We start from the raw sequence: 55930 nt of genomic DNA, 5'->3' as shown, positions 1-55930 counted from the left end.
GCTTGCTTGTCCTCGAGCTCCGACCATTGGGTAATGACGCATACGAGGCCCATCACGATGGCCAGAAACTCCCAGTAACCGACGAGAGGCCGCTGCGAAATGTTGGTATAGGCCACACCTCCGATTGCCAGCGCGAGTATGGCGAGGAATGGCAGCTGGCGGCGAACAAGGCTGATCTTGCTTGCGCTATGATCCTCGGTATTGTGACCTAACGACGCATGAAGTTCAGTCATGAGCAATACAATTGCGGCATCTGCCCGTCTGTGGCTATCCCGCCCTCCAACATGTTCCAACTCCGCCGACTTGCACCGGCGATGCAACTGAGACTAGTCAGTCGCTCAGCTACTGCGCGATGGTCGGCGTTCTTGCCAACGAGAAATGGATCGCAGTCGTAGACCTGCACGCGTGTCCGCACGCCGCACCGACGATGTTTCAGCGAAACTGCACTACTGCCGCACCGCGCGACATCAGATGATCACCTTAGTTGAGACAAAGAATTACCCTGAAAGACAAATGCTTCCGCCCGTATTCTCTGTCGGTGCCAGATGCGGCAGCGATGTGCAGGGGGTCAATGAGGTTCCCAGATCGGCGCGTCGGTGAACAGGCCGCCCTCGGCAAAACCGATGCCGTAGATCAGGACCGCCCCGAAGGAGAAGCTGACCAAGCCCGATGCCACGCGGAGCCGCCAATTGAATTTCGGCAGATTGACAGCCGTGAACGTAAACGGCGCCGACAGGATCAGCGTGATTAGCATCATTCCGACGATAGTCCCGAGCCCGAACAGCAGTAGATACCCGAGCGCGGCCATTGGTTCGCGGATGATAGACAGGATCATCAGTGCGACGGCGGCCGACCCTGCCAGGCCGTGCACGAGGCCGACCACGAAGGGTCGTAGCCAGTCATAGAGCGCGATCCGGCCGAGCCCACTGCGATCGAGCCGCGCCAGCGGCGTCTGCTCTTCGGCGTGCCCGTGCGCGCCGGGGCCGTGACCGTGCGGGTGCCGGTGCAAGTAGTCGCCGTGCGCATGGACGTGATCGTGGACGTCGAGCTCATGTACGCCGGGAGCGCCCGCATGCGCATGGGCCGCGCCGCCCGCGCGGGCCATGCCTGTCAAGGTGAGAACGCCGAGCAGGACGAGCATGATGCCGACGGCAAACTCCATCGACATGCCGAGCCGCGGCGGAATGACGACCCCGAACACGATGATCGCCGCGCCGACCGCCATGACCGTGACGGTGTGCCCGACGCCCCAGGCGGCGCCGATCAATGCCGAGCCCCATACGCTGCGCTCGCGACTGACGATCGTCGCAATGGCGACCACATGGTCGGCGTCGGTCGCATGCCGCATCCCGAGGAAGAAGCCGAGAAACAGGAAGGACACGACGTTCAGGGCGGCTTCGGTCATTGCGCATGTTTCAAGATGGCATCGAAGCCAAGGCACTTTCGCGCCGATAGCCCAAGAAGATGCGTCCGCCCGCAACGGCTAGTCCATCAGGGCGATTCCGGTAGAAGGCTGGGGAGAACCCTGATTGACACGTCTAGTTGTGGTCCACCTAATGTCGGCTAGCTGTCGTTGCACGGAGGTTCTGATGACCGTTCCATGGAACCGACAGCCATAGCTCAATCGTGCCCCTGCTTTTCCCTAGGTAAAGCAAGCCTGGCAGGGCCCGGAGGATTGCATGCAGCTCACTCCGCGAGAGTTCGACAAGCTGCTCGTCTACATGATGGCAGATGTCGCGTTGAAGCGAAGAGCCAAGGGCCTCAAGCTCAATTATCCCGAAGCCGTCGCCGTCATCTCATCGGTAGCCCTTGATGGCGCACGTGCCGGGAAAACAATCGAAGACGTAACCAAGGAGGCGCGTACCGCCCTAACCAAGGCTGATGTGATGGATGGCGTCGCCGATCTTATTCCAATGGTGCAGATCGAGGCGGTGTTCACCGACGGCAGCCGCCTGGTGACGGTGCACACGCCAATCCAGTGAGCGCCTGACAGGAGGCTAACATGGCTGGACCAAAAGTAGGCCCCGCTGTTGCCGCAAATGTCGACCCGGCGACAGAGGACGTGCCGGTCGGCGGCTACGTGTGCAGTTCAGCGGCGGTCACATTCGATGCTGATCGTCCGGTGACAACGCTTAGGGTGCGCAATGCGGGCGACCGCCCGATACAGGTCGGATCGCACTTCCATTTTTTCGAAGTCAATCGTGCGCTGGAATTCGATCGCGCAGCGGCCTTCGGGCTGCGCCTGAACATTCCGTCATCGACGGCAACGCGGTTCGAGCCCGGTGACGAACGCGAGGTTCAACTCGTTCCCTACGGCGGCAAACGCGCCGTCTATGGCTTCAACAATCTCGTCGATGGTCCCACCGCAGGCCAGGACGCCGCCACGGTCAAATCCAAGGCGGTGGCGCAGGCGGCGAAGCGAGGCTTCCGCTCGACATAAGGCGTGAAGTCGCGTCGAAACGCAAATCTTGAACGAGGGCCAGTATGCCTACCATGTCTCGGAAAGAATATGTCGGTCTCTTCGGTCCGACGACAGGTGATCGCATCCGCTTGGGCGATACGGGCTTGTTCGTCGAAATCGAGCGCGATTTACGCGGCGGCTACGGCGACGAGCTCGTCTTCGGCGGTGGCAAGAGCATGCGTGAGGGCATGGGCATGGACAATCAGGTGACGCGGGCGGGTGGCGCTCCTGACCTCGTGATCACCAACGTGACCGTAATCGACGCGGTGCTGGGCGTGGTGAAAGCGGATGTGGGGATCAGGGACGGCCGCATCAGTGCGATCGGCAAGGCCGGCAATGCGCAGACGATGGATCGCGTTACACCTGGTCTGGAGATTGGCCTCGCCACCGATGCCATCTCGGGCTCACATCTGATCCTGACGGCCGCCGGGATCGACACACACATCCATTTCATTTCTCCGCAGCAGGCGCAGGCGGCGCTCTCAAACGGCACAACGACATTGATCGGTGGCGGTACCGGTCCTTCGGACGGGTCCTACGCGACGACGGTCACGTCGGGTCCCGGAAACATCAGTATGATGCTACGCGCGTTCGAGAACTGGCCGCTCAACGTCGGCATTCTCGGCAAGGGGCACGGCCACGGCAAAGCGGCTCTGGTTGAACAGATCGAGGCGGGCGCGGTTGGCGTGAAATGTCACGAGGACTGGGGTACCACCCCTGCGGTGCTTCGGTCCGCGCTGACAGTCGCAGACGAGACCGACACTCAAGTGTGCATCCATACCGACACGCTGAACGAATCCGGCTTCGTCGATGATTCGATCGAGGCGTTTGAGGGTCGGACAGTCCATTCGTTCCATACCGAAGGGTCCGGCGGCGGCCACGCACCTGATATCATCAAGATCGCTGGCCTTCCCAACGTCTTGCCATCTTCGACCAATCCCACCCTCCCCTACGGCATCAATTCGCAGGCGGAGCTCTATGACATGATCATGGTGTGTCACCACCTCAGCCCCGACATCCCGTCGGATGTTGCATTCACTGAGAGCCGCATCCGAGCTGAAACCATCGCCGCGGAAAACGTCCTTCAGGACCTCGGCGTAATTTCGATGTTCTCAAGCGATTCCCAGGCCATGGGACGCATCGGGGAATGCTGGCTGCGTTGCATCCAGACCGCGGATGCGATGAAGACCGGGCGCGGCAAGCTGCCGGAGGACGCACCCGGCAACGACAATTTCCGGGTGCTGCGCTACGTCGCGAAGATCACTATCAACCCGGCGATCTCGCATGGGATTGCCGACGTGCTGGGCTCGGTCGAGGTCGGCAAGATAGCCGACCTCGTCCTGTGGGAGCCGGCGTTCTTCGGCGCCAAGCCCAAGCTCATCATCAAAAACGGCTTTATAAGCTGGGCAGTGATGGGTGATCCAAACGCATCGCTGCCGACGCCGCAGCCCACCTACTATCGGCCAATGTTCGGAGCCTACGGTGATGCGCTGGCGGCCAACTGCATCACGTTCGTCTCCGGCGTCGCTCATGCTGCCGGGATCAAGGAGCGACTGGGGCTTCGCCGGCAGGTGATGCCGGTGCGAAACGTCCGCAAAATCGGCAAGCGCGACATGGTCAGAAATACCGGGACCCCGAAAATTGAAGTCAATCCGGAAACTTTCGCCGTGACCGTCGACGGCACGCACGCGACCGTGCAGCCCCTGACGACGGTCTCGCTAAACCAGAAATATTTCTTCAGTTGAGGCGCCTGCCATGATTCTCATCGAGACCGTTCTGGGCAATATCGGCGATCGCGAATGGACCGAGCGCTTGTCTGCCGCGGACACCGACTTGCTGGAGATCGACCAGTGGGAGGCGCAGAAGAGCCGCTTCCGCAAGACGACTGCAAAGGGTGTGGAGATCGCTGTCTCGATCGACCGCGGCACTCATATCCGCGATGGAGACGTGCTGCTCTGGGATGCCCAGGCGCGCTCTGCACTTGTCGCGCGAATCGAGCTGCGTGACGTGATGATCGTGCATCTGGACGAGCTAATGAGCCTAGCTCCCAAAGTGGCAATGCGCACATGCGTTGAACTGGGACACGCGATGGGCAATCAGCATTGGCCAGCGTTGGTCAAGGACGCAGTCGTCTATGTCCCGCTCACCGTCGATCGCAAGGTGATGGCGTCCGTCGTGAATACGCACCGTTTTGAGGGAATCCGCTACGAGTTCGTACTTGGCCGGGACGTTATTCCCTATCTCGCTCCGCATGAATCACGTCGGCTTTTCGGTGGCGCGGAGGGGCCGGTACATTCGCACGCGCATGAGAGCTATGCCGGTGTCGAGACCGAGACAGGCCGCGTGTACGGACATCCACCGACGCACGTCCACGCCCATCCGGGAGCCGCCGCTCAGGGACAAACATCACCGGAAACGGCCGGCTCTGCCCATGATCATCGAGAATGATGGCGTCGATGCGTCGAGCAGTACCGCATTTCTCTCGCGGATGCTGCAGTTTGGTGACTCGATGTTTCCCATTGGCGCGTTCGCGTTTTCTTCCGGCCTGGAATCCGCTATTCAGGCAGGTGTCGTCACCAACGCGGCAACGCTTCGAGCGTTCGCACGCACCGCGTTAGAGCAGGCGGCGCGCGGCGACTGCATCGCGCTGATCGCCGCGCATCGCGCGGCAACCGCCGGCGACGTCGAGGCCCTCGCCCGGATCGATGCGCAGGCATACGCACGCAAGCTTTCTGACGAAGCGCGGACAATGTCGGTTCGCATAGGCAAGAAATTCACGGAGATGGGTGTGGAGGTGGTGGGCGCGCCGCTGCTTCGCACCTGGCGTGAATGCATTGAAAAGTCTGTTACCCCCGGTTGCTACCCGATAGCCCTGGCTATCAATTTTGCCGTACAGGATCTGCCTGCCAGCCAGGCGTTTGTCGTGCACCAGTACGGCGTTGCGACAACCATTCTCGGTGCGGCCTTACGGTTGATGAAAGTCAGCCACATCGAGACGCAGAAGATTCTCTACGAGCTTACCGGACAAACGGCAGGGATGTACGAAACCGCCGCGGCGGCGCGGCTGTCGGACATGGCAGGTTTTGCGCCGTTGACGGACATTCTGGCCGCTATCCATACCAGAGCGCATGTGCGCCTGTTCATGAGCTGATATTAAAGGGAGCTTCGGATGTCGAAGAATATCACGCGCATCGGCATCGGCGGCCCGGTCGGGTCAGGCAAGACCGCGATCGTAGAAGCCATTACACCGCGCTTCCTCGACCTCGGCATCAAGGTGCTTATCATCACCAATGACGTGGTGACGACCGAAGACGCCAAGCACGTTCAGCGTACCCTCAAGGGTGTTCTGCTCCAGGAACGCATTCTCGGAGTGGAGACAGGTGCCTGTCCTCATACTGCAGTGCGCGAAGACCCCAGCATGAACCTCGCTGCGGTCGAGGACATGGAACGGCGCTTTCCGGATACCGACGTCGTGCTGATCGAAAGCGGAGGCGATAATCTGACGCTAACCTTTTCGCCGGCGCTGGTGGACTACTTCATTTATGTAATCGACGTCGCCGCGGGCGATAAAATCCCTCGCAAGAACGGTCCGGGGATCACGTATTCCGACATCCTGGTGATCAACAAAACAGATCTTGCCCCCCATGTCGGCGCTAGCCTTGAGGTGATGAAGCAGGACTCACAGATGATGCGCGGCAGCAAGCCGTTCCTGTTCACAAACTGCAAGACGGGGGAAGGCATTCCGGAATTGGTCGCGCTGATCGAGCGCGAGTTTCTGTTCGATATCAATCCGCGCGCACGGCGTTCAGCATGATACCGGCGGCCTTCCCTCCCTGGGCACGCGCTGAAGCGCTCGGCGCATCGATGCCGGAATTCGCCTCGTTCCAGGATGAACCACCGCAGATGAGCAGCGGCACTGTGGGCAAGACGGGTTTCCTCCGTCTGGGCTTCGAGCACCGCTCTGGTAAAACGATCCTGGCAAACCTGGAACGCCGCGTTCCCTACATGGTGCAGCGCGCGTTGCATTGCGACGAGCAAATGCCAGGTTTGGCCTACGTGTTCTTGATCACCACCACGGGCTGCCTGCTGCAGGGTGACAGGCTCGCTCTGGACATCACCCTTCGTCCACGCGCGCAAGCTCACATCACCTCCCAATCGGCAACCAAGATCCATGCGATGGACGCCAATTATGCGGCGCAAAGCCAGACTATTGTGCTGGCCGATGACGCATACCTGGAGTTTCTTCCCGATCCCGTGATCCCGCACCGGCACGCACGGTTTATCAGCGACACACAAATCTCCGTCGCGCCGTCGGCCACATTGCTCCTTTCGGAAATTATTCAACCGGGCCGAAAGCACCATCATCCGGACGAGTGCTTCGGAGCAACCGTGTTGTCGATATCAACGGCAGCGGCGCGACCCGATGGCCGTTCATTGTTCGCAGAGAAGCTGGTCATCGAGCCGCGGCGATATTTGATGCGGCAGACCGGCGTGATGGACTCCTTTGATGTGTTTGCCAACGTGATCCTGTGCGCGCCCAAGGACAAGGCAGACCGTATCCACGAGCGTGCGGGGGCCGATATCAACCTTGCTGAGGGTGTTGCGTTCGGCGCTTGTCGTTTGCCCAATGATGCCGGCCTGATCTTCAAGGTGTTGGGCCGCGAAACCGCGCAAGTGAAAGCCAAGGTGCGCGAGTTCTGGAGCGTGGTACGTCAGGAGATCATCGGCGCCGCGCTACCTCCGCCCTATCTATGGCGCTAGCGGATCGGCGGTGCCAACAGGTGATCTCCAACGGCTGACGTCGACACGTTCGAGGAGGCTTTAGTGGAAAAGGTATTGGCAAAGTGGGAAAGCCTCTCCGCGTCGTCAGGTATAGCGCGGTTCCTGGACATCAATTTGCGCAGCATCGGGCAAGTTATGTTTCAGAACAACCCACTAACCGGGCTTCTCTTTCTGGCCGCGATCGCCTGGGGTTCATACGCGGCGGGCGTCCCCCGAGTGGCAATTGCCGGCGTCCTCGCTGTCGTCGTGGCAAACTTGACGGCTCAATGGCTTAACGCTGACCGCGAGTCGCTCCATGCCGGGCTCTATGGCTACAACGGCGTTCTTGTCGGACTTGCGTTAGCGACATTTCTAGCTCCGAATGCCCTCATGTGGGTCTATGTGGTGTTGGGGGCGTCAGTTTCGGTCATCACGATGCTTGGGACTGTAAACGCCCTCAAGCCCTGGGGCGTGTCCAGCCTCACGTTTCCGTTCGTGCTTACGACGTGGCTCCTTCTGCTGGCAACATATGGATTCTCCGGCCTCGTAGGAGCTGCACTACCGGCTGGAGACGTTGTCGTTGCGTTTCAACGCTACGAAGCCAGCCCACTCAAGCTGATCGACCTCCTCCAGGGTGTGCTTCAAAGCATCTCACAGGTGTTCTTGAAGGCGAACGGTGTGGCCGCCCTTCTGTTTCTCGCTGGCCTGGCTGTGAACTCATTGGCTGCCGCCGCATTCGCTCTCGCCGGTGCGATACTGGCGGTTCTGACGGCCCATCTTTTCGGGGCCGAAAGCGAGCTGATCACTGGCGGTCTTCTCGGTTTCAGCCCAGTTCTGACGGCGATCGCGCTAGGCGCCGTGTTCTACCGACCGAGCTGGCGGGTCGCGATCTACGCCATGCTGGGCACGCTTTTTACAGTCATCGTACAAGCGGCGCTAAACGTTGCCTTGACGCCCCTCGCCATCCCTGCGCTTACCGCGCCTTTTGTGCTCGTCACATGGATCTTCCTTCTTCCACGCCAGTGTTTCGAGCCAGCGTCTGCTGCAACTGACGATGCCGCGACAGCGCGTACAAGCTAGGTCTTTGCTTTCTTGGAAGCCCACATGTCTGACCTAAGTCTCTTGGTACTCTCGGACGAACTCGGACGCCGTCACGAGGAGTTCAAGCTGTTGCTGGTGGAGGACTGAACCATGGGACTCGTCGGGATACTGCTCGGACTCGCTCTGTTGATGTGGCTTGCCTATCGAGGGTGGAGTGTACTCATGGTGGCGCCAGTGGCTGCCATGCTGGCCGCTGCGATTTCGGGTGAGCCGCTTCTCGCTCATTGGACGCAGACCTTTATGCCCGGTGCTGGCCGATTCGTTACGCAGTGGTTTCCGATGTTCCTGCTTGGCGGGTTGTTCGGCAAGCTGATGGACGACAGCGGTTCGATCACCTCTATCGCGCGTTTTCTGACTGAACGGTTGGGAACACACCGCACGATACTCTCAGTGGTGCTGGCTTCGGCAGCGGTTACCTACGGCGGCGTGAGCGTCTTTGTTGCCTTTTTCGTGTTGGTTCCCATGGCGAAAGAGATGTTCCAGGCTGCGAACATCCCGCGCCGCTTGATGCCGGCTACCATCGGTCTCGGGGCGTTCACGTTCACGATGTCAGCAATGCCAGGAACGCCGTCTGTCAACAATGCCATTCCGATGCCATACTTCGGCACAACCACCTTCGCGGCGCCGGGTCTGGGTATCATCGCTTCGATCATCATTTTTGTTATCGGCATGTGGTGGCTCCGCCGTGCAGAAGCCGCCGCGCGCAGGGCCGGCGAGGGCTATGATCGCAATTCGGAGGTGTCTCCCGCCATCGACGAGACCGTTCGTATGCAGGCGTCAGCTGCCGGCGATTTTGATCCAGCTGAATTTCAGCATGGCAAGCACAGTACTAGCCTTCCCCCCTTTGTGATTGCCGCATTGCCGCTGGTTGTAGTCATCTGTACTAACTTCCTACTGTCGCTAGTCGTCCTCCCACGGCTGGATTTTTCGTTCTTGGCCAAAGAGGTGTGGGGCGAGACCACGATCGGAGCGGTGGCCGGCGTCTGGTCGGTTGTTATTGCGCTCGCGACTGCGACCCTGACCGTCATTGTCCTCAACTTCAAGCGTTTCCCGGCGTTGCGGGAAAGTTTGGATGCTGGCGCCGCTTCCTCCGTCATGCCAATCCTGATGATTGCCAGTCTCGTCGGCTTTGGTGCTGTCATTGCCGCGCTGCCCGCGTTCGCGGACGTACGTGACGCGCTACTCGCGGTTGGCGGAGGCCCCCTTATCTCTCTCACGATCGCCGTGAACGCGCTCGCTGCGCTTACCGGTACCGCCTCCGGGGGAATGGCAATCGTGCTCAATATACTCGGCGACACCTTCTTGCGGCTCGCCGCCGAGCACGGCATCAATCCCGAGCTGATGCATCGCGTGACCACGATTGGCGCTGGCACGCTCGATGCGCTGCCACACAATGGCACAGTCCTGTTGCTGTTTCAGATCAGCGGGCTGACCCACCGCGAGAGCTACTTCGATATGGTGATGACCGTGATCGTCACCTGCATCATTGCACTTGCCGCTGTCCTTGTCCTGGGCACGGTGTTCGGGTCATTTTGACGGCGGAGGTTATCGCTACTTTGGAAGATTGCCGCAGCATCAATGGAATTGTCGTGACGTTGTGCCGGGGCAGTCGCGATAGCTGGGGCCGGCGTCGACGCGCTCGCGGTAAGAACGATTTCGCGAGGCCAACGAGTCGATGAGTGGACGGATAACATCGGCATTCGGATCTGGAGCAACACGCGGAGGCAAGCATGAGTATACCACTTTTATGTAGCGCCCTGATCATCGGCGCATTGACGGCCGTTGCCGTTGCAGTGCCTCAAAATCTGTCGGTGGCCCAGTCGAATGACCAAAGGGCGTCTACGCCAAAGAGTGCAACACCGAATATGAATACGACCCCGCGCAAGCATCGCTATTGGCGTCATAGCGGCGGAAGGCATCCGCACTACGGCAGTCGGAGAGTTCGGCCTATGTCCCGCTGAGCCGGCGCGCGTACGTGAATACGTTAGTGTAATAGTTCGAATCTCTCCGAGCGCGCCACTTCGGTACAGAACTGAACTGGGTACTCCAAATCCGCCGCTTCTGCGCTTGAGGCGGCGACCAGCGTGCGCAGCAGCACGCTATCCCATGATGCGATGCTCGTTGGCGTCCATTTCGACACGCTGGGGCGCAGATGGTCGCGGCGATAGCCGCTTGGCCCGCCGCCGACCGGACACTCAGACGACTCCAAGCGTCGCTTCAAATCCTGCTGACACCACGCTGTCAGTAGGACTGGCGCATACGAAGCTATCGGCATGGAAGACATCCACGGCCGAGGCGGCCACCAAAGTCGAGCGGTCCGTCTATCTTAGGCCTACCCTCAACCCCATAGGGGAACGGCATCCACAATCGCGCATCCCATGCAGCACAAGGGCGATCGAACCTGATCACCCTCGTTCTTGGTCTCGGCACGTTCCTGACGCTGTTCGACGTGACGGCAGTCGTGGTCGCTACGCCCGGCATCGCCAAGGACCTCGGCTTTGCCGTCGCTGGTACCGTCTGGGTCATCGACGCGTACAGCCTTGCGTTCACGGGCGCTCTCCTTGCATCAGGCGCACTTGCAGATCGCTTCGGTCGCCGCCGCGCTATGTTGGCCGGCAACGCCGTGTTTCTCACGGCTTCAATCGCCTGTGGCGCGGCGACGACCGGCCCTCTGCTCCTGACTGCCCGGGTCGTGCAGGGCGTCGGTGCAGCCTTCATGGTCACGGGTGCAATTGCACTCGTTGCCGGTGCGTTTCCGAAGCATGGTCAGCGGACGCAGGCGTTCGGCGTCATAAGGGTGATTTCCGGTGTTGCCATGGCCCTGGGCCCGACCTTGGGCGGCTTGCTCGCCTCGTGGTTCGGTTGGCGCTGGATCTTTTACGCCAACATCCCGTTCTGCCTGGCGCTGGCTTTAGCAGTGCCACGGGTCGTTGCCGAGACGAATGACCCCGACGGGCGTCCACTCGACCCTCTGGGTGTCGCGCTGCTGACGATATCGCTGGGCCTGGCAATTGATGCACTCTTGAGACGCGACGCTGCATTGGTCGTACGAGCCGGCTGCCTCGTCGCCAGCGCTGCAGCGGCGCTCGTATTTGTCTTGCAGCAATGGCGCAGTCCGCGTCCGGTGCTTGATCCCCGAGCGTTCGCAACGTCGGCGATGGCCGGGGTCGGCGCGTTGTTGACCGCCATCCAGTTTGGTTACTGGGCCGTGCTGGTCTATTTGCCCCTGTTCTTGAGCGCCGCGCTGCTCGTGAGCATCGAAGTAGCCGGGGTAGCGCTGCTGGCGGCGACACTGCCGATGCTGCTGGTGCCGCTGTTAGGCGGCCGCTTTTGTTACGCGATGGGGATGGCGGCGTTTCTTCATCGTTGCGTTCGGCATCGTCGCCATGGGAGACCTGCTTCTGGTGTTTGCCGCCCTCTCCGCCAGCCCTGCGATACGCCTTGCAGCAACGATTGCCGGAATGCTGACAATTGGCGTCGGAGCCGCGCTGGCGAATCCGCAGATGGGGAAACGTCGTTTTGGCGCTCGCGCCGCCCACGCAGGCCGGTATGGCCTCGGCTGTGACAATGATCGTGCGTCAAGCCGGCTTTGCCATCAGCATTGCCGCGTTAGGAGGGACGACCGATGCGGCAGCGGCGTTTGCAACACCATTCACCCTGGCGGCATTCGCCGCGATGGTCGCGATGGTCGCCGCTCTGGTTTTGCTTCCGGCAAAGCCCTCACAAAACGTTGCGTCAAGTTAGGTCCCTCGGGCTCCAAAGCGTCGGCATCAACGGGACACGTCACGGTTCTCCAGCAAACTTTTGACTTGAATCTCGGCTTCGTTCCCGATCACATCGATCCAGATCTCACCATTGCGCTGATGATCGGCGGAATCCGCCAGGCGCTGATCGCAGTCCTAATGAGCGAACAACGACCCGATCCGGAGAAACTCACGGATGAAATTTGGGCCTTCATGGCCGGAGCCCTGCGCCTGACTGCTGGCTCCGGCATCGAAAAAAGCGATCGCGACAAAGTCGCCTGACGCTCAGCAACCGCCCGCCAAACACCGAAGGAGTTTGTCTTGTCCAACCCTCGCGACTTTCACGCGCCGCAATCGTCCTACACAAAGCAAGATCTGCTCAAATCGAGCGACGGCGGCTATTTCGGCCCGGGTAATGCCCAACTGCCGGCGCCGCCCATGCTGATGATAGACCGCATCACCGAGATCAGCCTGGACGGTGGCGAATTCGGCAAAGGTCACGTCATCGCTGAACTGGATATCGCACCAGGCCTCTGGTTTTTCGACTGTCACTTTCTCGGCGATCCCGTGATGCCGGGATGTCTGGGTCTGGACGCCATGTGGCAGATCATCGGCTATTGGCTTGGCTGGTCGGGCTCACCGGGCAAGGGCCGCGCCGTCGGCGTCGGCGAGGTCAAGTTCCGAGGAGACATAAAGCCAGACATCAAGCGCGTGCGCTACGAGGTCAGCATGCGCCAGGTAAGGCGCGGCAAGCTGGCTGTTGGCATTGCTGACGGCAGCGTGTTTGCCGACGACGCATGCGTATATATCGCCAAGGATATGAGGGTCGGAATGATCGCGTCCGCGATCTGAGATGCGGTAGCCTGCCACACGCAGTGCTACGGCAGCATGGGAGCACCGCGAACGAACAGCGCCGATCTTCATCGGCCGCAGCCCGCCACGCCCCTCACAGCCGAGCGCCGTCAAAAAAACAAGCGGGCACACCGATCAGGAACAAATCCAGATAATCGCAACCGCAATCGGAACACCCAAACCAAGTGCGCCGAAAATCGCTGCGATGAATTCGGAAAGCAGACTGGCTTGGTGTTTTACGCCAGGTGACGACATGACGTTGCTCCTTGGAGCCCCGCGAGCACCTGCTCGCCCCCAAGATGAACGATCAATCGCGCCTTCGGACTAAAGCCCTCGGCGACTTTCTATAGAGGGGCAATCTGGGGCGTTATGGTTAACAACTGGTTAATCGACATAAAGAGAAGCTTGCAGACCGCGCCTTGAAGACGCGCCGCTTGATCGGGAATCGCGCGCCGGCGGTGCACACGTCGTTTCGGCCAAAGTTCCGGAAGAGCGCCTCGCCGGCATCGTCGGCCGCTCCCCCGTCGCGCCCCGCTCGCCGGCAAGGAATGGCACCCACTCGGCGCCATTCCTTTTCAGCGGCCTACGCGATCAGAATGAGCAGCCATACGCCGTGAGCGAGGCCTTCGTCGCATCGAGGGTCTGCTTGCAGGTCGATTCCATGGTCGCCTTCGCCGACGGATTCTTGGCCATGTCGACCCATGCCTTGCGCGTCTGGTCGATCTGCGTCTTGTACATCGCGCGCTGTGCCTCGGGGACCTTGGAGACGACGCAGGCGTCGTATTTGGTCAGGAAGTCGTCACAGGCGGCGATACCCGTGCTCTGCGCGTGAGCCGTGGTAACGCCCGCGAGCAAGGCGATGCCCGCCGCGAGTGACAGCACCTGTCGGTGGTTCGCGCTCGAACCTGCCGCGGCCTTCAATGTTGCTTGACGCATAACTTTCATTCCTCTGTAACAACTGAATAATTTAGATCGCCGGCAAGCACTGGACTTCCCCCGCGTCTCCCCGATCTAGCCGCAAAGCATCGCGCGCCGACAACCGGTCGGCGTTTTCGGACGTTAAGCAGTTCAAGCGTTGAGCAGTTCGAGGCGAGGCCGGGCACACCGTGCCGGCAACGAATAAGTGTTCCGTCAATTTGGCGACATTAAGGGTGACGGCGTGGTGACATTGCGACGGCCGCGCGATCGATGACAGGTTGTCGCCATCATGTTGCAGTGCTAGCCCGTTGCACTGAACGGCAACGGTGCTGCGACATCAGGCGTTGATCGACCCTCACCCGGCCGCGGCCATTCGCGGATGATCCGATACGCGATAGTTGGCGATGAAGGTCTCGACCTCGCTCTGTGGCATCGGCTTCGCAAAGAAATATCCCTGCATCGTCGAGCAACCGAGACGGTCGATGATCTCGACCTGCTCTGCAGTTTCCACCCCTTCGACCACGCAGTCGAATTTCAGGTTGCGGCACAGATCGATCACCGTCTTGACGATATTGCGGGCGTTCTCCTGCGTCGCGATATTGCGAATGAAGCCCCGGTCGATCTTGATCTTGTCCAGCGACAATTGATGGACGTAGCTCAGGCTGGACTGCCCCGACCCGAAATCATCAAGCGCCACTTTCAATCCCATCGATCGCAGGATTCTGAGCGACGCCTGAACCTGCTCATAATCCTGCATCAGCGCCGTCTCGGTGACCTCGATGATGATGCGGCGAGGATCGACGCCGCTGCTTTCGATGAGGGCCACGGTCTGCAGGATGGTGACTGGCGAGATCAGGTCGCGCATCGACAGATTGAAGGACAGGAAGATATCCTCCGGCCAGGAACTGGCGGCGGCGAGCGCCTTGCGCAACAGGACCTGCGTGATCGTCCCGATCAGTTCGGTGCGCTCCGCGACCGAGATGAAGACGTCGGGAGCGACATCACCGAGCTCGGGATTATGCCATCGCGCGAGCGCTTCGAAGCCGACCAGCCGCGCCGTCCCGACATTGACGATCGGCTGATAGTGCAACGACAGTTCTGCCTCGAGATCAATCCTCCGCAACGTGTGTTCAATGGTGCTGAGCTTGCGGATTTCGACTTCGTGCTCCCTGGAGAAGATCACCGGCTGGCCACGGTATCTTGCCTTGGCGTGGTAGAGAGCGTAGTCGGCGCGCTCGTAGAGCAGTTCCGCCGTCGTGCCGGCATCCGGAGCAAGTGCAAATCCCACCGAGCCGCCGATCTTGGCGACGATCCCGGCAACGGAAAACGGCGCGTCGAAGACGGAGCAGACTTTTGAGCCGACCGCGAGAACAGCCTCTGGTTCGAGATCCGCATCGACGATGATTCCGAACTCGTCTCCGCCGAGACGCGCGATGAATTGCGTGTCATCGGAAAGCTCCAGGAGGCGCTGACCGGTTTCCTTCAGCACTCGATCACCGACCCCGTGTCCGTAGAGATCGTTGACCGCCTTGAAGCCGTCGAGATCGAGCACGCCGACGACGAATCTGTGGTTCGCCGTGCTCGCCTGTTCTGCGAGGTCCGACAGCCGGTGAAAGAACTGACGCCGGTTGGGCAGCTCGGTGAGGCTGTCGACATTGGCGAGACGGAAGTTCTCGTTGCTGAGACGCTTGGTCTCCACTTGACCATTGACCATGGCGGCGAACTGCCCGGAACAGATGATCAGGATGTAGATCATCGCGACCGTTACCAGGAACAGGTTCAATCCGATGGCGATATGAACCACGTCGCCGCTCGCAAGCAGAAACACCACGAACGGTGCGATCACCGTGCCGGTCAGGACCAGCGCCGCCGGGCGCACATGCATCAGGCAGAAGATGCAGCTGACGACGGTGATGCCGACGAAGAACAGGATATGGCCGTGGCGGGAGGTGTCGCCATACGGAAACAGACTGAGCGCCCACGCCAGGAACGCAAAGCCCAGTGCGCCGCCCAACAACACCGTCGCCCGCAGGGTGCGGGCAGCAGCCTTCGGCTCGACCACGCCGTCGCGGCGTCGCAGCCAGATTATGCAACGGATCGCGCTAGCCCCGACCAGAAAGCCGGGAAACGCAACGGTCAGGCTTGGAGGCGCGATGCCCAGATGGGTAAACGCCAACGCGATCGAATTCACGCTCAGGATAAAATAGAGCAGCGGGACCTGCCGCGAAAACGCCGCGAGCTGCGCTCCCATCAATTCGTGATTCTCGGCATCGATCCGAAATAACTTCGCGATACTTTTCATGAGGCAACCACAAGGATCCAATCTCCTTGATCGTGCCGCAAAACCCTTAAAATCGATGCTCGGCCGGTTCCATGGCGCCGCGCTTCTGGTTAACGGCTCGCTAATGCGCCGAAAACAGCTTCTCAAGGCCCGCTTTACGCGGCTGAGGTATCGATCGAGCGGCGTATCACCCGCCGCACTTCCGCATTGGACAGGAACAAATCGTGGTTGATGACGCCCCAGCCGGAGTCGGACGCATCGATGACGCGCACCCCGAGCTGCTCGATGGCGGCCTTCTCGGCGGCGCCCACCCGTGTCATTCCGCCGGCTAACCGTCCCGACAGCGCCAGCGCGCGGTCGTTCGTCGCGGCAACGACGGTGATCTTGCGGCCGAGCGGACCGATGCGGGTGACCGCCGACGAGAATACGTCCATGTCGATATCAGGTGAGGCGAACACCACGGCCCCGATCCTGTCCGTAACGCTGTCGCCGTTTCGCGCATAAAGCTGGCGCAGGCTTTCGAGAGTCAGCATGGTGCCCATGCTGTGTGCGACGATGTGAACACGGCCGACGCCGGGAGCCGTGACGGCGGCCTGGAGCACGCGCTCGAAGCCGTCGCGCGACCACATCGCGCTATCGCGGTCATAGGCGTAATCGAACAGTCCAGCCTTGGACGGCCAGGAGAACACCATCGTCTGGCCGCGGAATTTGATGCCGTCGGCGAGGTGTGCTGCATCGAGCGCGGCCGTCTCGAATGTCTGTTTGAAACCGTGCACGTAGATCAGGACGTCGCCCCCGCCGCCCTGCGCGAGAAGATCGCTGACGTCTGCCGACACCGGCTCGACCCCATCAAGGCGCCAATCGCCAAGACCGGCGGCGGCGAGCGAGAAACGGCTCTCGTCAGGCGGCACCAGCTTCGCCCGGGCGACGGTCATCCTGGTCGCGCGCTCCGGCCCGAACCAGGGTTTGGTCCGCCCGCTGTTGACCGGCTTGCGCGTGGTTGTGACGAGCAATGTCGGTTCGGCGGTAAGCGACGAAGCGTCATAGCGCGCGCCGGTCGCGCCAAGGCTGGCGCATCCACCGAGCGCGAGCACACTGGCGGAAGACGCGATCCCGCGCAGGAACGCGCGGCGGGAAGTTTCGTTTTGCAGCAAATCTCGGACGATCACACAGGACCTTTGGGAATACGGCCTTCGCAGACCCGCGGCCGCAGGTCTCCCGAACTAGCATGGCGAGAAAAGGGCGGCGATGGCGATCAAATGTCCGGTTCCGTCGCGATTCCGTGATCCGCGGGCTGCGGGACGAAACCATTTCGCCTCCGCCGCGAAGTCCTCTGGAAACAAAGGCCCCCTACGGTGTTGTTCTATCAAACACGGGGTTAGATCATGTTTGTATCGGTCCTGAACCTCATTTATCGCGAATTCCTCAAGCGTACCCTTTCCGGCATCGCAATTCAGGGAGGAAGGCTATGACCGAGGTCGTGACAGCGTTCCTCATCTTCGTCAGCATCGGCATCTTCCTCGCCCACGCATTTGATGCCTATCGGCTGCGCTAGATCGGCAGCACACAGACCCGATTGCGCCGCGCGACCGGTCGATGTGTTGATTCACGCCTGGAGGCCCGTTCCTGTCGGGCCCCAACCTTGCCGGCGATGAACACGTCGCGATCCGGGAATTTTCCGAACACTTCCGCCGCCTGACCGAATTCGTGGCGACACATCCTTGGGATTTGCCGCGATCCATTGCGACAGGTCGATGGTGTCGTAGATGCCCGCGTTGAATCCGATCACGATACGCGCGGATCCTTGCCCGCGAGCGTTGGGTCCGGAACGTTGCTCGGATCGCCGCCGGCGGCCGGCTGGGCCCCACCCAGCTGCAGCGGGGCAATGCCTGCGGCGGCCAAAAACTCCCGGCGTTGCGGATCGGACGTAATGCTCTCCCGGTAGTACGGCGAAATGCTCCGACGCCCCACGCGACCACCGAACAAGCGCTCTCCAGACCACAAGGTTGGCACTGGGCGTGCCGATCACAATCCGCCACGCCGCAGGGTAACCAAGCGTCAAAAAGCAAGGACCGGCCGGCCGGCTCCCTCCGGGCCGTCGCAGGCTCAATTGAATGGCCATTGAATCAACAGGTTAGACAGACGCTTGGGGATGGTGCTAGAGAACGCAGGCGGGCAGCGGGATTTCGATTCCGAAGGTCGGGAGTTCTGGTCTCTCCAGGCGCGCTCGTTCGGCTTACGGCTATTCGGACATTTTGACATGAGAAAGATCATCCTGACGCTGGCGATCCTGTATCCGGCGGCGGCGTTGGCTCAGGGGACCGCCCCCGCCGATCCCCCGTCTGTCGGTGGCAAACCACTGGTTGTGGTCGGGTCGAAGAAATCAGAGGCGGGCAAGAAGGAAAAGCCTCTGTCTCCCGCCCAGAAGCTGCAGGCCTGCCAAGACATCGACGATGCCACCAAGGAACGCCTGAATTGCTACGACGCCATCTATGCGCCGCAGCCCAAGCCGAAGGCACCGGCGGCAAAGGGCGTCGCTGACTGCCGCTTCCTCAAGGAGGAAGACGAACGGCTGACCTGTTTCAATGGTTTTGCGGATAAGATTCCGAAGCTGCCGCGCTAAATCAGGCGCCGCGCCTTACCAGGTCCAGCTACGACCGCCGAAGAAGCCGAATTGCGACTGCTGCGCGACCCGCATTTGCGGCTGCGCGAACTGCATCTGCGGCGCCGGCCGGCTCTTGGCGATCTTGCGCTTGCGCTGAACCTGCGGCTCGGGCTTCTTCGCCTCCGCCGGGACGAACTGGGCAAACGTCTCCCGAACACGAGCCTGGGCGGTGGCATCGGCCGAGGCCACGGCAGGCGCCGGCGGCGCAACGGCCTGGGCCGTCACGGTCGGCGGAACAATGGTCGGAAGGCTGGTGTCGTAGACCACCCGCTCCGGAAGCTTCTGGTCGGAGCGGATGCGCACCACGGTCTTGTTGACCGAAGGATCGGCTTGGCTGGCCACGACAGCCTGCTGTGGGACAATCGCATCGATCGCCAACAACAGCGCGAGCAGCACTCCGCCGACAAACAGGAAATAACGCGCTACGGGCATTGGTCTCGCTCCCCCCCGCGCGAGTACTGCGCGGTTCAATCGCCTAACGGGCGATACACCAGTTAGTTCCTAGCCCACCGGCAAGGTTCAAAGGCGGCGATCACATTTTCGGGTGCGGGGAACGCGCGCTTGATCGTGCAGGGTTAAATACGGCTGGCCGTAACCACTGAACATTTCGCCTTATTTGCGTTGACGTTAACAAACCCGACCAGCATGCCGGCGTATCGCTTTCGGCTCTTCATGTTCACGGTATCGGGAATGATACGCCTGCGGTCGGTCAGATGGCTGCCGTCCCGGCGGACGAACTTGCAAGCGATCTCAATATCCTTCACCGCGTAGTCATTGGCGTTGCGGAGTGTGAAGGTCACCAGCGCCTTCGAGCCGAGCCCGCCCCTTCGCCAGGACTGCGAGATGATTGTCAGGCCGTCGAGCGGCGACTTGGCGGGCTCCGCCGTTTCCGGCGGCGCGATGTCAGTGGGCGCGGCCGCCGGGTTGGCATCGGTCGGCGCCGGGCTCGACAGGGTCGCCTGGACCCCGGCCGTGTCGTCGTTGCGGGATGTGTCTTGCGCGACGCGGGTAACTTCAGGCGACGTCGCGGTGGAATGCCCCTCGGCATCGCTAGCCTGTGGGAGCATCAAACATATGGCGCAGCCAGCGATGGCGATGGCCGGCAGCACGGCGAGCCGTGCTTCGGACTTTCCGAACGACCACCCGGCGATTCTCATAACCGCGCCCTCACCCGGCAGCACCTGCGATTGCCGTGCCGCGCATGAAAAAAGCCCTACGGGCGTTTCCCGTACGGCTTCTGTCACGACCGCCGCTGTACGGATCCCGCCGCCCGTCAACAATCACCCAGAGCAGAAATGGTTTCATGCCACCTCGACAATATTGCGGCGGCGGCCCAACCGGGATGGAATTGCGGATGCGCGGCGGCTACATTGGCCGCGCCGCAACCGGCCTTGAGCGCCGCAACAACAATAATGGGGAGACCGAAATGCCGACCGTCGATTGGGCAGTTACTTGGGATCATGTTCATCTGCGCAGCCCCGATCCAGAAGCGACCGCGGCCTGGCTGGAAGACATCCTGGGCGGCGAGATCGTCCGTGCCCCGGGGCGGATCGACGTCAAGCTCGGCGGCGCCAATGTGTTCATTGCGCCAGTCGCCGCCGGCGACGGCGTCAACACTCCGCCGGTGACGCCCTATCAGGGGCTCGATCATTTCGGCCTGACCGTGAAAGACATCGACGCGGTCGCCGCCGAGATCAAGGCCAAGGGCGTCGAGTTCACGAAGGAGCCGACCACCATCCGGCCCGGCGTGCGCATCTGCTTCATCCGCGGGCCGCAGGGCATTTCGATCGAGCTGCTGGAGCGCGACAAGAAATATGCCTGAAAGGTCTGGCTGCGCGCGCAACGCAGATTGCCCGCGACAAAGCATGAATGAAATCGAGACCATATACGCCAATATCCCCGGCGGCCCCGAACTACTCGCGTGGTTCGGATGCAGCCCTGCTTCGGCCTGACGGAAAAATCCGGTGCCGCCGAGTTTTGGTCAGCTTCGTTCCCGGCAAGCCGGACGATTTCCGCGAATAGACCTAGTGGCCCCGCTACGTCATGCTGCCCGGCATGAAGCAGCGGATGGTCAATCCTTGATACCCGCGCATCGGCCAGACCATGGTTCGGCCTACCCGATTCGGTTCGGTGATCACGGCGTCATCGGGCACATCGTGCCACTCGCCGTCGATGCGAACACGGTAGTGCCCGTTGCCGGACTCCCAATCGACATCGCTCAGCGCATATCCATCGGCGTCGGAACAGCAAGGTCCCTTCCCGCTCTTCAGACTGTCGAACCACTGCTTCAGCGGTGAGTTGGCATAGCGCCCGTCGGGATCGCGGGCCTCGCCGCGATCGGCGGCATGCGGCAACATCAACAACACGCTGCCGACCATCATCCACTTTTTCCAGCAGCCCGCGCGATGACAGCCCGTAGTTTCACGGTTGCTGTTCTCTGCGTATGGGCGCGGCACGTGGCCGCCGGAGTTCATCCAGTTGGTCACCTGTTCCTCTTGCTCCAGCACCCGCCGGCCGGTGCCAAACCGAGCCATGCATTTCGCGGGCCAACTTGAGTCGGCCTACCCCGTAAGTCATCCTCGCGTCACGTCGGAGTGGCATGGCTTGCGTTTGCCTCCTGTACGGGATTTGGCAGGCAACCTGACGCGTTGACGGTGCATGCTACGCTTTGGCATAACTCCTTGACCGGCTTCCGTGGGCGCGGCGGCCGGCATCTGGGACGTCATGAAGAACGGACTCTATTCGATCCACGTCACCCTGCTGGATGGGCGCACCGGCAAGGGCAGCGGCGTCATTCTGTTCCGGGACGGCCAGATTCTCGGGGGCGACGCCTATCTGTTTTATACCGGCAGCTACACCGTGAAGGGCGATACCTTCAAAGGCGAAGTCCTGGTGCAGCGTCACACCACCCCGCGCGACAATGACAATCCGCTGTTCGGCGGACCCAATCCCGTCGGCATCGGCGTATCCGGCACTTTCACCGACACCCGTGGCAGCATGAACGGAACCGCGCTCGTCGGCAAAGCGAGCCAGATCTTCGGTGCCACGCTGCACAAGCTGGCGGATATCAACTAGCGCTCCGTACGCGCGCCTACTCCGCCGCCAGCTCCAGCGGCGCTGTACGCGGCAGGATCATCTGGATGCGCGTGCCGCCGCCCGGCTGGGAATCGAGGTCGAGCCGGCCGCCGAGACGCGTCGTCACGATGCTGTAGACGATGTGCAAGCCAAGCCCGGTGCCGCCCTGGTCGCGCCGCGTGGTGAAAAACGGATCGAAGGCGCGGCGGCGGACGTCGAGACTCATGCCGCATCCATTGTCGGAAAAAATGATCTCGACGTTGTCCTTGCCGGACTCCCGCACCTGAATATCGACCGTGCCGGGCTTGCCGTCCGGGAAGGCATGCGCCACCGAATTGAGGAACAGGTTGGTGAGCACCTGTCCGTAGGGTCCGGGATAACTGTTCATCATCAGATTGGGCTGGCACTCGACATTAAGCGTCAGATTGTGTTTGCGCAGGCCCGGTCGCAGGCTCATCACCACCTGCTCGGTGAGGTCGCCGAGGTCGAAACTGCGCTGGTCGGAATAGTTGCGGTCGGCGGCGACCTGCTTGAACGACTGGATCAGCTCGGCGGCGCGGTTGAGATTGGCGACGAGCTGCGACGACGCATCGCGGCTGGTTTCGAGAAAATCATTCAGGCTGGAGCGCCGCAGTTCACCGCGGGCGACTTCGGCCGTAAAGTTCGACGTCTTGCGCTCCAGCGCGGACGCAACCGTCAGGCTGATGCCGACGGGGTTGTTGACCTCGTGGGCCACGCCGGCCACCAGCCGTCCCAGCGCAGCGAGTTTTTCCGCCTCGATCAGCGAATTCTGCGTCTCGCGCAAGTTCCGCAGCGCCCCCTCCGCCGCGTCCTTGGCCTTGCGCATTTCGGATTCGACGCGCTTGCGCTCGCCGATGTCGAGCGCAACGGTCACGATGTTCTCGATCTCGCCGGACGGATCCAGGATCGGCAACTTGTTGACCAGCCATTGCCGCATATGGCCGGACGCATCCCTGTATTCCTCCTCGTAGAAGCCGAGTTCCTTGCCGGCCGCCAGCACCCGCTTGTCGGGCTCGTCGGTCTTTTCGGCGCCGTAGCGCGACATCAGATCTGCAGTGGTGCGGCCGATCGCGTCGCCCGGCTCGACCCCGAAAATGCCGGCCATATAGCGGTTCATCAGGACGTAGCGGAGCTCCTTGTCCTTGACGTTGATGACCGCAGGCACAGTGTCGATCACCATTTGCAGCAAGCGGCGGCCTTCGGCGATCGCATCTTCGGCGCGCTTCTGGTCGGTGATGTCACGCACCGTTCCCTCGTAGCGGACGATAACGCCGGCCTCATTGTGCACGGAACTCGCGCTGTCGGAGAGCCACAGCACCGAGCCGTTGCGCGTTCGAACCTGGTACTCATATTCACGGACCATGCCGTCGCGCTGCATCAGCCGCTCGTATTCCGCCCGCGCTTCGGGATGGACGTAGACTGTACCTGCGATGTCGCCGATGCCGTTGATCAGATCCTGCGGCGTGGCATAGCCCATCATCCGAGCCAGCGCCGGGTTGGCGTTCAGCAGCGCGCCGCCGGGCGTCGTCACGTAAATTCCGTCGACCGAGGACTCAAACAGCTTGCGGTAACTTTCCTCGGCAAGCCGCTGTTCGGCGAGCGCACGCACTGCCGCCTCGCGCGCGGAGTCGGCATCGACCAGCGTCTGCCGGAACACTTCGGCGGCGCGGGCAATGTCGCCGATCTCGTTGTCCACGTCGGTCGCCGGGATCGAGGCGCTCTTTTCGCCGCGGGCCACCGCGCGGATCGAGTTTGCGATCGCGGCAAGCGGGCGCACGGTGCGGCGAACCACCAGCAGCGAGGCAAACAGCCCGATCAGGACACCGGCCGTACCGAGAACGATGCTCTGCCATTTCGCTTCCGTCAGCGTACGGGCGAATTCGCGGGACAGAACGCGGCCCCGCCGTTCACTGACCTCGCGCAACAGTTCCGTGACGCGCTGGATCAGGCGGCCCTCCGCGCCCAGTACTTCCTTGTCGATGTCAGATATCTGCCGCTCGCGGACCGAGATGTTGACGATCGCCAACGCATAATCGTCGACTACCGCGCGCAGACTTGGATCCGCGATCGTCATCGAGCGCATGCTTTCCGCGGCCTGTTCGGCAGCCGAGGGGTTATGCGCCAGCAACGCCGACGCGATGCGGCTCTGGGTCTGAGACAGCCTCATCGCAAGCTGAGGATCGGATGCCTCGGCGATTGCTGTATCGAATTTTTCGCGCAAGGGCGGCAAGGCGACGATCATTTCGGCACGGCGATTGATCAGCGCGGAAATCCGCTCGATGCCGCTGCGGTAGGTCGCCAGGCGCTCGGTGACGCCGTCGATCATGTCCTGCTGCTCGGGCGCGAGTTCCAGCCGCGTCTTCTTCAGGATCTCGCCGAGCGAGGCTGCGGCTTCACCGACCTGGACCGACTGTGTCCCAGGCTCCGTGACGAAATCCCGCGCGGCGAGCCGCAACTCATTCATGCGGCGGTCGATGTCCTCGGCCAGATCGCCGACGCTCTGCAGCCGCTGCAGCTCGGCAAAGGTCGAATCGATGTGACGGATGGCGATGACGCTGGCGGTCGAGGTGATGATGATCACCGCCAGCACCAGCATGAAGCTGCCGAATGTCAGTTGGCCGATCGATAGCGAGAACGATCGCGGCGGCAGCGAATTCGGCGTTTCAGCGGTCATGTTGGTCGGGGCCGGGCTCCTATCGGGCGCAATATACGATGTATTTCGGGCCGTGGGGAACATGCCGGCCGGTGGTTAATGGCGATATACAAGCCGGATTCCCCGGGCCCAACGCATCGCGGCCAGGTCACACAACCTGGTCACACAGCTTGATCACACTTGGGTCACCCCCGGCCTCAGCGCCCTCGCCAAGTCCGACGGCATCATGCCGAACATGTCGCGAAATGCGCTGGAGAAATGCGCCGAACTGGCAAAGCCGGCGGCGTGGGCCGCTTCCGTCAGGGAGGCGCCCTCGCCGTTGGCGCGAAGCGCCGCGCCCATCCGGTTCCAGATGCGGTAGCGCCGCAGCGGCACCCCCGTCTCCGCCTTGAACAGATGGAGAAACCGCGATGGCGACAGGCCAGCCCGCGCCGCCAAGGTCGTCAGCCGGTGGGCCCGCTGTGGTTCATCCCGCATATGCTGTAGTGCTGCGGCGATGCGCGCGTTGGTTTTCCCGCGCGTCCCGACACCCAGCAGTTCGCCGAGCGATGCGCGTCCATCCTGCGCCGCGATCCGGCTTTCGGCCAGACCGGTCATGATTTCGATCACGCCGGACTCTTCCCTGAGATCGAAGGCGGCCCGCGGCGTTGCGTTCGTCATCCGCGCGATCAACGCCTTGAGGTCGCGCCCCAACGGATCGACATAGAGGAACGCCATCCGGCCCCGTTCGATGCGCAAATGGTGCAGGCTGTTGGGCGGGATCAGCACGCTGCGGGCTGCGCGATAATGCGTCGTGCGATCCGCCGGATCGTCAGCGACTTCCAGCGGCGCATCGAGGCCGACGGCAAGGACGGCGGTCGCATTCCGGTGCGGCGTCAGCCCGAAGGCCGGGCCGAGATACAGCACCCGGCCGCCCCACCCGATCAGTTTCGCTGCCGTCATTGCGTGCATAGCCAGTTCTTGAAAGCCCGGATTGTCAGGCGGATCTAATGTCAGGGATCGCAATGATCCCCCGAGATGGACAACGATGGCAAATAACCGGCCTGAGATCGAGCACCAAGCCGCGATCGAGCGCACACGACAAGCCGTCAGCCGCTACGCGACCGCATGGCGCGCAGGCGATCGCGCCGCGCTTGCCGCCTGTTATCATGACGACTTCACGCTGCATTATTTCGGCCGCAACCCGCTGGCTGGCGACCACGCCGGCAAGGCCGCCGCGCTCGGCATCCTGGCCGAGGTCACAAGGCGCACCAATCGCCGGCTGCTCGCCATCGTCGACGTCATGGCCGGGCCCGAGCGCGGCGCGCTGCTGGTGCGCGAGCGTTTTGAGCGCGACGGCAGGACGACCGAAGTCGAGCGCTTGCTGGTCTATGCCGTGCGCGACGAATTGCTGTCCGAATGCTGGGTCTATGACCAGGACCAGACGCTGGTTGACACGTTCCTCGCCTGAGCGCCGGCTCGGCCGTGATTCAACCGACCGAGCCGACCTCGAACACGTCGCCGTCATAGCCTGCCTCAAGCGGGATGCGGAGCTGGCGGCCGTTACTGGTCTTGGTCATGACCGGCGTCACGGTGACGACCGGTTTGCCACGGCTGTCATCCATTGCTGCCTTCACGCTCGCCTGCTTGCCGAGCTTGATCAGGTTGCGCGTGGTCGGGAACGGCAGCTTGAAGCGCCCGCTCTCGCCGCCCTCCAGCGCCTCGCGCGGCGACACCCAGATCGAGTCGGTGGATTCCTTGCCGTCATGGGCGCCGACCTGTTCCGGTGGCGCGGCGGCGAGGAAGAACCAGGTGTCGAACCGCTTCGGCATGCCCTCCGGTGTGATCCAGTGCGCGTAGGGCACGAGTTCGTCGAGTGCCAGCACCATGGCGTTGTCGGTCAGCACCTTGAGGAAGCTGATCTTGCTATCGCAGAGATCGGCGCGATGCGCAGCCTCGATTTCGCTGGCGCGTTTGGCATCGACCAGCGTCTTCGATCCCTTCGGCCGTGCCAGCAGGATTCCGCTCTCCTCGAAGGTTTCGCGGATCGCGGCGATGCGGAAGCTGAGCGTGGCCTCATCGAGGCCCTCGCCGCCCGAATAGAGCTCTGATGTCGCGATGATTTCCTTGTCGCCCTTGTCGACACTGCCGCCGGGAAACACCAGCGCGCCGGAATTGAAGTCAATCTCATAATGGCGAACCATCATGAAGACCTCGATTTCCTTAAGCTCAGGGCTATCGCGCAGCAGCAGGATGGTGGATGCGGGACGCGGGGCGACGGCTTCGGCCATTGGACTAACCCGCCGCGCTGGATTGCGGTTGCAGATTGGCGCGGCGGTCGACGCGCGCTACCCGCGACAACAGATAATCGACTTCGGCCTTCGCGGTGGCCGTGATGGTGGCGCCGGGCTTGCGCTGCGCGCTGGACGAAATGATGCCGCGCTTCTGTAGCACGTATTTGCGCACCGACAGGCCCGCACCGGGCTGCTGCTCGTAGCGGATCAGCGGCAGATGCGCGTCGAACAGGTCGTGCGCCGCGTCGCGCTTGCCGGCCTTCGACAGCTTGACGACGTCGATCAGCAGTTCCGGGAAAGCATAGCCCGTCATGGCGCCGTCAGCGCCGCGCTCCATTTCGAAATCGAGGAACAATCCGCCGTTGCCGACCAGAATCGACAGCGGCCGCAGCGATCCGTCCTTCTGGAAGCCGCGCAGCGTCGAAATCTTTTCCAGGCCCGGCCAGTCCTCATGCTTGAGCATCACGCAGGACGGCGAGTCCATCACGATCTTGCGGATCACGGCCGGGGTGAAAACCACCGTCAGCGTCAGCGGATAATCCTGCAGCACCCAGGGAATGTCGTCGCCGATCGCTTCCTGCGCCTGCTTGAAATAGCCCGTGATCTGGTCGTCGGTGCGCAAGTTAGGCGGCGGCGCGATCATCACGCCGGCAGCGCCGGCATCCATCGAGGCTTTAGCCAGCGATCGCATTGTGGCAAATCCGGGCGCCGAGACGCCGACGATGATCTGCATGTTCTTGGCGCGCTTGACGAAGCGAACCGCCACCTGCTCCGCCTCGGCGGCGTCGAGCTTCGGCGCCTCGCCGAGAATGCCGAGCACCGTTACGCCATCGCAGCCGACTTCGGCGTAGAAATCGGTCAGCCGGTCGATGGACTTTTCGTCGATGCGGCCATCGTCGTGAAAAGGCGTCGGCGCAATCGCAAAGGTGCCTGCGGCCTGGGCGGTGAGCTTCATGATTACCTTCTTTGGCAGGGGATAAGGGAGTGGAATATCTGGGTCATGGATAGCATCAACTAAGCTGTGCCTCAAAGCGGCAGATTGAGCCTCGGAATGAACCTGCCCGGGATCGAGCCCGATGGAACAAGGCCGGCGTCGACGGCTCCCATGCGGCGGTAAAATTCGGCCGCGTCGGGATCGGCCTCGATGACCAGGGCAGTGGCGCCGGCCGCGCGGGCGGTGGCTTTGGCCCAATCGAGCAGCTTTCGGCCTGTGCCCGTGCGCAGCATGGCCGGCTCGACAAACAGTTTCTCGAGCTGGGCCGTGTCGCCGCTGGACTTCACCTCGGCCATGCCTGCGAGACGGCCGTCGAATTCGGCGACCTGCACCTGGGATGCCATGATGGCTGCCGGCGTCAGCGTGAGCTCCCTGCGACAGGCTTGCATGAACGCGTCGTCATATCCCCACACGGCCTTGGAGCGCAGGCACAGCTCGGTTAGAGCGGGACCTTCCTCCGGACGCGCCGGCCGTAATGCGAGCATGGTGCACCTCCACAACGCCGGCAAAGCATCAGAACCGGCGTGCCCCCATCTTGATCTGCTCTTCGGAGAAGAAGATGTCCTTGGCGTGGGTCACGATATCCTCGGCTTTCCATCCCGCGAACGGCGGTTTCCAGCCTTCCATTTCCATCATCCGCATCTCGCGCACGCCGCGCGGGCCGGAGACGCCAAGCACCTTGCCGGTCTGGTCGCCCGAGAGATCGCTGACCATGTATAGCACCGCCGGCGCGATGCCGTCCGGAGCCAGCGCCGCGCCGGGGTTCTCCTTATAGCGCGGCAGGTCGGCGGTCATCCGGGTCAGCGCGCCCGGAGCCAGCGTCCAGATCCGGATGTTGTACTTGCGGCCCTCGATTGCCAGCACGTTCGACAGTCCCCAGATACCGCCCTTGGCAGCGCCGTAATTGGTCTGGCCGAAATTGCCGATCAGGCCCGAGGTCGAGGACGTGTTGACGATGACGCCGCCGCCGTTTTCGCGCATCCATTTGAACACCGGCTGGGTGCAGCAGAAGGTGCCTTTGAGATGCACCTTGATCACCCTGTCCCAATTGGCTTCCTTGGCTTTTGCAAAAGTCTCGTCGAGCAGGATGCCGGCGTTGTTCACCAGGATGTCGGCCCGGCCGAAATTCTTGATGGCGTCGTCGAACACCGACTGCCCGCCAGCGATAGTCGAGATGTCGGAACCGTTGGCGACGGCGCGGCCACCCTCGGCCTTGATCGCATCGACCACCTGCTGCGCCATCGACTTGTCCGAACCGGAACCGTCGCGGGGGCCGCCGAGATCGTTGACCACGACTGCCGCGCCTTCGCGGGCGAATAGTTTGGCGTAGGCCTCGCCGAGCCCGCCGCCCGCGCCGGTGATGATCGCGACCTTGCCGTCGAGTAATCCCATGGTCTTGCTCCCATTCGTCGTTTGTTATTCGCCGTCATGGCCGGGCTTGTCCCGGCCATCCACGCCTTCCTTCGCCGAGAAAAGACGTGGATGCCCGGGACAAGCCCGGGCATGACGACAACAATTCACAGCGGCACAGACGTCATCACCCCAGCACCGTCTTTCCGCTCTTGATCACGGTGACTCCCCTCGCCTTCACCTTGGCTTCGAACGAGACGACATTGCCGTCCTTCCACAATTCCATCGTCACGGTCTCGCCGGGGAAGACCGGCGAGGAAAACCGCGCGATGTGCTGTCTGAAGGCGGACGGATCGTAATCGGCATAGGTCTGCAGCACGCCGCGGCAGGTGATGCCGTAGGTGCACATGCCGTGCAGGATCGGCTTCGGGAAGCCGGCCTTCTTGGCGAACTCGGGATCGGAGTGCAGCGGGTTGCGGTCGCCGCAGAGGCGATAGACCAGCGCCTGATCCGGCCGCGTCGTGATGTCGACGATCTTGTCGGGCGCGCGGCTCGGCACCTTGTGCGGTTCGGGCTGGCCCTCGGAAGGGCCGCCAAAGCCGCCATCGCCGCGGGCGAAACGCGAGGCGACCAGGGTGGCGAGCTTCTCGCCGTTCTCGTCCTTCAGCACGGTCTGGTGCCTGATCACGGCGCCCTTGTCCTTGCCCTTGTCGAAGACATCGAGCACGGTCGAGTCGGCCGTGATCTTGGCCGCGCCCGGCAGCGGCTTGTGAAAGGTGATGTCGCGCTCGCCGTCGACCACCATCACGCGGTTGAGATTCATCTCGCCGGGGTTCGAACCCCACGCCGCCACCGAGGCGAAGGTCGGAACGACCTTGAGCGGACGCGGGGTAAAGGTGCCTTCGTTGACGTAGGCGAGTTCGTTCTCGTCCATGGGGTCGGCGCCCATGCCGATGCCGTAGGCGTAGAGCATCACCTCGCGGTCGGTATAGGCATATTTCTGGCCGAGATTTTTCAGGGCCATGAGCTGTTCGTAATTGATCGGCATGTTTGAACTCTCTCCCGAACTTTCTTCTTCGCCGGTGCCCGTTGCAGCGCCCTCTCCCCTTGTGGGAGAGGGCATCACCGGCACCCGCAACAAACTCGTTTGGGTGAGGGGTTGGCTCCGCAAGCACATCGCTCGCGGAGAGAACCCCTCATCCGGCGCTTCGCGCCACCTTCTCCCACAAGGGGAGAAGGGAAGCTGGCCCGGTGCCCGTTGCTGCGCCCTCTCCCCTTGTGGGAGAGGGCTACACCGGCGCCGGCAACAAACTCGCTTGGGTGAGGGGTTGGCTCCGCAAGCACATCGCTCGCGGAGAGAACCCCTCATCCGGCGCTTCGCGCCACCTTCTCCCACATCCGCCTTCGCCGAAGGCTACGGCGGACATGAGGGGAGAAGGGGAAGACTCTAGGCCGGCGTGAAGAACGGCAGCGGGGCGCCGTCGGTGGGCTTGAACACCACCTTCACCTTCTGGCCGATCTTCAGGCTCGTTAGATCGCAATCGACGATGTTGGTCTGCAGCGATGGGCCTTCCTTCAGCGTGACAAAGGCGATCGCGTACGGTCCGGTCGGCGATTTGCGCATCAGGCTGTAGGTGTAGATCGTGGCTTCACCCGAGCTTTCTTCCCATACCGTCTTGTCAGAGAAACAGAACGGGCAGATCGAGCGCGGGAAATAATGCGGCTCGCCGCAGGCGGTGCAGCGCTTGATCATGAACTTGCCGGCCTTTGCCGCTTCCCAGAACTGCGCGGTCTCGGGATTGGTCACCGGCGCCGGATATTTTTTCGCTTCAGCCATCACACGCGCTCCAGAATGCAGGTTGAGGCGGCGTGACGCACGCCGAGAAGACCGCCGGTGCCGTGGGCGATCGCGAGATCGCAATTCGGCACCTGCACCTTCGGATGAGCTTCGCCGCGCAATTGCCTGACAGCCTCGAGGATTTTGGTCATGCCGCCGCGGTTGACGGGATGGTTGCTGCAGAGGCCGCCGCCGTCGGTATTGAACGGCAGCTTGCCGACGCCGGAAATCAGATTGCCGTCGGAGACGAACTTGCCGCCCTCGCCTTTCTTGCAGAAGCCGAGGTCTTCGAGCTGCATCAGCACGGTGATGGTGAAGCTGTCATAGATCGAGGCGTACTTGATATCCTTCGGCGTCACGCCGGCCTCTTCGAACGCGCGCGGACCGGACCAGACGCCGGCGGAATAAGTGAGGTCCAGGTCCTTGCCACCGCGCGGGCCCTTCATCGCCTCGCCATGGCCGATCAGCCGCACCAGCGGCTTCTTCAGGCTTTTGGCGATTTCCGGCGTGGTCACGATCATCGCGCCGCCGCCGTCGGTGACGACGCAGCAATCCATGCGGTGCAAGGGATCGGAGATCATCGGCGAGTTGATGACGTCCTCGACGGTGACGACATCCTTCAGCATCGCGTGCGGGTTGTACTGGGCGTGATGGGAAGCCGCGACCTTGATCCAGGCGAGCTGTTCGCTGGTGGTGCCGTAGTCGTGCATATGGCGCATGGCACACATGCCGTAGGCATTGTGGGTGGTCGCGCCATAGGCGGCCTCGAAATCGGCTTCCGCGCCGGCGGCGCGTGGCGGCATCACCCCGGTGCGCGGCTTGCCGGCGAGCGTGACCAGTGCGATCGAGCATTTGCCCGCCGCGATCGCCTCTGCCGCGTGGCCGAGATGGATCAAATAGGAACAGCCGCCGGTCTCGGTGGAATCGATGTGACGCACCTTTAATCCGAGGTAATCGACCATCGGCCAGAGGCCGCCGGGGGCGTCGCCGGCGCAGAAATAGCCATCGATGTCGGCTTTGGTGAGCCCGGCATCCTCGATCGCACCCTTGGCGACCTCGGCGTGCAACTGCGCAGTTGATTTGTCGGGTGCGTGCCGGGTGGGATGCTCGTAGATCCCGGCAATGTAGGCTTTGCCCTTGATGGTCAAATCGTTCTCCGTTGGCGTTTCTTCTTCCAGGTTTTTTCTGGCCTGTCGCCGCCCCCTTGGCAAGCGCGGAAATATTCCGCAGAGCGAGACAGTAGCGACCAGACTCAACTCGGGATGATTATCAGCGGAAATCGTATCAGGCCTGAGAGGCGGATATGCCAGCGCGTTCTCGCGGCGCGACGCGCCCGAGTTGTGTCTGGTCGCTTGCCCCCTCCGAATGAGAGGGCGCAGGGAAGACCGGGTGCGCGCTGCACCCGCGGTCTCGTGTGCAATGTGCACAAAGAAGTGCGCACACGAGCATACAGGTCCAGCGGAGAGCATCCGGCCTTCCCTGCGCAATGGCTTTACGGCTTATGCCGAGCTCTCCCCGGAGACGAATTCCTCTTGCCTCCGTCGCGGTCGGATTAACGGCCCATCGAACCCGGTTGGATTCGATCAACCTCCGACAGCTTGACACCAGCAACGGGTGCCAGGACCACACGGTTTTGCCGTACGCAACAACGCCGCTCGTCCTGCGCGGATCAATCGCTCACAGCCCCAAGACAAAGCTTGAGGCCGCCCTGCAATGCCTCGCGCGCGCAACGCCATCGCGTCCACCGCAACCCGCACTCCACGTATCGTGACGACGCGTACGCCCCTCTTCATGAGGCGGGTTGCGCGTAAAGGAAGCTGATTTGCGGAAAATGAGAAGCGGAATATTTTTGGCTCGCAATCTGGACGCCCCAAATCGCTTTGAAATGGCTGGTGAAATTCGTGTTTTGGCGCAGTGGGTTTTTGCGGTGCTAACGTGAAGTCGTAGGGTAGGCAAAGCCACCGGGTCGCGCGAATGCGCGCCCGATGACGGACTCCGCGTGCTCACCATCACGAGCGGAATATTAGGTGGTGGGCACGGCGCAAGTGCGCCTTTGTCTATCCTACGCTTCTCGAGATGTCAGTCGTCGCGGTCGCGGAAACGGTACGGAGGTCGGACACGGACCGAGCGGCCCCGCCGCTCCTCCCAGGCCTCGATACGCTGCCAGCCGCGGCTACGGCCGCGGCCGTCCTCAACCACCAGCGTGTCGACGCGGCTGCAGCGGCCGTTCGAGCAGTTGGATGAGGAGTTCGATGACTGACTTCCGGCCATCACTGGAGAGATGGCGAGGCTCGCAGCGGAGGCGAGGCCGAAAAGAACGAGACGGAATTGGCGGCTGTTTCGGTCGGGCAAAAGAGGTTCCTCCGCAAGTTTGATTGACAACTTCCGCTTCCTCCACGCGTTCCATCAGGCGCCCCAACAACGATGCACCTGCGCGGTTCCACACGGCTTGTCCGAGATCGGCACATTTATGAGTCGAGGGTAACGCAGGATGTAGGTAGGTTAGCCCTCAGGCGTAACCCCATGTCTTAGCGCAAGGGAAAGTGTTCGGTTACGCTTCGCGGACGCGCCCTACTCAGCCGCGACTGACCGATTCCCTAGTCGGGCGTTTGGAAAATGCTCTTGATCCTCGTTGAATGCCCAACCCGCGCGGACGCCGCGGGTGGCATTTCCGGTTAAACGATCAGGTGTCAATGATGCGGCGTTCTGAATAGACCGAGTGTTTGATCGCGAAAGATTGCCCGCGTCGCGCCGATTGCATCGTCACACCTTGACGCCTAGATCGTCATCAATCTGTAGCATCTCTTAAATAAAATTTATTAGTTTATATAAAAATGGCAATGAGGGAATTGAACGAATGCGTATGCTAAAGTTGGGTGCACTGAGTTGCGCGGTTTTATTGTCTGTAATTGCTGGGGGAGCCTCTAACGCCGCCACGATCCAGAACTTCGATAGCGGTTGGTATACGAACAGTGGTTTCACCGCTGGTGTTACCAACATCAACGTCGGCTCAAGCAATCTCAGCGGCGCAGTATATAATAATTGGCTTGCCTTCAACCTCGCGGGTTTGGCCAACCAGAACGTAACATCAGCGACGCTCACGTTCTATGGTGGGAATGGAATTAATACCTCTACAACCAGCGAGACCTTGGGGCTTTTCGATTATACCGGCAGCATCAATGCCCTTATCAGCAATTCACAAAACAATGTCGGCATTTATAATGATCTGGGCAACGGTAGTAGCTACGGCACAGCAGTCGTCCCTGGGAACGGCCCCATACAGCAGTTCTCGGTAACGCTTTCGCAGTCGGCAATTGCTGGCTTGAATGCCGCTGCGCATAATCAAAGCGACACCAGGTTTGTGATCGGCGGTTCGCTGCTTTCCATTAGTGGTCCATTTGCCAATGAGCAGTTGTTCGCGATTTTCGGACCGCAATCCGCACTGGCTCCAGCCGCGGTCCTGAACCTCGAAACGTCTGTGGCGGCTGTTCCTGAACCATCGACCTGGGCCATGATGATCCTCGGCTTCGCTGGCGTGGGCTTCATGGCATATCGCCGCAAGCAGAATGGGCCCAAGCTTCGCTTCGCCTGATCCTTTGCGTAGTTCGAATTTGGAGAGCCGCCTTCGGGCGGCTTTTCTTTTTGGATCACACGCAACTCGATGTCTTATGTTGGCACTTTTCGGATTTGAAGATGCGAAAGCTCGATGTCCGCTTTCAGGGGTGGGCACGCTTCGCTTTGCCCTACAGCGCCTTGGTCCGCCTGAGCAGCCACCAGGTCAGTGCTCCTGCGGCGATCACCAGCAACAGCGCGTACCAGGTGCCGCCGTCGCCACTCTGGAACGGCATGTCCTTGGTGTTCATGCCGAAGAAGCCGGTGACCAGCGTCGAGGGCAGCATGCACGCGGTCAGGACCGACAGCGTGAACAGGCGGCGGTTGGTGATCGCCGTCATGCGGCCGGCGATCTCGTCCTGCAGCAGCCGCGCGCGTTCATAGATCGCGCTGAACTCGTAGTCGAGCGCGTCGAACTTCTGCGCAAGCTTGCGCATCGCCGACAGCAGGGTTTCGGATTCGACGTCCTCGCGCGTCTCCATGCGATGAAACAGGGCACGGATCTGCGAGAGCTGCCGCCGGGTGCGGATCGCCTGCAGGCGGACGCGGCCCAGCCGCAATCGCTCATCGTCGATCTCATCGTGCAGCACATGATTCTCGACGATGTCGAGCTCGTCGCCGAGGCCCGCCGAATAGCGTCCGATCACATCGGCGAACTGGTCGACGATCGCATCGAACAGCGACACCGGGGTTGGAAACTTGGGGCCGCTATCGAGCGCACGTCGTGTCAGCTCGATCGCGCGCAGCGGCTTGCGCCGCGCGGTGATCATCAGCTTCGACGATATCGCAAAGTGCACCCGCAGGAGATCGTCGCCCTCCTGCATGAACTCCTGATGCAGGTCAGGCAAAACGCCGGCGATCTCCTCGTCAAAGATATCGAGCCGGATATGCTCATCGGCATCGAGCAGGGTCTCGCGCGCGACATCGGAAAGCGACGTGCTCCTGGCGAGCCAGTCGTGGCAACGACGGTTGGACAGATTGAAATGCAGCCACAGCCAGCCGTGCGGATCGGCGAGTTCCGCATCGAGGTTGGCGACGTCGAGCTTCGTCGCGGAACCGTCGCGCGCGAAGCGATAGGCGGAGATGATGCCGATATCGGCGAGGGCCTGATCCATCCACTAACCCGTTGCTGGTGTGAAGCAGGCAATGCGTCAACGCAGTGACAAGCTGATGACGACTACACCCCATCGAAGCCCTGGAGACAAGGTTCAATTCGGCCGTTCGCCGGCCCCCGCGGTCGCCGATTATTCTGAAATCACGAGCGAAGTGTTAGATGGTGGGCACGGCGCAAGCGCGCCTTTGCCCACCCTACGCGATCACTCCGCCGCGATCTGCCGCGGCGCGGGCGGCGGGTTGACGAGATCGGCTGCGAGTTGCGCGTAGCGCGCTTTCGCGTCTTGGATCGCCTTCTCCTTGACCGGGCCGTAGCCGCGGATGCGGTCGGGCAGCGAGAGGATCTCGACCGCAGTGTCGTGGGTGACCGGCGACAGCAGGCCGAGCACGTGGGCGACGTCTTTCTCGTAGCCTGCGATCAGGTCGCGTTCGATCTTGCGGTCGGCACTGTAGCCGAAGATGTCGAACGGCGTGCCGCGCAGGACGCGCAGTTTTGCCAGCGTCCGGAATATCGGCATCATCCAGGCACCGAACGCGCGCTTCTTCGGCCGGCCGAGCGCATCCTTGCCGCCGCCAAGGATGGGCGGCGCCAGATTGAAGTTGAACTTGAAGTCGCCTTCGAACTGGTCGCGGAGCTGCTTTTCGAAACGGCCATCGGTGAACAGCCGCGCGACCTCGTATTCGTCCTTGTAGGCGAGGAGCTTTGCGTAATTGATCGCGACCGCGCGCGGCAATGCATCACCGTAACCGCCATCGGTGGCGGCATCGCGCACGCGCTTGACGAGACCCCGATAGCGCTCGGCGAGCGCGGCATTCTGATAATCGGTCAGGAATGCGCTGCGATGGGCGATAACCTCGTCGAGCGACATCGCATCCAGCGTCTTCGGTGCAACGACCTCATCCTGGCCCTTCATCATCGCTTCAAGCCGCGCCGGATCGGCGGCGGCGAGACGGCCGAGCTGGAAGGCCTGCGTATTCATCTTGATCGAGACGCCGTTGACCTCGATTGCCTGCAGAATGGCCTTCGCCGAGAGCGGCAGCAGGCCCTTCTGATAGGCGTAGCCCAGCATCATGATGTTGGTGGCGATGGAATCGCCGAGCAGCGTTTCGGCCGGCTTGGTGAAGTCGTAGAAAGAAGAGTCCTTGCGCAGCTCGGTCTCCAGCACGTGGTTGACCTTGCGGCTCTGGAAATTGAAATCGCGGTTGAGGATGAAGTCGGCAGTCGGAATGACGTGGGTGTTGATGACGCCGACGGTGCGGCTGGCTTCGCAGAGCGTGATGGTGTCCTTGGCGGCGGCGACAACCTCGTCGGCCGCCATCACCAGATCGGCAGTGCCGGTAACGATGCGCGAACAGGTGACGTCGGCAGTGTGTTCCGAAAGCCGGACATGGCTCAGCACCGCGCCACCCTTCTGCGCCAGGCCGGACATGTCGAGGATCATGCTGGCCTTGCCCTCGATATGGGCTGCCATGCCGAGCAGCGCGCCGATGGTCAGCACGCCGGTGCCGCCGACGCCGCCGACGGCGATGTTGTAGGGCCGCTCTAGCGAGGGGAATGAAGCCGGCTCGGGTAGATCGCCGAGATCACCAAGGCCTGAGTCGCCAAGGTTTGCCGGCGCGCGGCGGCGCGGCTTGCCGCCGTCGATGGTGACGAAGGACGGGCAAAAGCCCTTCAGGCAGGAATAGTCCTTGTTGCAGGTCGACTGGTTGATGGTGCGCTTGCGGCCCATCTCGGTTTCCAAAGGCTCCACCGAGATGCAGTTCGACTGCACCGAGCAATCGCCGCAGCCTTCGCACACGGCCGGATTGATCATGACGCGGCGCGCCGGATCTTCCATCAGGCCGCGCTTGCGGCGGCGGCGCTTTTCGGCCGCGCAGGTCTGCACGAAGACGATCGCCGAAGTGCCTTTCAGCGTGCGGCAGGTTCTCTGGACGGTGTCGAGTTCGTCACGATGCGCGACCTTGACGCCGGGCGCGATGTCGGACGCCGGATAGGCAGCCGGATTTTCAGAGACGAGATAGATGTTGCGGATGCCTTCGGAATGAAGCTGGAAGGTGATCTGCTGCGGCGACAATTCGCCGTCGACATGCTGGCCGCCGGTCATCGCGGTCGCATCGTTGTAGAGCAGCTTGTAGGTGATATTGGCGCCGGAGGCGATCGCCTGACGGATCGCGAGGCTGCCGGAGTGGAAGTAAGTGCCGTCGCCGAGATTGGCGAACACGTGCTCTTCCTTGGTGAAGGGTGCGACGCCTACCCATGGCACGCCCTCGCCTCCCATGTGGGTGTAGGTCTCGGTATTGCGGTCCATCCACAGCGCCATGAAATGACAGCCGATGCCGGCAAAGGCGCGGCTGCCCTCGGGCACCTTGGTCGACGAATTGTGCGGACAGCCGGAGCAGAAATACGGGGTGCGGGTGACGGGGGCGACCGCCTGCATCTGGCTCGCCTGACGGCCGTTGAACCAGTCGGCCTTGGCGCGCAGCATCGCGGCGATTTCGGGGTTGAGATTGAGTCGAAGCAGGCGTTCGGTCAGCGAGCTCGCCAGCGAAGCGACGCTAAGTTCGGCGGCGAAAGTGAGAAAACGCTTGTCGTGGTCGTCCATCTTGCCGACGATGCGCGGGCGGACGTCGTCGCGCCAGTTGAACAGCTCCTGCTTGACTTGATTTTCGACGATCTCGCGGCGCTCTTCGATGATAAAGATCTCTTCGAGGCCGACAGCGAAATTGCGCACGCCTTCCGGCTCCAGCGGCCAGGGCATGCCGATCTTGTAAAGCCGCAAGCCAATCTTGGCAGCGACCTCCTCGGTAATCCCGAGCTCGCGCAGCGCCTGACGGATGTCCTCGTAGCTCTTGCCTGATGCCATGATGCCGTAGCGGGCATTCGGCGAATCCATGGTGATGCGGTTGATCTTGTTGGCGCGCGCGAAGGCGATGGCCGCAAAGCCCTTGTAGTCCTGCAGGCGAAGGTCCTGCTGGTAGCGATCATCGGGCCAGCGCAGGTTGAGACCGCCGGGCGGCATCTCGAAATCGGTCGGGATCGCGAACGGGGTCATCTCGTCGGTAAGGTCGATCTCGGCGGTCGTCTCCACCGTCTCGGTGATCACCTTCATGCCGACCCAGCAGCCAGAGTAGCGCGACATCGCGATACCCAACAGGCCCATCTCGATCATTTCGTGGATGCTGGAGGGATAAAGATAAGGCATCAGTGCGGAGATGAAGGCGTGGTCCGATTGGTGCGGGACGGTCGAGGACTTTGCGCCGTGGTCGTCGCCGGCGAGGCAAAGCACGCCGCCGTTTTTGGCCGAGCCCGCGGTATTGCCGTGCCGGAACACGTCGCCGCAGCGATCGACGCCGGGGCCCTTGCCGTACCAGATGCCGACCGCGCCATCATATTTGGCGCCGGGCGAGAGATTGAGCTGCTGCGAGCCCCAGATCGCGGTCGCCGCGAGGTCTTCGTTCACGCCGGGCTGGAACTTGATGTTGTATTGTTCGAGGTGTTTTCGCGCAGCGAAAAGCTGCTGGTCATAGCCGCCGAGCGGCGAGCCGCGGTAGCCGGAGATGAAGCCTGCGGTGTTCAGCCCCGCGGCGCGGTCGCGGCGGATCTGTGCCATCGGCAGCCGGACCAGCGCCTGGATACCGGTCAGGAAGATGTGGCCGGTGCCTTGGGTGTATTTCTGATCGAGACTGATCGGACCCTGGTTGATTCCCATTGCACCCTCTTGAGCCTGGATCGGGATGACTGTTTTTTAGCTAGTCATCTGAGCTTGTTAGAACCAGTCTATGTCGGATTTTCTTGGCCACGCACTACAAATCTCGCCCCCGAAGCCGTGCTTTCAAAGATCGCAATTTCGTACCGGGAATGGCGGCACCGCATTTCGGTTTGTGTCGTCCGGGAGCCTCGGCGCGCAACGGCATGACATCCCTCCTCCGTCTGCTTTCGCGCTATAACGCTCCAGGAGGCCAGATGGTGCAGGGACCACGCCGGGCTATGCGGACGATTCTCGCCGGGATGCTTTTGTGCACTGCGTTCGCCGTTGCCGAAGGCCATGCCCAGTCCAGGAGCGAACCGCCGACCGACGAGGATATCGCGCGCGGCAAGGCGCTGACCGACGCTGGCGACTGCGCAAGCTGCCATACCGCGGATCCCGCAAAACCGTTCGCCGGAGGCAAGCGGATCGATACCCCGTTCGGCGGCATCTACACGCCCAATCTGACGCCGGACCGCGCGACGGGCTTGGGCGCCTGGAGCAATGACGATTTCTACCGCGCCCTGCGTTTCGGGGTGGCGCGCGACGGCTCGCGCTATTACCCGGCCTTCCCCTATCCGAATTTCACCAAGCTGACGCGCCAGGACATTCTCGCCATCCGCGCTTATCTGGCGACGCTGACGCCGGTGAGCAATACGCCGCACGCGCCCGAGCTGCGCTGGCCGTTCAACTACCGCGTCGTCATGCGCGGCTGGAACTGGCTGTTCTTCAAGCCCGGCATTCTGATGCCGGACCAACAAAAGAGCGCTGAGTGGAATCGCGGCCGCTATCTCGTCGAGGGCGTCAGCCATTGCGGCGCCTGCCATACGCCGAAGAACATGTTCGGCGCCGACAAACGCGGCCAGGCCTACGGCGGCGGACGCGTCGACGGCATGTTCGCGCCGCGGCTGGACGGCGCTGATCGCAGCGGCCTGAAATCCTGGAGCGTGGAAGACATCGCCGAGTATCTGCAGAGCGGTCGTAACGGCAGGAGCCATGCGGGCGAACTGATGTCGGAGGTCGTGGTCAATTCGACCTCCAAGATGAGCGACGCCGATGTCCGCGCCATCGCGGTCTACCTGAAAGACCTGCCGGCGGGCGCGCCGGAGCCGAAGGTCACCCCGCCCTCCCCGGCGCAAATGGCCCTGGGCGAAAAGCTCTACAACGGTGCCTGCATCGCCTGCCATGAAGAGGATGGATCGGGTGCGCCGCGGATCTACCCGCCGCTGCCCGGCAACGCCAACCTGCAATCTGCCGACGCCTTGAGCACGCTGCGCATCATTCTCGATGGCGCCGAGACCGTGACGACGCCGCGCGCGCCCAACAAGGGATCGATGCCGGGCTATGCCGCGAAGATGACCGACCAGCAGATTGCCGACGTGACCAACTATATCCGCAATGCCTGGGGCAACGCAGCACCGCTGGTGACGGCGGAACAGGTCGCAAAAGCGCGAAGGGCAAGATAGCTGCTCAGCGCGGTTCGCCATTGAACACGAATTTCGGCATCTCCCATTTGTAGCGGATCGCGAACAGGCGCAGCGTGAGACCCAGCGCAAAGGTGAGCGCGGTCCAGAGCTGATCATTGAGGTTGAGCCCGAACGCGGTGGCGTAGAACAGTCCGGTCACGACGGAGACGCTGGCGTAGAGCTCGGCGCGAAACAACAGCGGCACGTCGTTGCAGAGGATGTCGCGCAGCACGCCGCCGGCGCAGCCGGTGATCATGCCCGCCACGATCACGATCGGCAGCGAGGCGTTCATCTGCCAGGCGACATCGCAGCCGGCCATGGTGAACACGACGAGTCCGATCGCATCGAGCACCAGAAACGCGACATTGAGCCGGTGCACATGCCGCGCGATCAGGATCGTCACGAACGCGGCTACCGCGGTCAGCGCGAGATAGGACGGGTTCTGCACCCAGACCAGCGGATAATGCCCGAGCAGCACGTCGCGGATGGTGCCGCCGCCGAGCGCCGTAATGCAGCCGAGCATGCATACGCCGGCCCAGTCCATGCTGCGGCGGCCCGCCGCGAGTGCGGCGGTCATCGCCTGCGCGGTCAGCGCCACATAGGACAGCAAATGCAGAACGGTATCGCCGGGCGGCAGGCTCCACATAACAACCTCGAATCTCGCAACCTCACATTGGGAACTCTAGGGAATCACCGGTTCCAACATTACGGGGTTGCAACATTGGCGCGGAACATCCGGTCACGCCAACCATTGTCTTCCCGCTTACTCTTGGGCGCTAACGGAGGAACCCATTCATGGCATACCAACCCAATCCGAACGATCCCTACCGCGCCGGCCTGAGCGATGAGGAAATCCGTCATCAGGCCCGCCTCAACAGTCTGGACAATGAGTTGCAAGCCGATCCCAGCCTCGCCGAAGGCTCTCCCAGTGGCGGCAAGGTCGCCATGTTCGCCGTCGCCATCGCCGTGGTGCTGGGCGCCCTGTTCTATGGCCTCAACAATACGACCGTAAACCAGGCAGGCACTACGCCGCCCAATCAGACCGCGCAGCAGACGCAGCCGGCCAACCCTACGACGCCTCCGGGCATGCGTGACGTAACGCCCCGCAGCAACGCCGACCCGGGAACGACCACGGGTGCTGCGACGAATCGCCCGACGCCGCCGTCTCCGAATCCGACAGGTACGGAAGTCGATCGCGCCAAGCAGTAACGGTTAATCATCCCCCAACTGCGCAGCGGGCCAATGGGCCCGCTGCTTTTTTCATGTCGCCGGACAGCGGGCCGGTGCGGGTTGGCGCGCGTTGTGAAACCCTAGGACCTGTGATGGACGGCTTGCGGACCATAGACCGGTGTCGGGATGCCCTCGTAGCGCGCTTTCAACTGCAGCGAGAGGAACTGCGAGTAATGGCGCGACTGGTGTAGATTGCCGCCGTGGAACCATAGGCCCTCCTGCTGCGTCGGCTTCCACATGTTGCGCTGTTCGCCTTCCCATGGGCCGGGGTCCTTGGTCGTATTGGAGCCGAGCCCCCAGACCTTGCCTACCTTGTCGGCCATTTCCCGGCTGATGAGATCGGCGACAAAGCCGTTCATCGAACTGTAGCCGGTGGCGTAGACGATCACATCGGCGGGCAGTTCCTTGCCGTTGTCGAGCTTGACGCCGTTAGGCGTGATTTCCTCGACCTGGCCGGTCATCAGCTTGACCTTACCGTCGATGATGAGTTGCGAGGCGCCGACGTCGATGTAATATCCGGAGCCGCGACGCAGGTACTTCATGAACAGCCCGGAATCGTCGTCGCCGAAGTCGAGCCGGAAACCGGCTTTCGTCAGCCCTGCATAAAAATCGGCGTCGTCCTTGCGGATCTTGTCGTAGACCGGCTTCTGCAACTGATTCAGGATCTTGTAGGGCAGCGAGGCGAAGATCAAATCAGCTTTCGCCGTCGTCATGCCGCCGCGGACCGCGCGCTCTGAATAGAGATCGGCTATGGATTCCATCAGCGAATCCGAACGCACGATATGGGTGGTCGAGCGCTGCACCATAGTCACCACGACGCCGGCCTCGTATAGCGCGGCGCAGATGTCATGCGCGGAATTGTTAGAGCCGATCACCACGACCTTCTTGCCTTTGTAGCGGTCGGGACCCGGATGGCGCGAGGAATGGTGCTGCTCACCCTTGAAGGTGTCCATGCCCTTGAATTGCGGCATGTTCGGCTTGGCCGACATGCCGGTCGCAAACACCAACTGTTTCGGCTTGAGCATGATCTCTTTGCCACCGCGCTCGACGACGACGTTCCATTCCTTTTTGGCGTCGTCCCAGCTCGCGCGGTTGGCCGTGGTCCCGGTCCAGTAGTTCAGCTCCATGACCTTGGTGTACATCTCCAGCCAGTCACCGATCTTGTCCTTGGGCGAGAACACCGGCCAGTTCTTCGGGAAGTCGATGTAGGGCAAATGGTCGTACCAGACCGGGTCATGCAGGCAGAGCGATTTATAGCGGTTGCGCCAGGAGTCGCCGGCGCGTTCGTTTTTCTCTACGATGATGGTGGGCACGCCGAACTGGCGCAACCGCGCGCCCAGCGCGATGCCGCCCTGGCCGCCGCCGATGATGAGCACATAGGGCTGGGTCTTAGTGCCGAGCTGCTCCGTTTCCTCGTCTCGCAATTCTTTCCAGGTTTTCGCGCCGGGATTGACGCCGTGCCGGGCTCCGAGCGGCCGGGTGTAGCCCGCCTTTTCTTCGTGATCTTTCAGTTCGACCATCGTTGTCAAAAGCGTCCAGATCTGACCGTTCTGCAGCCGGATCAGGCCGTAGCCGCGTGCGGCGCCGGTCTCGAACGAGATCCAGCATTCGGTAACGCCATCGGTTTCGGTCGCGCTTTCCCCCTCGGCGATTTTCCAGTTGCTTGGCTTCACGCGCGCAAGGCAAGAGCTGAGCATCTCTCGCACTTGATCAGGGCCTTCCATGGTCTTGATGTTCCAGGTGAAGGCAACGAGGTCGCGCCAGTAGCATTCCGGCGCGAACATCCCTACCGCGGCGTCGATATCGCCTGCCGCAAGCGCCGCATCAAAGTTGTCAAGAAAGACTTGAATGCGTGCGTTGAGCGTGGTGTCGAGCATCACTTCCTCCCTGCGTCGTTTTTCAGTTTTCTGCGGACGCAGCAACCTTATCCCAACTATCGGATGAATCCAGACTTGCGCCGTCCGATTTTCCCGCAGGATTTTTGCGCTCCTCAGCGTTTACCCACCAAGATACGGATTGGCGCACCGACAAGTTGAGTCCGGAAGCGGCACTTTTCGAACCTCACGCAATGTCCGACTTGAGTCCGAATACGCACCCAAGCGGGCCTCCGCCGGCCGCTCTGAATTTATGGGTTCACACCCTAGCCAAACATCTTGTTGAGTTCGCCGCCGGGATAACCGTTCGCGAATTCGGTGAACGTCCCCTGCTCCGCCATCTCCTTTGATGCATTCATGAAGCCGGTCCATGCCAGCCGCGCCAGCGCGCCGCCGACGCAGATGCGGCGCACGCCGCAATGCCGGGCGCATCGAGGCTCCGGCTTCGGCGCTTGAATCACGGCAAAACCGATGCCTTCAACGCGCAAGCAGGACAATCGGCATTTCCGAGATTGCCCGGCCGGCCAAAGCGACCTGCGAGAGCTCGGCGGCTGGCGGACAAGTGCGTACCGCCTTTCGAGAAATATCTTGCTCTAGCGTGGGGCCTCCGGCTTCTTGCCGTGTCCGAGCGCGAATTGACCGACCGGGCCCTCCACATGGAATTCGAGCCCCGTCATTTTTGCAAACAGATCGATATTGCCGGTGCCGATGGCGCAGCCACCAAGGCCCATGTCGGTCGCCGCCAGGTAGAATGTCTGGATCATGGTGCCGACATCCTTCAGGATCAGCGAGTATGCGATCGAGCTGTATTTCCAGGAGATCCGCCCAAAACGCGCTGATATCGTGATCAGGACCTGCGGCGGACCGGATGCGTCCATGGCAAACTCGGCTGCCGCCGAAAGCGTCTGGAGTTGCTGCGCGGAGGCCCCGATCGCTACCAGCGCGTGGCCGCCCGCGTCGTAGTGGTAAAATCCGCGTGCAAGCCCTTCGCAATTCGAGACCGCCAGATACAATTCCAGTTCGTACGCGCTGCCGGCCGACGGATAGGGTCTTGCGCTGTAGGTGATCTCAGGACTGCCTCCGGAATTCGCGTCGCTCTTCCATTCCGACAGGACGCGGGCTGTGGTGTCGAGGAAGCGCGCGAGTTCGGCGAGCGTGACCGGATTCTCGTCATCGAAATCCCGGACTGAATGGCGTTCGCGCAACAGTTTTCCGAAGGGCGAGACCGGATCCGAGGCAGGCAATTTCCGCAGGTCGATCTTCTTGCCGGGCCAGGGCGGACGCACCGCGGGCAGCGGTGGAACGGCGTCCGCATACGCGAAGGTGCTGCCAACCGGATTGGATTGCCGGCCCTCGGTGCTTCGCGTGTGAAACACGAGATCGTGGAAATCCCAGAGAACGAGATTGCCGTCGCCTTCATTCACCCGAAGACCGTCGCCGCTGTTCGCATTGAGCTTGAGCAGGAACTGGCTATCCAGCAGCAGTTCGAGCAGATCGAGGTTGAAGGAGGCCGCGTGGCGGCGAAGGCTGCTGATCTTGTGAGGCCGCGACAGCGCAGTGAGGGTGGCGGCAATCGCGGGATCGCCAATTCGAAACAGCGCGCTGGCGCGCGGCGATTCCAGCACCATCTCGTTGCCGCGCCGGCGCAAATAAGCAAAGCGCGACAGCGCGACGGTGTCACTCTCGCCGAGCTTTGCGCGTTGCGGCCAATACTCAGGAACCTGGGGCTCGATGACCACGAGATCCTGCCCGGCATGCGGAACGGACAGGCGATATTCGAGCAGCCCGTGCCGCGCCAGTCGACGCGCCAGGACATCGACTTCCCTCGCGATGGCGCTCTTGCCGGCAAAGGACGCGAACGGCAGGCCGTCGGTCAGATTTCGCGCGCGGTCCATCGCGGCTGGGCTAAGATGTCCCAGATTGACAAAATAGCCTTCCACGGAGGCGGCGATGCTTCCGTCCGCCTGCATCTGCAGGGAGAAACGGCCGTTCAATCGAGCGGCGATGACTGGCGCGATCTTCCTGGTCGGTCTTTTCCGGGAAGCACGCACGAAAGACAGCCCCTCAGGTGTGCGGCAGGAACGGCGTGAGTTCGCTTTCCAGCCGCGGGCGATCCAACAATCCAAGCCTCACGGGAACATCGTATAGCCGGCCCGGTGCGAAGCGACGATAGAAATGCCGCAAGCCTGGAACGAGCACGCGAACGACCGGGACCTCAACGTCGGGCCGCGTTTGGTCGAGCACGAGGAAATCGTAACCTGCCTGGGTGGCGATCTCGACACAGGCATTCACCTGATCACGCGTGTTGTCGTGAACCTTCAGGTCGGGAGCCGGCGGAACGATCGGCTTGTCGCTCGGGATCAGGAACGGATGATCTTCCAGGCGCAGCGGATTGATGCCGTCAAGCGATGGCTTCTCGCCGCTGCCGCCGCCCATCATGCCAATCGACATGAACTGGGTCAGCTCGGTAAGGGAGCGCAGCAGGGCTATGCGGCGATCGAAATGCGCACCGGAACCGAACTCGATATTCTCGTGGCCGTTCTGCATCCAGTGCATGATCGCCACGTAAGTGGGAATGCCGAGATCGCTGGTGACATCGAGCACCCACAGCCGGCGCCCGGCATCGGCAAACTGGGTTTGCAGATCCCGGACATAGGAATCGTCGAATTGCTTGAGGTCGAGCTCGGCACGCTGCACCCGGTTGTACCACCAGATGGCGTAGGCATCGCGCTCGACCAGTTCGAGGAAGCCCTGAACGATGGCTTCCTCGCGGGTATTACCGGCCGCGCAACCGTTGGAATCCGTATGGAAGCCGCCATAGAAGAAGTAGAGCAGACCGGTCGGAAGATACTTGAAACGCTTGTCACGCAACGACCAGACCGGCGACCACTCGGTCTTCATCGAGGGATCGAGCGGCTCAGGAACCGGATGTGAATCGTCCTCCTGCTGGTCATGCCTGTTTTGAAACTGCGTTTCGCTGAAAAGCTGGACGTCATTCGGGTGAAGGGCGTCGCCGGGAGCGAAATCGGTAAAGCGGCGCGCCATCCTGATCTCGTCACCCTGGAAAATGCCCGAATATCGCTCGATCGCCTCCATCAGCGCACTTGCCTCGCCCTGCTCGGCCGTGGAGCCCTTGCCGAAGCTGCCGCCGCTCAGTCCGGACCGGAGCTGATCGACGCTTTGGGCCGGCCCAGAGAAATTGTGATAAGCGAAAAAATTGGTGTTCATCGGCAGATCGACCTCGATCCGCTCGAGCCGCGTAACCACGCCGGTCAGCGGGCTTACATGCTTGCGGAAACGGGCCACGGTCGCCCGAGAAGTCACGGTGCGATATCCACCGCTGGTCATGATGAGCTTGCTGCCTTCGGCGACCTCGATTGACGTCGCCGCTCGGCGTGGACTCTGCAGCTTCTTGCTGCCGCAGGTATGACATTGCGGGCGCCGCGCGACAAAGTGCTTGGCGATGACAGCACCGGTCAGATCGAAGCTCGCAATATGATCGCGCAGATCGGTGCGAAAGCCGGAGGCAATCGCTTTTGTGATTTCGACGGCGGCGAAGTGAAATGCGGTATCTCCAACGCTGTCGTTGACCAGTGGCGATACGGCGACCGCCTGCGCCGGTCCGCGGTCGAGAAACCCCTTGATCTCCCGATTGCGGATCATGCGATCGAACAGACAATTCCAGCAGGCGCTCTCGCCCGGCTTGAACACCGGCCCCACCAGCGGAAACACGCCGGACGGCTGCACCAGCAGCCACGCTGTCTTCTCGGCGACACGCTCCTGATTCATCTCCGCCAGCCGCCGGTCAAGGTAGTCGTTCACCAGCGTGATCGTGAGCTTGGGCGAACGCTTGGCGATCTGAACGCCGAGTTTGCTCAAGGCCGCGGCAAGTTCTTTGGCGCCTTTGACATCGATCGACTCCACCTGCACGGGGCAATTGCGGAGATTCTGCTCCGCGACCTCGGGAGGCAGGCCGAGGCTCGCCCAATATCCGGCGACCGCGCCATCGAATGCGTGCGATGTTCCTGTAACGACGTATCGGCGCTCGAGCAGCCGCTTGATCGCTTCCTCAATATTGTCGGTCGGAAAGCTCTTCGAAAGCTGGCGAACGATCTCCGGCGCAGACTTTCCATTTTTTCCGATCGCCGTGGCCACCGCACAATACAGATCGCCGTGCAGGAAGAACTTGCGATCCTCAGAATAGAGGCAGACCACATCGGGAGGAAGTACATAGGCGGTGAAGTTCGGCGCAAATCGCAAGATGTCTTTGCGGGTCTTGCTCGCAACGCGGCTCTTGCGATTGGCTGTCATCACACTCGCTTGTCACCGGCAGGCTGCCCGCGCTGGCAGGCGAACGTCACAACGAAAACAAGATACTGGCCGGGTCAATCGAACCCGGCCAATGAAATCGTGGCGTGTCGGCACAAGATCAGGAAGCGCCGTCGCCTAGCACCATCGGCAGCGGCCCCAGGATGCGCAGCAACCTGCGCATCCTATGCCGATGCCGATGCCTGGCACGCCCACCCCTATCCAACCAACGCCGCAACCACCACAGCCGCCACAGCCGACGCCGCATCGGCAGGATCTGCATCCACAGCCACGGCAGCCGCGACAACCACCGCATCCGTGGAAGCCACCGCATCCCCGGAAGCCACCACATCCGCGGCAGCCACCGCATCTGCCGCATCCGCGCTGGGCCAGCTGCACGGCGCTGCCGAGATCTTCGTCGTCGAAGAGATGGAAGGTCGCGAGGCTGACGTCGGCAAGTTCCTCTTCGCCGAGCGTGATCATCATGCCAGGTGCGTAATTCGCCCCCTGAACGTCACTCCCCGGCACGACCGATGCCGATGCGCCTCCTGCTAGCGAAAAAGTTAATCCGGCGGCACCCAACGCCGGTACTGCGGTTCTGGCTACTCGCTTCTTTTTCGAAGCTTGCTTCACCCGCGCCATGGTCGCATCCTCCAAAGTTGCAAGAAGGATCTCCGTGGGAGTGATCCTACGCTGACCAAATAAGGCAGGCAAGATTCATGCACACACGAAAATGTAATGGCGCTCGTTCAGGTAGCATTCATGTTCATGAACGACGTCGCCTCATTTTCGCACGTTGCAACGACGGTCCGCGCCCATTGCGCAGATTGCAGCGCGTGGGACTTGGTGCAGTGCGCAATCTCCAAGAACGGAGAAATTGGCTTGGTCAATCAACTCGGACGCTTCGCCTGGTATGAGCTCCTGACCACGGACGTCGCGGCAGCGGGCGACTTTTATGGCAAGGTCGTCGGCTGGGATGCGAAGGATGCGTCGACTCCGGAACTGGCCTACACGGTGCTTACCGCCAGCGAAGTTCCGGTAGGCGGGCTTATGGATATCCCGGAAGAGGGACGGCGATCGGGGGCAACTCCGAGATGGGTCGGCTACGTCGCAGTCGATGACATGGATGCGACGGCCACACAGATCAGGCGTCGTGGAGGCGCTGTCCTGCTGCCGCCAACGGACAGCAATATCGGCCGGGTTTCAGTGGTCGCCGATCCGCAAAAGGCAACTTTTGCGCTGGTTAGCGGACTGACGTATGGCCAACGACAACCCGGTGGGCTGGACGAGCTGGGGCGCGTGGGATGGCACGAGTTGCTGGCTGAAGACCGGAACAAGATCTTTGATTTTTACGGCGAGCTTTTTGGCTGGCAGAAGGCCGACGATGAAACCGATCCGGCAGACTTCTATCAATTGTTTTCGGCAGCCGGGCAGACGATCGGTGGCATGCTCACCAAGCTTCCGAGCGTGTCGCAATCATGTTGGCTCTATTACTTCAATGTCGACGACATCGGCGCGGCAGCCCAGCGCGTCAATGATGGCGGAGGCCGGATCCTCCAGGGTCCGACCGAATTGCCGGATGGCTGCTGGATCGCGCGATGTGCCGATCCCCAGGGCGCCCTGTTTGCGCTGCAGGGTGCTCGAGGTCAGAGAGACACCGAGCAACCCTCCGCCTCGGAAGTCGCCTGGTCCGCCAAGTGGGGTGGCATTGCCTCACAGGGCCGGATGGTGCTGCCAAAGCCGAAGCGCTAGGCCAGAGCGCTCGCAGGCGCCAACCGTGATCAGTTCGCCACGCGCAAGCCGACCGCGAGCCTGGAGCGCGGGAGGTAATGGCCCGATCGCGCGCACTCCCGCTTGCGGCTGAGCAATCTCCGCACTCCAAGCGTTGCAACCACAACTAGGCCTACTAACCTTGTCCCCGCAATACATGAGGGCGCTTGTGGCACTTTTCGGACCTGCCGATCCTCCCGGCGAACGTCGGCTATGAGGGGTAAAGCGGAAGTGACTCGGACATCTTCAAACCGATGCGATTGACCCACAGCGGAAATCGTTAGCGCTTAGTAACGACTGCACGCCAAATGATCTGCCTTCGATTTGGGTTCTGTTGATTGGCGTGGTGCAAAGTGCGCGCGTTGGCCAACATGCAGTCAAGTTGGCAAAAGCCTGTAAGAGTCACAGATGAAGGTTAAGCTCGCCATTGCAGCAGTCCTGGTCTTTGGTGTTGTTGTTCTTGGCTATGCTTACATTCGTGGCTACCCGCCGTTCACCTCTCAATCTGTGCAGACCTGCGAGAAAGCCATCAAGGAGCGGCTGGTGGTTCCGTCCACCTATCAACGGATTGGCGTAGACGAGTCTAGAAGAACAATCACATTCACCGAGTTCTTCGCCGACCCGTTTCGGGCCGTACCAGAATCAACCAGAAACGCCATGGTCCAAGCCGCGCGGGTACTGCCGGTTCAATATGTCGCGCTCATCGACTACCAAGCTCAGGACTCTATCGGCGCCACATTCGAGAAAGGGCGACATGCACTTTCAACTCACTTGATGGGAGCGATGCGCCTACCCGTACGTATTGGGTAAAGATCGACAGCGAATATAACATGGAGTGGGCCAAAAGGCAGCCCAACGCCGCAAATCTCCAGCGGCGTATGCTGGAAAATATGTAACGCGGCGACGGTCGCCTATTGACACTTTTCGGACCTCACACGATGTCCGACTTGAGTCCGGAATACGCACCAAAGCGGCCGTCCGCCGGCCGCTCTGAATTTATGCGTTCATGCTTTAGCTGAACATCTTGTTGAGTTCGCCGCCGGGATAACCGTTGGCGAATTCGCTGAACGTCCCCTGCTCCGCCATCTCCTTTGATGCCTTCATGAAGCCGGCCCATGCCATCCGCGCCAGCGAAGCGCCGACGCTGATGCGGCGGACGCCGAGATCGCCCGCGACCTTCAGCGACGGGCCGGCCGCGCCGACCAGCAGATTGACGGGCTTTGGCGCGACCGCCTTCACCACAGCCGAAATCTCTTCCGGCGTCGAGATGCCGGGCGCATAGAGGCAATCGGCGCCGGCTTCGGCATAGGCGGTGAGCCGGTCGATCACGAGCTTCAGATCCTTCTGCCCGCGCAGGAACGCCTCGCACCGGCCGGTGAGCAACACGCCGCTATTGTCGGCATCGATCGCCTTGCGTGCCGCCCGCATGCGATCGATCGCAAGCTCGCGATCGAACAGCGGCTTTGCGTTGTCTCCGGTAAAATCCTCGATCGAAAGGCCTGAAACTCCGGTCTTCACGGCGCGGGCGACATTGACGCCGACCTTTTCAGGCTCGTGGGCAAAGCCGTCCTCGAAGTCGGCATTAACAGGAATATCGACCGCCGCGGAGATCTCGGCGAGATGGGTGCAGACATCATCGACAGTGACGCGGTTGTCGGCCTTGGCCATGGCCCAGGCAAAGCCTGCGCTGGTGGAAGCCAGTGCCTTGAAGCCGAGATGCTGCAAGGCTACCGCGCTGCCGACATCGAAGGGATTGGGGATGATGAAGCATCCGCTCTCGTGCAATTTCCTGAATGCGGCGCGTTTGTCAGCAGGTGTCAGCATAGGTCGCTCCCCTCATGTTTGTTTGCGCCGCGTAGATAGGTGCGCAAGGCTCGTTCCGCCAGACGCCTCACGCCACGACCTTGCGCAGGAACGTCCGCTCCTCCGCGAGGATGAACTTGTTCTCCTCGGCGAAATTGAAATTGGCCATGCCTTCGCTGTCGGCGCGCAACCGCGCCCGGTAGCTTTCATAGGCCGCGAGACTCTCGAACGAGATCAGCGCAAAGGCGATGTTGTTGGTGCCCTCGTGCGGCATCCAGTAGCCGAGCAGGTCGCCGCCGCATTTCGGGATGATGCTGAGCCAGTTTTTCGAGTATTGCTCGAACTGAGCGCGCTTGAACGGATCGAGCTGGTAGCGGATGAAAACGGTGATGGTCATGGCGTATCTCCGGTGGTTGTAACCGTCATTGCGAGCGCAGCGACGCAATCCATATCTCCGCTTGCCGCGCGATGGATTGCTTCGTCGCTTGCGCTCCTCGCAATGACGGCCGTGAGAATACCCGCTTGATCGACGTCAATGCTTCGGCTAACATCGAACTATGAAAGCAGGCCCCGACATCGCTATGGTCGCCTCTCTCGTCGGCGATCCCGCGCGCTCCAATATGCTGACCGCGCTGATGACCGGCCGCGCGCTGACCGCGAGCGAGCTGGCGCACCAGGCCGGCATCACGCCGCAGACCGCGAGTTCGCATCTGGCGAAACTCGAAGCCGGCGGCCTGATCGAGCCGGAAAAACAGGGGCGTCACCGCTACTACCGCCTCACCGGCCCCGATGTCGCCCATGTGCTCGAAGGCCTTGCGGGCCTGGCCGAGCGTGCCGGCCACACCCGCGTGCGCACGGGACCGAAAGAGCCGGCGCTGCGCCGGGCGCGGATCTGCTATGACCACCTGGCCGGCGATCTCGGCGTGCAGATGCTCGACAGCCTGCGCAAGCAGCGTCTGGTCCGGCAGACAAAGCAGGACATTGAACTCACCGGCGAGGGCAAGCGCTTCATGGCCGAGGCGCTGCAGATCGACACGGAGGCGCTGGCGCACCCGCGCCGTCCGGTGTGCAAGGCCTGTCTCGACTGGAGCGAACGCCGCCATCACCTCGCCGGCACGCTGGGCGCCGCCGTGATGAACCGGTTCACCGAACTCAACTGGGCGGCGCGCGACCCGACGCCGGGCAGCCGCGTCGTCAATTTTACCCGGACCGGCGAAAAGCGGTTCGCCATGCTGTTCGGGAATGCGCAGGGCTGACGCCTCTGCATTTACATCAATGCTGTACGAACACCAAAAGCCATGGAAGCCATTAAATCCGACTGAGGTTGCCACCGTTTTCCAGGAGGCAACTTTTCCTTGGTGGATCGCCGGGGGGCACGCCATCGAACACTTTGTGGGACGACAGGTTCGTGCGCATGCCGACATAGACATCCTTGCGCTTCGCGGCCTGATCTCCGCAAAATGTGAAGCCGCGCCGGCTTTACGGATCTGTTCGATCGCATCAATAAGACGGCAACCTGTCAGCCGGAGAATGCGATGCGGCGCGCGATCATTATCACCCTTGCAATTTTTCTGAGCAGCCTTGCCTGCGCGCAGGCAGCCGAGCCTGCCGCGCGCGAGCCCTACGGCATTGCGCTCGAAGGCTTTGCCTATCCCTACCCCGTCCATCTGCTGCCGCTCGTGAACGACGGCGAACAGGTGCGGATGGCCTATATGGATATAGCTCCCGCGCAGCCGAACGGGCGCACCGTGGTGCTGCTGCATGGCCGCAATTTTCCATCGAGCTACTGGGCGCCTGTCATCAAGACGCTGAGCGATGCCGGCTACCGCGTGATCGTGCCGGATCAGATCGGCTTCGGCAAATCCTCCAAGCCGCAGGGCGATCTGCATTTCGATACGCTGGCGCGCAATACGATCGCGTTGCTCGATCATCTGGGAATTGCAAAAGCCGATATCGTGGCGCATTCGCTCGGCGGCATGCTCGGCGTCCGGATCGCGCGCGCCTATCCCGACCGGATCGTGCATCTGGCGCTGACCGCCCCGATCGGCCTGGAGGATTACCGGCTCTACGTGCCGCCGACGCCGACCGAGAAGATTTTGGAGAACGAGGACAAGCTCACCGCAGACGGCTATCGCAAGCAGCTCGAGACCAATTACGCGCTAAAGCTGCCGCCCGAACAGGTCACGCCCTTCATCGATGCGCGTTTCAACATCAAGGGCAGCGCCGAATATCCGCGCTGGCTGCGCGCCTTCGTCAGCTCCGCGCAAATGATCTACCGCGAGCCTGTCGCGCACGAGATCCCGCTGATCACGCAGCCGACGCTGTTCGTGATGGGCGCCGACGATCACAACGCGCCGGGAAGAGCCAATGCGCCGGAGGCGCTGCGCGCGAAAATGGGACAGAACGCCGAGCTCGCCAAAGCCCTCGCCGCCAGGATGGCGAAGGGCCGGGCCGAGGTGGTCCCGAACACGGGGCATCTGGTGTTTCTGGAGGCATCGGGCAAATATAACGAACTGTTGCTCGGATTTCTGGCCGCCCCGTAGCACCAGGGAACATTCATGTTCCATTCAGGTCTCGGGACTAAGTTCCGTTCCGTGCCGCCTTGCGGCCAAGAACGGGAGAAAACATTGAAGTACCTTTTCGCAGCAGTTTTGGCCCTGGGCACCGTTGCCAGCTTCAGCGCGGCGGAAGCCGCGGGCGGATGCGGCCCCGGCTGGCATCGCGGTCCCTATGGCGGTTGCCAGCCCAATCGCCGGGCAGTTGTGGTTCGTCCGGCCCCGGTCGTCGTGGTGCGGCCCGCAGCTCCGGTCGTCGTGGTGCGGCCCGGTCGCGGGTGCCCTTACGGCACCGTGTGGCGCCATGGACGCTGCCGCGCTTACTGACATTTCCAATGCACGACAAAAGCCCCGCTCGCGCGGGGCTTTTTTTATTCCTTGTAAGCAATCCCGGGCGGCGACTTACCAGTAGTGACGACGACGACGCCAATAGCGGCGGCGCCAACGACGGCGGCGATGCCAGCCCCAATGCCTGCGACGCCACCGGCGGCGGCGCCAACCCCAGCGCCGGCGACCCCAGCCGCGATGACGACCGCGGCCACGGCCCCAGCGCACTTCTTCGGGTGTGAGGCGGTCGGCCTCATCGCCTGATGTGACGGCGGATTGGGCATCAGGATTGGCAGGCAGTTTGGCGTCGTCGGCGAGCGGCGCCGGCATCAGCGGCGCGGCCTGCGCGCTCGCTGCAAGCGCGATGCCGCCCGCGGCAAATCCAAAGGCGAGTTTCAGAAAGTGGCGGCGTTCCATCACATCTCCTCCTCCGTCTGCTGTGTGCGAGAAAGAGAGTTTCGATGTGCCGAGATGAATGCGCGGTGAACTGCGCGTTCAGCTTTGCTGCGAACAAAGCTGATCCAAGCTTATTTTTGCGCGCTGATGCTCACACCGGAACATGTGTCATTGCTGAGGCATTTCTGCGTCGCGCTCGCGTGTGACGCTATTTCATTTCAGCCGGTACGAACTCTTCCGCCAGCAGCAGCACCTCCCGTGTTCGCGTCACGTCCGGCCAGTCGCGGTTGAAATCGGCCACCAGGCGCTTGAGCTCCGGCCCTTCAATCGCGCGCTCCAACGCGGCCTTGTCCGTGAATTGGTACATCGCATGGTGCAGCGACGGATCGGTGTCGCTCCAGTAGCGCCATGCCTTCAGCGCGCCGAACGATTTCATGGCATCCGGCAGATGTTCACGCGAATACCAGGTGTCGAAGGCCTGGCGTTTGGCCGGGTCGCTCACGGTGGCGCGGACGACGAAAAAGGCTGCGGGCATGTTTCTTCTCCCTAACTTTCTTGTAGGGTGGGCAAAGCGCAGCGTGCCCACCATCCATCAACAACGGTGTGTGAAGTGGTGGGCACGGCGCAAGCGCGCCTTTGCCCACCCTACGCACCTACGCACCATTCAAACTGTCACATGCTCCGTGATATCAAGGCCGCGCGCAACGCGTTATCCGAGGTGCCTCCCATGCCTGCCCGCCATCGC

The 55930-nt window shown here is 61.9% G+C and carries 55 protein-coding genes and 1 pseudogene (2 of these 56 running past the window's edge); 27 read left to right on the top strand and 29 right to left on the bottom strand.

Annotated features, from left to right (window positions below; all coding sequences use genetic code 11):
* Positions 1–233, bottom strand: partial view of a hypothetical protein gene (locus tag IVB22_RS08720; RefSeq protein ID WP_247516877.1) — the beginning only. It extends 397 nt beyond the left edge of the window; 233 of the gene's 630 nt are visible here — the first part of the coding sequence; it begins with the start codon at positions 231–233; the stop codon falls past the left edge of the window.
* A gap of 335 nt (positions 234–568) precedes the next feature.
* Positions 569–1405: a hypothetical protein gene (locus tag IVB22_RS08715; RefSeq protein WP_247516876.1), complete on the bottom strand. Its 837-nt coding sequence runs from the start codon at positions 1403–1405 to the stop codon at positions 569–571.
* A 274-nt stretch (positions 1406–1679) separates the two neighbouring features.
* On the opposite strand from IVB22_RS08715, the gene IVB22_RS08710 reads away from it, so the two are divergent.
* From IVB22_RS08710 to fabA, 13 genes are all read left to right on the top strand, one after another.
* Positions 1680–1982: an urease subunit gamma gene (locus IVB22_RS08710; protein ID WP_247516875.1), complete on the top strand. Its 303-nt coding sequence runs from the start codon at positions 1680–1682 to the stop codon at positions 1980–1982.
* A 20-nt stretch (positions 1983–2002) separates the two neighbouring features.
* On the top strand, positions 2003–2440 hold the full coding sequence (locus IVB22_RS08705) for an urease subunit beta (RefSeq protein ID WP_247516874.1): 438 nt from the start codon (positions 2003–2005) through the stop codon (positions 2438–2440).
* A gap of 44 nt (positions 2441–2484) precedes the next feature.
* On the top strand, positions 2485–4206 hold the full coding sequence (locus tag IVB22_RS08700; protein WP_247516873.1) for an urease subunit alpha: 1722 nt from the start codon (positions 2485–2487) through the stop codon (positions 4204–4206).
* Positions 4207–4216: 10 nt separating this feature from the next.
* Positions 4217–4909, top strand: coding sequence for an urease accessory protein UreE (gene ureE, locus IVB22_RS08695; RefSeq protein WP_247516872.1), 693 nt, complete (start codon positions 4217–4219; stop codon positions 4907–4909).
* The gene (locus IVB22_RS08690) at positions 4893–5612 is read left to right on the top strand and encodes an urease accessory protein UreF (RefSeq protein ID WP_247516871.1); all 720 of its coding nucleotides are present in this window, start codon (positions 4893–4895) and stop codon (positions 5610–5612) included. The genes ureE and IVB22_RS08690 overlap by 17 nt, the downstream gene beginning before the upstream one ends.
* Before the next feature lie 18 nt (positions 5613–5630).
* Positions 5631–6275, top strand: coding sequence for an urease accessory protein UreG (gene ureG, locus IVB22_RS08685; RefSeq protein WP_247516870.1), 645 nt, complete (start codon positions 5631–5633; stop codon positions 6273–6275).
* On the top strand, positions 6272–7222 hold the full coding sequence (locus IVB22_RS08680) for an urease accessory protein UreD (RefSeq protein WP_247516869.1): 951 nt from the start codon (positions 6272–6274) through the stop codon (positions 7220–7222). Before ureG ends, IVB22_RS08680 begins: the two co-directional genes overlap by 4 nt.
* A gap of 63 nt (positions 7223–7285) precedes the next feature.
* Complete coding sequence (yut, locus tag IVB22_RS08675; RefSeq protein ID WP_247516868.1) at positions 7286–8302, top strand: urea transporter; 1017 nt, start codon at positions 7286–7288, stop codon at positions 8300–8302.
* Positions 8303–8413: 111 nt separating this feature from the next.
* Positions 8414–9859: a GntP family permease gene (locus tag IVB22_RS08670; RefSeq protein ID WP_247516867.1), complete on the top strand. Its 1446-nt coding sequence runs from the start codon at positions 8414–8416 to the stop codon at positions 9857–9859.
* A gap of 913 nt (positions 9860–10772) precedes the next feature.
* Positions 10773–11888 carry an MFS transporter gene (locus IVB22_RS08665; protein ID WP_247516866.1) on the top strand — a complete coding sequence of 372 codons (1116 nt, stop codon included), beginning with the start codon at positions 10773–10775 and terminating at the stop codon, positions 11886–11888.
* A 2-nt stretch (positions 11889–11890) separates the two neighbouring features.
* Positions 11891–12067 (top strand): hypothetical protein, encoded by a 177-nt coding sequence (locus IVB22_RS08660; protein WP_247516865.1) that lies wholly within the window; start codon positions 11891–11893, stop codon positions 12065–12067.
* Positions 12068–12132: 65 nt separating this feature from the next.
* The gene (locus IVB22_RS08655; protein ID WP_247516864.1) at positions 12133–12348 is read left to right on the top strand and encodes a hypothetical protein; all 216 of its coding nucleotides are present in this window, start codon (positions 12133–12135) and stop codon (positions 12346–12348) included.
* 39 nt (positions 12349–12387) lie between these two features.
* Entirely contained in the window at positions 12388–12918 is a 531-nt protein-coding gene (gene fabA, locus IVB22_RS08650; RefSeq protein ID WP_247516863.1) for a bifunctional 3-hydroxydecanoyl-ACP dehydratase/trans-2-decenoyl-ACP isomerase, read from the top strand.
* 591 nt (positions 12919–13509) lie between these two features.
* Here fabA and IVB22_RS08645 read toward each other — a convergent pair.
* The 3 genes from IVB22_RS08645 to IVB22_RS08635 all read right to left on the bottom strand — a co-directional run bounded on the left by IVB22_RS08645 (position 13510) and on the right by IVB22_RS08635 (position 17286).
* Positions 13510–13854, bottom strand: a complete 345-nt coding sequence (locus IVB22_RS08645; protein WP_247516862.1) for a hypothetical protein — start codon at positions 13852–13854, stop codon at positions 13510–13512.
* A gap of 337 nt (positions 13855–14191) precedes the next feature.
* Positions 14192–16138: a bifunctional diguanylate cyclase/phosphodiesterase gene (locus IVB22_RS08640; RefSeq protein WP_247516861.1), complete on the bottom strand. Its 1947-nt coding sequence runs from the start codon at positions 16136–16138 to the stop codon at positions 14192–14194.
* A 134-nt stretch (positions 16139–16272) separates the two neighbouring features.
* Positions 16273–17286 carry an alpha/beta hydrolase gene (locus IVB22_RS08635; protein ID WP_247516860.1) on the bottom strand — a complete coding sequence of 338 codons (1014 nt, stop codon included), beginning with the start codon at positions 17284–17286 and terminating at the stop codon, positions 16273–16275.
* A 1091-nt stretch (positions 17287–18377) separates the two neighbouring features.
* Here IVB22_RS08635 and IVB22_RS08630 point away from each other — a divergent pair.
* Complete coding sequence (locus IVB22_RS08630) at positions 18378–18740, top strand: hypothetical protein (protein WP_247516859.1); 363 nt, start codon at positions 18378–18380, stop codon at positions 18738–18740.
* A 15-nt stretch (positions 18741–18755) separates the two neighbouring features.
* On the opposite strand, the gene IVB22_RS08625 is transcribed toward IVB22_RS08630, so the two are convergent.
* Positions 18756–19214 carry a hypothetical protein gene (locus IVB22_RS08625; protein ID WP_247516858.1) on the bottom strand — a complete coding sequence of 153 codons (459 nt, stop codon included), beginning with the start codon at positions 19212–19214 and terminating at the stop codon, positions 18756–18758.
* 143 nt (positions 19215–19357) lie between these two features.
* On the bottom strand, positions 19358–19963 hold the full coding sequence (locus tag IVB22_RS08620) for a hypothetical protein (RefSeq protein WP_247516857.1): 606 nt from the start codon (positions 19961–19963) through the stop codon (positions 19358–19360).
* Positions 19964–20208: 245 nt separating this feature from the next.
* On the opposite strand from IVB22_RS08620, the gene IVB22_RS08615 reads away from it, so the two are divergent.
* Positions 20209–20604, top strand: coding sequence for a VOC family protein (locus IVB22_RS08615; RefSeq protein WP_247516986.1), 396 nt, complete (start codon positions 20209–20211; stop codon positions 20602–20604).
* A gap of 214 nt (positions 20605–20818) precedes the next feature.
* Here the strand turns inward: IVB22_RS08615 and IVB22_RS08610 are convergent, their stop codons facing one another.
* Positions 20819–21268, bottom strand: a complete 450-nt coding sequence (locus tag IVB22_RS08610; RefSeq protein WP_247516856.1) for a hypothetical protein — start codon at positions 21266–21268, stop codon at positions 20819–20821.
* Positions 21269–21506: 238 nt separating this feature from the next.
* Here IVB22_RS08610 and IVB22_RS08605 point away from each other — a divergent pair, with 238 nt between their 5' ends.
* Positions 21507–21857 (top strand): GrlR family regulatory protein, encoded by a 351-nt coding sequence (locus tag IVB22_RS08605; protein ID WP_057838711.1) that lies wholly within the window; start codon positions 21507–21509, stop codon positions 21855–21857.
* A 16-nt stretch (positions 21858–21873) separates the two neighbouring features.
* Here IVB22_RS08605 and IVB22_RS08600 read toward each other — a convergent pair whose 3' ends face one another.
* Together IVB22_RS08600 and IVB22_RS08595 are read right to left on the bottom strand one after the other, a co-directional pair.
* Positions 21874–24552 carry a PAS domain S-box protein gene (locus IVB22_RS08600; RefSeq protein ID WP_247516855.1) on the bottom strand — a complete coding sequence of 893 codons (2679 nt, stop codon included), beginning with the start codon at positions 24550–24552 and terminating at the stop codon, positions 21874–21876.
* A 153-nt stretch (positions 24553–24705) separates the two neighbouring features.
* A complete protein-coding gene (locus IVB22_RS08595; RefSeq protein ID WP_247516854.1) occupies positions 24706–25473 on the bottom strand; it encodes an AraC family transcriptional regulator in 768 nt (255 codons plus the stop codon).
* Positions 25474–25558: 85 nt separating this feature from the next.
* On the opposite strand from IVB22_RS08595, the gene IVB22_RS08590 reads away from it, so the two are divergent.
* Entirely contained in the window at positions 25559–25981 is a 423-nt protein-coding gene (locus tag IVB22_RS08590; RefSeq protein WP_247516853.1) for a nuclear transport factor 2 family protein, read from the top strand.
* Positions 25982–26000: 19 nt separating this feature from the next.
* Here the strand turns inward: IVB22_RS08590 and IVB22_RS08585 are convergent, their stop codons facing one another.
* From IVB22_RS08585 to IVB22_RS08550, 8 genes are all read right to left on the bottom strand, one after another.
* Positions 26001–26801, bottom strand: a complete 801-nt coding sequence (locus IVB22_RS08585; protein ID WP_247516852.1) for an NUDIX hydrolase — start codon at positions 26799–26801, stop codon at positions 26001–26003.
* 4 nt (positions 26802–26805) lie between these two features.
* Positions 26806–27759: a dihydrodipicolinate synthase family protein gene (locus IVB22_RS08580; RefSeq protein WP_247516851.1), complete on the bottom strand. Its 954-nt coding sequence runs from the start codon at positions 27757–27759 to the stop codon at positions 26806–26808.
* Positions 27760–27830: 71 nt separating this feature from the next.
* Positions 27831–28283 carry a GNAT family N-acetyltransferase gene (locus tag IVB22_RS08575; protein ID WP_247516850.1) on the bottom strand — a complete coding sequence of 151 codons (453 nt, stop codon included), beginning with the start codon at positions 28281–28283 and terminating at the stop codon, positions 27831–27833.
* A gap of 28 nt (positions 28284–28311) precedes the next feature.
* Positions 28312–29190, bottom strand: coding sequence for an SDR family oxidoreductase (locus IVB22_RS08570; protein WP_247516849.1), 879 nt, complete (start codon positions 29188–29190; stop codon positions 28312–28314).
* A 145-nt stretch (positions 29191–29335) separates the two neighbouring features.
* A complete protein-coding gene (locus tag IVB22_RS08565) occupies positions 29336–30196 on the bottom strand; it encodes a MaoC/PaaZ C-terminal domain-containing protein (protein WP_247516848.1) in 861 nt (286 codons plus the stop codon).
* Between the two features lie 399 nt (positions 30197–30595).
* Positions 30596–30985, bottom strand: coding sequence for a Zn-ribbon domain-containing OB-fold protein (locus IVB22_RS08560; RefSeq protein WP_247516847.1), 390 nt, complete (start codon positions 30983–30985; stop codon positions 30596–30598).
* Entirely contained in the window at positions 30985–32133 is a 1149-nt protein-coding gene (locus tag IVB22_RS08555) for a thiolase domain-containing protein (RefSeq protein WP_247516846.1), read from the bottom strand. The genes IVB22_RS08560 and IVB22_RS08555 overlap by 1 nt, the downstream gene beginning before the upstream one ends.
* A 931-nt stretch (positions 32134–33064) precedes the next feature.
* Entirely contained in the window at positions 33065–33337 is a 273-nt protein-coding gene (locus tag IVB22_RS08550) for a hypothetical protein (protein ID WP_247516845.1), read from the bottom strand.
* Positions 33338–33842: 505 nt separating this feature from the next.
* Between IVB22_RS08550 and IVB22_RS08545 the strand changes: the two genes are divergently transcribed.
* Positions 33843–34577 (top strand): PEPxxWA-CTERM sorting domain-containing protein, encoded by a 735-nt coding sequence (locus IVB22_RS08545; protein WP_247516844.1) that lies wholly within the window; start codon positions 33843–33845, stop codon positions 34575–34577.
* Between the two features lie 151 nt (positions 34578–34728).
* On the opposite strand, the gene IVB22_RS08540 is transcribed toward IVB22_RS08545, so the two are convergent.
* Both IVB22_RS08540 and IVB22_RS08535 read right to left on the bottom strand, forming a co-directional pair.
* Positions 34729–35712, bottom strand: a complete 984-nt coding sequence (locus IVB22_RS08540) for a transporter (RefSeq protein ID WP_247516843.1) — start codon at positions 35710–35712, stop codon at positions 34729–34731.
* Positions 35713–35913: 201 nt separating this feature from the next.
* On the bottom strand, positions 35914–39420 hold the full coding sequence (locus IVB22_RS08535; protein WP_247516842.1) for an indolepyruvate ferredoxin oxidoreductase family protein: 3507 nt from the start codon (positions 39418–39420) through the stop codon (positions 35914–35916).
* A 278-nt stretch (positions 39421–39698) separates the two neighbouring features.
* Here IVB22_RS08535 and IVB22_RS08530 point away from each other — a divergent pair, with 278 nt between their 5' ends.
* The gene (locus IVB22_RS08530) at positions 39699–40922 is read left to right on the top strand and encodes a cytochrome c (RefSeq protein WP_247516985.1); all 1224 of its coding nucleotides are present in this window, start codon (positions 39699–39701) and stop codon (positions 40920–40922) included.
* 4 nt (positions 40923–40926) lie between these two features.
* Here the strand turns inward: IVB22_RS08530 and IVB22_RS08525 are convergent, their stop codons facing one another.
* Positions 40927–41568, bottom strand: coding sequence for a trimeric intracellular cation channel family protein (locus tag IVB22_RS08525; RefSeq protein ID WP_247516841.1), 642 nt, complete (start codon positions 41566–41568; stop codon positions 40927–40929).
* Between the two features lie 149 nt (positions 41569–41717).
* Here IVB22_RS08525 and IVB22_RS08520 point away from each other — a divergent pair, with 149 nt between their 5' ends.
* On the top strand, positions 41718–42131 hold the full coding sequence (locus IVB22_RS08520) for a hypothetical protein (RefSeq protein ID WP_247516840.1): 414 nt from the start codon (positions 41718–41720) through the stop codon (positions 42129–42131).
* Between the two features lie 101 nt (positions 42132–42232).
* Here the strand turns inward: IVB22_RS08520 and IVB22_RS08515 are convergent, their stop codons facing one another.
* The 4 genes and pseudogenes from IVB22_RS08515 to IVB22_RS08500 form a co-directional block, all read right to left on the bottom strand.
* Positions 42233–44029, bottom strand: coding sequence for an NAD(P)/FAD-dependent oxidoreductase (locus IVB22_RS08515; RefSeq protein ID WP_247516839.1), 1797 nt, complete (start codon positions 44027–44029; stop codon positions 42233–42235).
* Positions 44030–44292: 263 nt separating this feature from the next.
* Positions 44293–44490: pseudogene (locus IVB22_RS08510) on the bottom strand (isocitrate lyase/phosphoenolpyruvate mutase family protein); the annotation flags it as partial.
* 129 nt (positions 44491–44619) lie between these two features.
* Positions 44620–45996, bottom strand: coding sequence for a SagB family peptide dehydrogenase (locus tag IVB22_RS08505; protein ID WP_247516984.1), 1377 nt, complete (start codon positions 45994–45996; stop codon positions 44620–44622).
* A gap of 94 nt (positions 45997–46090) precedes the next feature.
* Entirely contained in the window at positions 46091–48337 is a 2247-nt protein-coding gene (locus IVB22_RS08500) for a TOMM precursor leader peptide-binding protein (protein WP_247516838.1), read from the bottom strand.
* Between the two features lie 735 nt (positions 48338–49072).
* On the opposite strand from IVB22_RS08500, the gene IVB22_RS08495 reads away from it, so the two are divergent.
* Both IVB22_RS08495 and IVB22_RS08490 read left to right on the top strand, forming a co-directional pair.
* Positions 49073–50086: a VOC family protein gene (locus IVB22_RS08495; protein ID WP_247516837.1), complete on the top strand. Its 1014-nt coding sequence runs from the start codon at positions 49073–49075 to the stop codon at positions 50084–50086.
* Between the two features lie 426 nt (positions 50087–50512).
* Positions 50513–50914: a hypothetical protein gene (locus tag IVB22_RS08490; protein WP_247516836.1), complete on the top strand. Its 402-nt coding sequence runs from the start codon at positions 50513–50515 to the stop codon at positions 50912–50914.
* Positions 50915–51115: 201 nt separating this feature from the next.
* On the opposite strand, the gene IVB22_RS08485 is transcribed toward IVB22_RS08490, so the two are convergent.
* Together IVB22_RS08485 and IVB22_RS08480 are read right to left on the bottom strand one after the other, a co-directional pair.
* Positions 51116–51928, bottom strand: coding sequence for an oxaloacetate decarboxylase (locus IVB22_RS08485; protein WP_247516835.1), 813 nt, complete (start codon positions 51926–51928; stop codon positions 51116–51118).
* Positions 51929–51995: 67 nt separating this feature from the next.
* Positions 51996–52304 (bottom strand): NIPSNAP family protein, encoded by a 309-nt coding sequence (locus IVB22_RS08480; RefSeq protein ID WP_247516834.1) that lies wholly within the window; start codon positions 52302–52304, stop codon positions 51996–51998.
* Between the two features lie 160 nt (positions 52305–52464).
* Between IVB22_RS08480 and IVB22_RS08475 the strand changes: the two genes are divergently transcribed.
* From IVB22_RS08475 to IVB22_RS08465, 4 genes are all read left to right on the top strand, one after another.
* Positions 52465–53163 (top strand): helix-turn-helix transcriptional regulator, encoded by a 699-nt coding sequence (locus IVB22_RS08475; protein ID WP_247516833.1) that lies wholly within the window; start codon positions 52465–52467, stop codon positions 53161–53163.
* A complete protein-coding gene (locus IVB22_RS41870) occupies positions 53150–53482 on the top strand; it encodes a nucleotidyltransferase domain-containing protein (protein ID WP_374207484.1) in 333 nt (110 codons plus the stop codon). Before IVB22_RS08475 ends, IVB22_RS41870 begins: the two co-directional genes overlap by 14 nt.
* Positions 53443–54450: an alpha/beta fold hydrolase gene (locus IVB22_RS08470; RefSeq protein WP_247516832.1), complete on the top strand. Its 1008-nt coding sequence runs from the start codon at positions 53443–53445 to the stop codon at positions 54448–54450. Before IVB22_RS41870 ends, IVB22_RS08470 begins: the two co-directional genes overlap by 40 nt.
* An 84-nt stretch (positions 54451–54534) precedes the next feature.
* Complete coding sequence (locus IVB22_RS08465; protein ID WP_247516831.1) at positions 54535–54789, top strand: GCG_CRPN prefix-to-repeats domain-containing protein; 255 nt, start codon at positions 54535–54537, stop codon at positions 54787–54789.
* A gap of 75 nt (positions 54790–54864) precedes the next feature.
* Here IVB22_RS08465 and IVB22_RS08460 read toward each other — a convergent pair whose 3' ends face one another.
* Complete coding sequence (locus tag IVB22_RS08460) at positions 54865–55206, bottom strand: twin-arginine translocation signal domain-containing protein (protein WP_247516830.1); 342 nt, start codon at positions 55204–55206, stop codon at positions 54865–54867.
* Positions 55207–55393: 187 nt separating this feature from the next.
* Positions 55394–55720 carry a hypothetical protein gene (locus tag IVB22_RS08455; protein WP_247516829.1) on the bottom strand — a complete coding sequence of 109 codons (327 nt, stop codon included), beginning with the start codon at positions 55718–55720 and terminating at the stop codon, positions 55394–55396.
* Positions 55721–55912: 192 nt separating this feature from the next.
* Between IVB22_RS08455 and IVB22_RS08450 the strand changes: the two genes are divergently transcribed.
* On the top strand, positions 55913–55930 hold the start of the coding sequence (locus tag IVB22_RS08450) for a glycerophosphodiester phosphodiesterase family protein (RefSeq protein WP_247516828.1). Its footprint extends 1227 nt past the window's final position; only the first 18 of its 1245 coding nucleotides appear in the window; it begins with the start codon at positions 55913–55915; its stop codon lies off the right edge, out of view.

The sequence above is a fragment of the Bradyrhizobium sp. 190 genome (assembly GCF_023073415.1).
In the GTDB taxonomy this organism is placed as follows: domain Bacteria; phylum Pseudomonadota; class Alphaproteobacteria; order Rhizobiales; family Xanthobacteraceae; genus Bradyrhizobium.
This window is presented reverse-complemented; position numbering and strand designations above follow the sequence as displayed.

Bases quoted from the DNA above. Each gene is read 5' to 3' on its own strand.
- IVB22_RS08715 (WP_247516876.1), bottom strand. From the start codon at position 1,405: ATGACCGAAGCCGCCCTGAACGTCGTGTCCTTCCTGTTTCTCGGCTTC.
- IVB22_RS08710 (WP_247516875.1), top strand. From the start codon at position 1,680: ATGCAGCTCACTCCGCGAGAGTTCGACAAGCTGCTCGTCTACATGATG.
- IVB22_RS08705 (WP_247516874.1), top strand. From the start codon at position 2,003: ATGGCTGGACCAAAAGTAGGCCCCGCTGTTGCCGCAAATGTCGACCCG.
- IVB22_RS08700 (WP_247516873.1), top strand. From the start codon at position 2,485: ATGCCTACCATGTCTCGGAAAGAATATGTCGGTCTCTTCGGTCCGACG.
- ureE (WP_247516872.1), top strand. From the start codon at position 4,217: ATGATTCTCATCGAGACCGTTCTGGGCAATATCGGCGATCGCGAATGG.
- IVB22_RS08690 (WP_247516871.1), top strand. From the start codon at position 4,893: ATGATCATCGAGAATGATGGCGTCGATGCGTCGAGCAGTACCGCATTT.
- ureG (WP_247516870.1), top strand. From the start codon at position 5,631: ATGTCGAAGAATATCACGCGCATCGGCATCGGCGGCCCGGTCGGGTCA.
- IVB22_RS08680 (WP_247516869.1), top strand. From the start codon at position 6,272: ATGATACCGGCGGCCTTCCCTCCCTGGGCACGCGCTGAAGCGCTCGGC.
- IVB22_RS08670 (WP_247516867.1), top strand. From the start codon at position 8,414: ATGGGACTCGTCGGGATACTGCTCGGACTCGCTCTGTTGATGTGGCTT.
- IVB22_RS08660 (WP_247516865.1), top strand. From the start codon at position 11,891: ATGATCGTGCGTCAAGCCGGCTTTGCCATCAGCATTGCCGCGTTAGGA.
- IVB22_RS08645 (WP_247516862.1), bottom strand. From the start codon at position 13,854: ATGCGTCAAGCAACATTGAAGGCCGCGGCAGGTTCGAGCGCGAACCAC.
- IVB22_RS08640 (WP_247516861.1), bottom strand. From the start codon at position 16,138: ATGAAAAGTATCGCGAAGTTATTTCGGATCGATGCCGAGAATCACGAA.
- IVB22_RS08630 (WP_247516859.1), top strand. From the start codon at position 18,378: ATGAGAAAGATCATCCTGACGCTGGCGATCCTGTATCCGGCGGCGGCG.
- IVB22_RS08625 (WP_247516858.1), bottom strand. From the start codon at position 19,214: ATGCCCGTAGCGCGTTATTTCCTGTTTGTCGGCGGAGTGCTGCTCGCG.
- IVB22_RS08615 (WP_247516986.1), top strand. From the start codon at position 20,209: ATGCCGACCGTCGATTGGGCAGTTACTTGGGATCATGTTCATCTGCGC.
- IVB22_RS08605 (WP_057838711.1), top strand. From the start codon at position 21,507: ATGAAGAACGGACTCTATTCGATCCACGTCACCCTGCTGGATGGGCGC.
- IVB22_RS08600 (WP_247516855.1), bottom strand. From the start codon at position 24,552: ATGACCGCTGAAACGCCGAATTCGCTGCCGCCGCGATCGTTCTCGCTA.
- IVB22_RS08595 (WP_247516854.1), bottom strand. From the start codon at position 25,473: ATGACGGCAGCGAAACTGATCGGGTGGGGCGGCCGGGTGCTGTATCTC.
- IVB22_RS08590 (WP_247516853.1), top strand. From the start codon at position 25,559: ATGGCAAATAACCGGCCTGAGATCGAGCACCAAGCCGCGATCGAGCGC.
- IVB22_RS08585 (WP_247516852.1), bottom strand. From the start codon at position 26,801: ATGGCCGAAGCCGTCGCCCCGCGTCCCGCATCCACCATCCTGCTGCTG.
- IVB22_RS08580 (WP_247516851.1), bottom strand. From the start codon at position 27,759: ATGAAGCTCACCGCCCAGGCCGCAGGCACCTTTGCGATTGCGCCGACG.
- IVB22_RS08575 (WP_247516850.1), bottom strand. From the start codon at position 28,283: ATGCTCGCATTACGGCCGGCGCGTCCGGAGGAAGGTCCCGCTCTAACC.
- IVB22_RS08570 (WP_247516849.1), bottom strand. From the start codon at position 29,190: ATGGGATTACTCGACGGCAAGGTCGCGATCATCACCGGCGCGGGCGGC.
- IVB22_RS08565 (WP_247516848.1), bottom strand. From the start codon at position 30,196: ATGCCGATCAATTACGAACAGCTCATGGCCCTGAAAAATCTCGGCCAG.
- IVB22_RS08560 (WP_247516847.1), bottom strand. From the start codon at position 30,985: ATGGCTGAAGCGAAAAAATATCCGGCGCCGGTGACCAATCCCGAGACC.
- IVB22_RS08545 (WP_247516844.1), top strand. From the start codon at position 33,843: ATGCGTATGCTAAAGTTGGGTGCACTGAGTTGCGCGGTTTTATTGTCT.
- IVB22_RS08540 (WP_247516843.1), bottom strand. From the start codon at position 35,712: ATGGATCAGGCCCTCGCCGATATCGGCATCATCTCCGCCTATCGCTTC.
- IVB22_RS08535 (WP_247516842.1), bottom strand. From the start codon at position 39,420: ATGGGAATCAACCAGGGTCCGATCAGTCTCGATCAGAAATACACCCAA.
- IVB22_RS08530 (WP_247516985.1), top strand. From the start codon at position 39,699: ATGCGGACGATTCTCGCCGGGATGCTTTTGTGCACTGCGTTCGCCGTT.
- IVB22_RS08525 (WP_247516841.1), bottom strand. From the start codon at position 41,568: ATGTGGAGCCTGCCGCCCGGCGATACCGTTCTGCATTTGCTGTCCTAT.
- IVB22_RS08520 (WP_247516840.1), top strand. From the start codon at position 41,718: ATGGCATACCAACCCAATCCGAACGATCCCTACCGCGCCGGCCTGAGC.
- IVB22_RS08515 (WP_247516839.1), bottom strand. From the start codon at position 44,029: ATGCTCGACACCACGCTCAACGCACGCATTCAAGTCTTTCTTGACAAC.
- IVB22_RS08505 (WP_247516984.1), bottom strand. From the start codon at position 45,996: ATGCAGGCGGACGGAAGCATCGCCGCCTCCGTGGAAGGCTATTTTGTC.
- IVB22_RS08500 (WP_247516838.1), bottom strand. From the start codon at position 48,337: ATGACAGCCAATCGCAAGAGCCGCGTTGCGAGCAAGACCCGCAAAGAC.
- IVB22_RS08495 (WP_247516837.1), top strand. From the start codon at position 49,073: ATGGCGCTCGTTCAGGTAGCATTCATGTTCATGAACGACGTCGCCTCA.
- IVB22_RS08490 (WP_247516836.1), top strand. From the start codon at position 50,513: ATGAAGGTTAAGCTCGCCATTGCAGCAGTCCTGGTCTTTGGTGTTGTT.
- IVB22_RS08485 (WP_247516835.1), bottom strand. From the start codon at position 51,928: ATGCTGACACCTGCTGACAAACGCGCCGCATTCAGGAAATTGCACGAG.
- IVB22_RS08480 (WP_247516834.1), bottom strand. From the start codon at position 52,304: ATGACCATCACCGTTTTCATCCGCTACCAGCTCGATCCGTTCAAGCGC.
- IVB22_RS08475 (WP_247516833.1), top strand. From the start codon at position 52,465: ATGAAAGCAGGCCCCGACATCGCTATGGTCGCCTCTCTCGTCGGCGAT.
- IVB22_RS41870 (WP_374207484.1), top strand. From the start codon at position 53,150: ATGCGCAGGGCTGACGCCTCTGCATTTACATCAATGCTGTACGAACAC.
- IVB22_RS08470 (WP_247516832.1), top strand. From the start codon at position 53,443: ATGCGGCGCGCGATCATTATCACCCTTGCAATTTTTCTGAGCAGCCTT.
- IVB22_RS08460 (WP_247516830.1), bottom strand. From the start codon at position 55,206: ATGGAACGCCGCCACTTTCTGAAACTCGCCTTTGGATTTGCCGCGGGC.
- IVB22_RS08455 (WP_247516829.1), bottom strand. From the start codon at position 55,720: ATGCCCGCAGCCTTTTTCGTCGTCCGCGCCACCGTGAGCGACCCGGCC.